The organism is Candidatus Sysuiplasma acidicola (assembly GCA_019721035.1).
GTDB lineage: Archaea > Thermoplasmatota > Thermoplasmata > Sysuiplasmatales > Sysuiplasmataceae > Sysuiplasma > Sysuiplasma acidicola.
This window is the reverse complement of sequence record JAHEAA010000017.1, coordinates 1-48,261: the sequence shown is the minus strand read 5'-3', so window position 1 is coordinate 48,261 and position 48,261 is coordinate 1. Positions and strand designations below refer to the sequence as shown.

At 51.1% G+C, this 48,261-nt stretch carries 39 protein-coding genes; 16 read left to right on the top strand and 23 right to left on the bottom strand.

Annotated features, from left to right (window positions below; all coding sequences use genetic code 11):
* Positions 1 to 294: 294 nt before the first annotated feature.
* Positions 295 to 837 (bottom strand): hypothetical protein, encoded by a 543-nt coding sequence (locus tag KIS30_08145; protein ID MBX8646710.1) that lies wholly within the window; start codon positions 835 to 837, stop codon positions 295 to 297.
* A gap of 836 nt (positions 838 to 1,673) precedes the next feature.
* Between KIS30_08145 and KIS30_08140 the strand changes: the two genes are divergently transcribed.
* The gene (locus KIS30_08140) at positions 1,674 to 3,062 is read left to right on the top strand and encodes an amidohydrolase family protein (protein ID MBX8646709.1); all 1,389 of its coding nucleotides are present in this window, start codon (positions 1,674 to 1,676) and stop codon (positions 3,060 to 3,062) included.
* Between the two features lie 200 nt (positions 3,063 to 3,262).
* On the opposite strand, the gene KIS30_08135 is transcribed toward KIS30_08140, so the two are convergent.
* Positions 3,263 to 4,603: an MFS transporter gene (locus KIS30_08135; protein MBX8646708.1), complete on the bottom strand. Its 1,341-nt coding sequence runs from the start codon at positions 4,601 to 4,603 to the stop codon at positions 3,263 to 3,265.
* A gap of 193 nt (positions 4,604 to 4,796) precedes the next feature.
* Between KIS30_08135 and KIS30_08130 the strand changes: the two genes are divergently transcribed.
* The 3 genes from KIS30_08130 to KIS30_08120 all read left to right on the top strand — a co-directional run bounded on the left by KIS30_08130 (position 4,797) and on the right by KIS30_08120 (position 6,923).
* A complete protein-coding gene (locus tag KIS30_08130) occupies positions 4,797 to 5,933 on the top strand; it encodes a thiolase family protein (protein MBX8646707.1) in 1,137 nt (378 codons plus the stop codon).
* Between the two features lie 32 nt (positions 5,934 to 5,965).
* The gene (locus tag KIS30_08125; GenBank protein MBX8646706.1) at positions 5,966 to 6,148 is read left to right on the top strand and encodes a hypothetical protein; all 183 of its coding nucleotides are present in this window, start codon (positions 5,966 to 5,968) and stop codon (positions 6,146 to 6,148) included.
* 70 nt (positions 6,149 to 6,218) lie between these two features.
* Complete coding sequence (locus KIS30_08120) at positions 6,219 to 6,923, top strand: SDR family oxidoreductase (protein MBX8646705.1); 705 nt, start codon at positions 6,219 to 6,221, stop codon at positions 6,921 to 6,923.
* Positions 6,924 to 7,203: 280 nt separating this feature from the next.
* On the opposite strand, the gene KIS30_08115 is transcribed toward KIS30_08120, so the two are convergent.
* Positions 7,204 to 8,421 (bottom strand): CoA transferase, encoded by a 1,218-nt coding sequence (locus KIS30_08115; protein MBX8646704.1) that lies wholly within the window; start codon positions 8,419 to 8,421, stop codon positions 7,204 to 7,206.
* Positions 8,422 to 8,551: 130 nt separating this feature from the next.
* On the opposite strand from KIS30_08115, the gene KIS30_08110 reads away from it, so the two are divergent.
* Positions 8,552 to 9,577, top strand: coding sequence for a hypothetical protein (locus KIS30_08110; GenBank protein MBX8646703.1), 1,026 nt, complete (start codon positions 8,552 to 8,554; stop codon positions 9,575 to 9,577).
* A 194-nt stretch (positions 9,578 to 9,771) separates the two neighbouring features.
* Entirely contained in the window at positions 9,772 to 10,935 is a 1,164-nt protein-coding gene (locus tag KIS30_08105; protein ID MBX8646702.1) for a cystathionine gamma-synthase, read from the top strand.
* Between the two features lie 188 nt (positions 10,936 to 11,123).
* Here KIS30_08105 and KIS30_08100 read toward each other — a convergent pair whose 3' ends face one another.
* From KIS30_08100 to KIS30_08075, 6 genes are all read right to left on the bottom strand, one after another.
* Positions 11,124 to 14,243 (bottom strand): PDZ domain-containing protein, encoded by a 3,120-nt coding sequence (locus KIS30_08100; protein ID MBX8646701.1) that lies wholly within the window; start codon positions 14,241 to 14,243, stop codon positions 11,124 to 11,126.
* Positions 14,244 to 14,274: 31 nt separating this feature from the next.
* On the bottom strand, positions 14,275 to 16,407 hold the full coding sequence (locus KIS30_08095; GenBank protein MBX8646700.1) for an ABC transporter ATP-binding protein: 2,133 nt from the start codon (positions 16,405 to 16,407) through the stop codon (positions 14,275 to 14,277).
* A 97-nt stretch (positions 16,408 to 16,504) separates the two neighbouring features.
* Positions 16,505 to 17,386 (bottom strand): ABC transporter permease, encoded by an 882-nt coding sequence (locus tag KIS30_08090; GenBank protein ID MBX8646699.1) that lies wholly within the window; start codon positions 17,384 to 17,386, stop codon positions 16,505 to 16,507.
* 3 nt (positions 17,387 to 17,389) lie between these two features.
* Positions 17,390 to 18,406 carry an ABC transporter permease gene (locus tag KIS30_08085; GenBank protein ID MBX8646698.1) on the bottom strand — a complete coding sequence of 339 codons (1,017 nt, stop codon included), beginning with the start codon at positions 18,404 to 18,406 and terminating at the stop codon, positions 17,390 to 17,392.
* A gap of 4 nt (positions 18,407 to 18,410) precedes the next feature.
* Positions 18,411 to 20,012 (bottom strand): ABC transporter substrate-binding protein, encoded by a 1,602-nt coding sequence (locus KIS30_08080; protein ID MBX8646697.1) that lies wholly within the window; start codon positions 20,010 to 20,012, stop codon positions 18,411 to 18,413.
* A 158-nt stretch (positions 20,013 to 20,170) separates the two neighbouring features.
* On the bottom strand, positions 20,171 to 20,899 hold the full coding sequence (locus KIS30_08075) for a phosphoadenylyl-sulfate reductase (GenBank protein ID MBX8646696.1): 729 nt from the start codon (positions 20,897 to 20,899) through the stop codon (positions 20,171 to 20,173).
* 136 nt (positions 20,900 to 21,035) lie between these two features.
* Here KIS30_08075 and KIS30_08070 point away from each other — a divergent pair, with 136 nt between their 5' ends.
* The 6 genes from KIS30_08070 to KIS30_08045 all read left to right on the top strand — a co-directional run bounded on the left by KIS30_08070 (position 21,036) and on the right by KIS30_08045 (position 28,020).
* The gene (locus tag KIS30_08070) at positions 21,036 to 22,043 is read left to right on the top strand and encodes a phosphosulfolactate synthase (protein MBX8646695.1); all 1,008 of its coding nucleotides are present in this window, start codon (positions 21,036 to 21,038) and stop codon (positions 22,041 to 22,043) included.
* 185 nt (positions 22,044 to 22,228) lie between these two features.
* Positions 22,229 to 23,269 carry a site-specific DNA-methyltransferase gene (locus KIS30_08065; protein MBX8646694.1) on the top strand — a complete coding sequence of 347 codons (1,041 nt, stop codon included), beginning with the start codon at positions 22,229 to 22,231 and terminating at the stop codon, positions 23,267 to 23,269.
* Positions 23,270 to 23,366: 97 nt separating this feature from the next.
* A complete protein-coding gene (locus KIS30_08060) occupies positions 23,367 to 24,308 on the top strand; it encodes a fumarylacetoacetate hydrolase family protein (GenBank protein ID MBX8646693.1) in 942 nt (313 codons plus the stop codon).
* Positions 24,309 to 24,555: 247 nt separating this feature from the next.
* On the top strand, positions 24,556 to 25,380 hold the full coding sequence (locus tag KIS30_08055) for a DUF72 domain-containing protein (protein ID MBX8646692.1): 825 nt from the start codon (positions 24,556 to 24,558) through the stop codon (positions 25,378 to 25,380).
* 255 nt (positions 25,381 to 25,635) lie between these two features.
* Positions 25,636 to 26,550 carry an ABC transporter ATP-binding protein gene (locus KIS30_08050; GenBank protein MBX8646691.1) on the top strand — a complete coding sequence of 305 codons (915 nt, stop codon included), beginning with the start codon at positions 25,636 to 25,638 and terminating at the stop codon, positions 26,548 to 26,550.
* Positions 26,551 to 28,020, top strand: a complete 1,470-nt coding sequence (locus tag KIS30_08045) for an ABC transporter permease (protein MBX8646690.1) — start codon at positions 26,551 to 26,553, stop codon at positions 28,018 to 28,020.
* 197 nt (positions 28,021 to 28,217) lie between these two features.
* Here KIS30_08045 and KIS30_08040 read toward each other — a convergent pair whose 3' ends face one another.
* The 9 genes from KIS30_08040 to KIS30_08000 form a co-directional block, all read right to left on the bottom strand.
* The gene (locus KIS30_08040) at positions 28,218 to 30,089 is read right to left on the bottom strand and encodes a hypothetical protein (protein ID MBX8646689.1); all 1,872 of its coding nucleotides are present in this window, start codon (positions 30,087 to 30,089) and stop codon (positions 28,218 to 28,220) included.
* A complete protein-coding gene (locus KIS30_08035; protein MBX8646688.1) occupies positions 30,086 to 30,679 on the bottom strand; it encodes an NADH:ubiquinone oxidoreductase in 594 nt (197 codons plus the stop codon). The genes KIS30_08040 and KIS30_08035 overlap by 4 nt, the downstream gene beginning before the upstream one ends.
* 35 nt (positions 30,680 to 30,714) lie before the next feature.
* Positions 30,715 to 31,929, bottom strand: coding sequence for a formate hydrogenlyase (locus tag KIS30_08030; protein ID MBX8646687.1), 1,215 nt, complete (start codon positions 31,927 to 31,929; stop codon positions 30,715 to 30,717).
* A complete protein-coding gene (locus tag KIS30_08025; protein ID MBX8646686.1) occupies positions 31,922 to 33,277 on the bottom strand; it encodes a hydrogenase 4 subunit F in 1,356 nt (451 codons plus the stop codon). Before KIS30_08025 ends, KIS30_08030 begins: the two co-directional genes overlap by 8 nt.
* Entirely contained in the window at positions 33,274 to 33,894 is a 621-nt protein-coding gene (locus KIS30_08020; GenBank protein MBX8646685.1) for a hypothetical protein, read from the bottom strand. The genes KIS30_08025 and KIS30_08020 overlap by 4 nt, the downstream gene beginning before the upstream one ends.
* Positions 33,891 to 34,868: an NADH-quinone oxidoreductase subunit H gene (locus KIS30_08015; GenBank protein ID MBX8646684.1), complete on the bottom strand. Its 978-nt coding sequence runs from the start codon at positions 34,866 to 34,868 to the stop codon at positions 33,891 to 33,893. The genes KIS30_08020 and KIS30_08015 overlap by 4 nt, the downstream gene beginning before the upstream one ends.
* Before the next feature lie 130 nt (positions 34,869 to 34,998).
* Entirely contained in the window at positions 34,999 to 35,874 is an 876-nt protein-coding gene (locus KIS30_08010) for a hypothetical protein (protein MBX8646683.1), read from the bottom strand.
* The gene (locus tag KIS30_08005) at positions 35,871 to 37,238 is read right to left on the bottom strand and encodes a hypothetical protein (GenBank protein ID MBX8646682.1); all 1,368 of its coding nucleotides are present in this window, start codon (positions 37,236 to 37,238) and stop codon (positions 35,871 to 35,873) included. The genes KIS30_08010 and KIS30_08005 overlap by 4 nt, the downstream gene beginning before the upstream one ends.
* Before the next feature lie 24 nt (positions 37,239 to 37,262).
* Positions 37,263 to 37,769 carry a GNAT family N-acetyltransferase gene (locus tag KIS30_08000; protein ID MBX8646681.1) on the bottom strand — a complete coding sequence of 169 codons (507 nt, stop codon included), beginning with the start codon at positions 37,767 to 37,769 and terminating at the stop codon, positions 37,263 to 37,265.
* Positions 37,770 to 38,101: 332 nt separating this feature from the next.
* Between KIS30_08000 and KIS30_07995 the strand changes: the two genes are divergently transcribed.
* Genes KIS30_07995 through KIS30_07985 form a run of 3 tightly spaced genes read left to right on the top strand, consistent with a single transcriptional unit; the run spans position 38,102 to position 40,928 of the window.
* Entirely contained in the window at positions 38,102 to 39,070 is a 969-nt protein-coding gene (locus KIS30_07995; protein MBX8646680.1) for an ABC transporter substrate-binding protein, read from the top strand.
* A gap of 6 nt (positions 39,071 to 39,076) precedes the next feature.
* Entirely contained in the window at positions 39,077 to 40,147 is a 1,071-nt protein-coding gene (locus tag KIS30_07990; protein ID MBX8646679.1) for an iron chelate uptake ABC transporter family permease subunit, read from the top strand.
* Entirely contained in the window at positions 40,137 to 40,928 is a 792-nt protein-coding gene (locus KIS30_07985; protein ID MBX8646678.1) for an ABC transporter ATP-binding protein, read from the top strand. Before KIS30_07990 ends, KIS30_07985 begins: the two co-directional genes overlap by 11 nt.
* A 75-nt stretch (positions 40,929 to 41,003) precedes the next feature.
* On the opposite strand, the gene KIS30_07980 is transcribed toward KIS30_07985, so the two are convergent.
* Entirely contained in the window at positions 41,004 to 42,110 is a 1,107-nt protein-coding gene (locus KIS30_07980; GenBank protein ID MBX8646677.1) for a saccharopine dehydrogenase NADP-binding domain-containing protein, read from the bottom strand.
* A gap of 243 nt (positions 42,111 to 42,353) precedes the next feature.
* The gene (locus KIS30_07975) at positions 42,354 to 43,865 is read right to left on the bottom strand and encodes an oligosaccharide flippase family protein (GenBank protein MBX8646676.1); all 1,512 of its coding nucleotides are present in this window, start codon (positions 43,863 to 43,865) and stop codon (positions 42,354 to 42,356) included.
* Between the two features lie 435 nt (positions 43,866 to 44,300).
* On the opposite strand from KIS30_07975, the gene KIS30_07970 reads away from it, so the two are divergent.
* Positions 44,301 to 45,497: an MFS transporter gene (locus KIS30_07970; protein ID MBX8646675.1), complete on the top strand. Its 1,197-nt coding sequence runs from the start codon at positions 44,301 to 44,303 to the stop codon at positions 45,495 to 45,497.
* Positions 45,498 to 45,517: 20 nt separating this feature from the next.
* On the opposite strand, the gene KIS30_07965 is transcribed toward KIS30_07970, so the two are convergent.
* The 3 genes from KIS30_07965 to KIS30_07955 form a co-directional block, all read right to left on the bottom strand.
* A complete protein-coding gene (locus KIS30_07965; GenBank protein ID MBX8646674.1) occupies positions 45,518 to 46,585 on the bottom strand; it encodes a glucose-1-phosphate thymidylyltransferase in 1,068 nt (355 codons plus the stop codon).
* A gap of 431 nt (positions 46,586 to 47,016) precedes the next feature.
* Positions 47,017 to 47,931: an IS3 family transposase gene (locus KIS30_07960; protein ID MBX8646673.1), complete on the bottom strand. Its 915-nt coding sequence runs from the start codon at positions 47,929 to 47,931 to the stop codon at positions 47,017 to 47,019.
* Positions 47,928 to 48,261: transposase (locus KIS30_07955; GenBank protein ID MBX8646672.1), on the bottom strand; the 334-nt coding region annotated here is incomplete at its 5' end. The genes KIS30_07960 and KIS30_07955, both read right to left, overlap by 4 nt.

Here is a 48,261-nt window from a genome sequence, read left to right as displayed (position 1 = left end):
TTCGTCCTCTCAATGAAAATTTCCATGAAATCTCTGGTACGACTGCTCCAGTTTTCCTTTCAATGCGGCTATAGATTGTCTCGCTTCCGTTTAAATTCAAGCCTGCCAATGGTGCCTTCAGCGAGAATTCAGCTATTGGCGGCCGCTCTTACCCGCTTTCGTTTGAGTTTACAATCCATTTTTGGCTCATCCCACAGAAGTTTGCGAAGATTGATCTTGAATGCACTCCATTGCACGTCTCCCGCCTGACAGACATAGAAGATGGTGCAAGTCGATAATACTTCGTGACCGCAGTTAACCGGTACTTTCACCATGTTCGTCGTCAGATTCCAGTGCTTCCTTGGCTATGAATGCAAGCAATATTGCAGTCGCGATATAGACAATCCAGTAGATATTCAAAAGCATCTGAAGCGCCAAGCCGACCAAGAGAACCACCGACATTGCAAAGCATGCAGCCGATTCAACAGCATCTATCTTCAGCGGCATGCAATTGGTTGCTTTGCCGATTCTCTTTTTTTCAAGCCAGAAAAAAGGCATTACTGCGACTGCAACGAAAGCCACTATCAACCCGGGCAGCGAAGTTTCGGGCTTCAGACCTGTCAGGTAGGAATAAACGGCTCCTCCTCCAATGATGGGGATCAGCAGAAAAAGGAGGAGCCTGCTGAAATGAGACGTCTTCAGTCCCACGTCATCTACTCCTGAACCATCCTTCTTGAGATGGAGTAGAACAATCATTCCTGAAACAAGCTCAACTATGCTGTCGCTCCCGAAGGCAAGGAGTGCAAAATTGAATGCTGCGAAACCTGCAAACAACGCCACAGTCATCTCGACAGTCATCCAGGCATTGCTGAGGTACTGTAATCTGATCCCTCTGTGAATGGTCGACTGTCTCCACTCCTTGTGGGTAGTGTCACAGCAACAATCCACGCAATTTCGGCAGCCTGTAGGGGCCAAACAGTTTGCACACGAAGTTTCTACGCAGCCGCATCCTATTCCCTCGTGAAGCCCGCCTTTTTTCAATTCCAGAGCATTAAATATAGATCCATCCACCGTTTGTTTGAAAAGAGATATTCTTGTTATATTAGGTTTTTTAAACAGCACCTGCCGATTGGTCCTGGATCTAGCGGTTCAGGAAACCCTTGTAAAGGCCATGATTTCCGGTCAGAAGGCGAAGTATCAATCAGAAAATGACTTATCGGGCACATCCTGTTGCAGAATCCTGTGAATTGCGGCTTTATCTGTCTATTGGTCTGAGAAATCAGATGGTGGACTCGGTCATTCATTTCGGCCGGTTGCATTTTTCCCGGTGGGGAGGATACACGTTCCAGAGATTGGCTTTACTACAACTTCACACCGGACTTTTGTTGAACACTCGCCAGGGCAGCGGCCATAATTTCATTTTTAATTTTATTGCTGGTCAAATCCACTTTTCAGGATTTATCGAATTCACCGCTCTTTTGTGTCCGGATAATAATCGCGATAGCATCCTGTGCAGCTTTCATTGCGTTCAGCATTAATGAAGTTCAAAGGAATCGAATTGTGTTTTTCCGATCGGAATGACTTTACACTTTACAGATGTCTCAAATATATCACAATGTGTCATTATGTGAAATGGAGCATGTCCAGGTACGACGGCGACAGCATCTTAAGACGGTTGACCCATAACCCGCACGTTGACGCAATCCAGATCGGAGAGTGACGGGCGCCTGAACACCATCCTTGTCAGGAACATCAACATAGTTTATCCTGAAAACGAAGGAGAGGATATTGTACTGCGGACCTCGTGCGTGTTCATAAAGGACGGGCGAATTGCAGCGGTCGATGAGGCAATATCTGATACGAAAGCGGACATCGTCATTGACGGCACTGGCAAATGGCTGGTACCCGGCTACATAGACACGCATGTCCATTTCTTCCAATCCGCGAATCCTTACACGAGACCAGATGTGATAGATCTGACGAAGCTCGTGCCTTATGAGCATGAAAATGCCAGAAACCGTGCAAGGCTCCACGCGACTCTGCACACATGGCTTGCATGCGGCGTAACCGGCGTCATGGATATGGGTGGTCCATTTTGGAATTTCAAAGTGAGGGACGAAGCGGATAAACTGGAAGATGCTCCGCAAGTTCTGGTTACGGGTCCCCTTTTCTCGATGATAGCCGATGCGCCATTGGAACTGGATGATCCTCCGATCATTAAGGTATCGACCGTGGACGAAGTGAGGACTCTCGCCGAAAGACAACTGGTGCATAAGCCCAACTGGCTGAAAGTGTGGTTCATCCACATGCCCCAGGACGATCTCGCCGGGCAGGAGGAAGTAGTGAAGGAGGTGGGCAGACTCGCACATGAAGCAGGACTGCCGATGGCTGTTCACGCTACCGAGTTGGAGACGGCCAAGGCCGCCCTGAGGAGCGGCGCGGACATTCTGGTGCACTCAGTGAGCGACAAGCCAGTGGACGACGAGTTCTTGCGCCTCGCCGCTGAGCGGCGTGTAATCTACTCACCCACGCTTTACGTGCCGAGAGGCTACGCCGAGGTGCTCTCCCGCAACTGGAAACCCACACGTGAGGAAGAGCGATTCGGCGATCCCGAGATACTTGCCCATATGCAGGATGTGGAGAGACTGTCGGAGTCAGATATTCCGGAGAGAATCTTGCCTGTGTTCAGGTCGAAAGGTGAAGCATCGCCGCCTGCAATGCTTGCCAGGTGGCAAACCGCCGAGCAGAACCTGATGCGTGTATGGAATAGTGGTATAACAGTGGCCTTGGCTACTGATGCAGGTAACATTGGCACGTTGCATGGTCCTTCCATATTTCGCGAGATGGCTCTCATGGCGCATGCTGGTTTGAGTCCTGCTCAGATACTGAGGTGTGTTACGACAAACGGAGCGAAAGCAATGGGACTGGAAGGGGAAGTCGGCCGGATAGCCGTCGGTTATCGGGCTGATATGGTTATTCTTAACTCCAATCCGCTGGAGACGATCGAAAACGCGAGTGACATCGCGCACGTGATCAGGAATGGGCGGATTTTTTCCGCAGAAGAACTGATATCCAACAGGTGAGATTTCAATTTATCAGTATAACTGGCGCAATCCATCACTTCGGGGAAAACGCTCGCGCTGCATGAGTAGACACGCCTGCTACTCTTTTCCGATGTGGCAGTACCGGGTAGCTGATGCCACCGCACCGGAGAAGCGTACGATCGGAAGAGAGCCGTCCCTGAGGTAAAACGCGAAATGAAGAGGTTTAAAAATTTTCGTCACTAATCGGCATCTGCTTCCAGAGCCATCTTATCCACGGTTCTGTCAAGTTGCTTGTACCTGTCTTCCTTGACGAAGACCAGCAGTACCATGCCTATGATGAACGCGACCGAGGCATAGGCCAGAGACTCGCCGAGTCCCACCGCTGTTATAAGCGCTGCTATCACGAATACCAGCCCTGCTCCCGCATATCTGCCGAGCGCGGTTATCACGGCAAAACCGCCTGCTCTTGCCTCGGTTGGATATATTTCCGGCACCCAGAGTGAGAATACAGAGAAGTCGGCCCCTCCTATGCCCAGGAAGACCGCCAGCATCAGGAACAGGTACAGGTTATTTGATGTGAATGCAATCCCGAACGCCGTAACAAGTCCGATAATCATGAATGCCATGAATATTCCAAGCGTTGCTTTCCTGCCCATCCTCCGGACCATGTACGGCATGACAAGACAGAATATCAGTGTCATTCCGGATATAATCGTTCCTCCGAGAACTACATACCATGTGGCTACCGTAGTCGGGGTAAATGTAGCGTGAACGAGATCTGTTATCGCAGTAGGTGCAAAGAGGGTGCCGCCGTAGAGTCCTGTTATCACCGGCACCATGACGAGAACTAACAGGACCGTCGTCTTCCAGTACTGCTTCGAAAATAGTGTCTTGAATGACGTTGACATGTTCATTTTTGAACCGAACTTGGTCTTCTTGTTCTGCCAGACTTCCGGCTCTTTAGCCGCCAGCCTGATATATGCGAGTATAACGGCCGGAATTATGCCGATGTAGAAGATTGCCCTCCATCCGCTTGCTCCTTTGAATACATAGAGGAGAAGCAGCGGCGTGGTAATGGCTGCCAGAATAAAGCCAGCGTACCAGGCGCTGTGGAATCGCCCGGCCCACACATGTCTGCTCTTTTCAGGGAATACTTCCGAAACACCTGTTCCACCAATGAACCATTCGGCGCCGAGGCCAAATCCAGCGATGAATCTGGCTATTCCAAATTCGGTGATATTATATGAGAATCCTGAGAAAAACGTTCCAACCGCATACAGCAGGATTGCGATGCCAAGCGTTTTCATTCTGCCTATTTTGTCAGCCAGCGGACCAAAGGTGAATGCAGTTCCCCATCCCACCAGAAATATTGCAAAAAAGATGAGTCCGTAGTGAGCGGTAATAGCCGGGCTCAGGTGCGTAATTCCGCTATGCGGCAAAAGATATGCCAGCGACGAAAATAGCACAAACGCATAGATCGTGGTGTCATAACCATCAAGCAGCCATCCAAAATAACTCGCCCAAAAAACATGTTTCGCGGACGCATCCATTCTGTCTCCGGATGAATAACCCCCCGTCATGCCTGACTGATATAAATGATCAGTCTATAAAGTTTATCTCTAACCGTTGCGATTTTCGCATCAGAGAAATGCGGTGAAAATGGCAGCGTCCTGTGCTGCGTTGAACAGGCTGTACGCACGCCTTCAAATCATGGAATCACTGCGCTCTAACGACTCTGGAAAACCTCTTATCAGGCTTCGTTATCCCAACAGCATGGCTGCCATCGTGTCTGCGGGTTTCAGCAGGTTTGGCAAGAGAAAAGAGGGCATCATGGATCTGGCTGCGGAATCTGCGCTGCCTGTTTCGAGGAAATACAGGGACAGCATCGACTTCGTGCTCGTCTCAAACTGCTATTCTGGAGAGTTCAACGACATGTCCGGGCTGAACAACCTCGTCACAACTTTTCTCTCTCTGGATGCAGTGCCTTCAATCAGGATAGACAACACGAGCGGCAGCGGCGGCGCTGGGCTGTTGTCGGCTGTGTCGCTCATTGAATCGAACATGGCCAAAGCCGTCCTCGTCATCGGCGTCGAGAAGATGTCAGGGAAACCGACAAAGGATGTAACGAAGATCATTTCATCGCTGCTGGGTGAGAGGGAGAAGGCAGCTGGTCCGTCACTCCCGTCGCTTGCGGGCCTTCTCACAAAACTCTACATGAGTGAATTCGGTGCAACCAGGGAGTCGATAGCACAGGTCGCAGTCAAGAATCATATAAACGGTGCAATGAACCCGAATGCACACATACAGAAGGTGCTGACGCTCGAGCAGGTGCTGCAGTCAGCCGTCATCATAGATCCGCTGAGGCTGTTTGAGATCAGCCCGATAAGCGACGGTTCAACTTCGCTTCTCGTTGTGCCTGACGATCAGGCGGAGAGCTATACAGAAAAACCGGTCTATGTGAAGGGCATAGGAATGTCTTCTGAGTGCGCACATCTCACAGACAGGAAGACATTCACAGACATACCGTCTGTCAGGAGGGCTGGTGAAATAGCGAAGCGGCAATCGGGCGTGGAGCGCCCCGACTTCGCAGAGTTGCACGACATGGCCACCATACTCGAGATAGTGCAGACGGAATCTCTTGGCTTTTTCGGAAGGGGAGAGGGATGGAAGGCTGTTGCCGAAGGAGCCACTGAAATAGGTGGGGAGCTGCCCGTAAATACGAGCGGCGGTCTGAACTCGAAGGGGCATCCGATAGGCGCAACAGGCGTCGCACAGGCGGCGGAAGTCTTTCTCCAGCTCAGGAACGAGGCAGGGCAGCGCCAGGTGAAGAATCCGGAGAACGGCATGGCGATGAACATGGCAGGATTCGGCAATTCGGCAACGGCGGCAATCATGGGGGTCAGCAAATGAAAGTGTTCAGGTGTGAAACGTGCGCAAATGAGATGTTTGAACGTAGGGCTGTGTGTCCCGGATGCCTTGGAGAGAAATTCACCGAGACAGAGGCAGGCGAGCCTGAACCACTCGTCTCCTCTAAACTCACTGTGACACCCGCCGGTTTCGAAGACTCCTACGAACTCATAATCGCCAGGCTGGGAAAGACAAAAGCAATCTACAGGAAAGTGTGAGTCCCGCTGCGCTGACCCCCGCCCGATTGTTCCCTGCCAACTATTTATGGCAGCCGGCGTATTCGCAGTCATGCGTTCGGTGATAGTAAGCGGCGTGGGTGACGGGATCGGTGCAGCAGTTGTCAGGGAACTGCACAGAACGGGCCACAAAGTGGTTGTTGTTTCACGAGGAAAAACCGGTGCGGAACTCGCATCGGAACTGTCTGTCGCGCATATACGTTGCGACCTTACAGATGAGTCGCAGGTCTCACATATGGTGGAGGAAGCCGCGGGTCTCCTCGGGAGCGTTGACTCGCTCGTTCATACTGCTGGCGGGTATTTCAAGAAGGAGACAATTGAAAATGTCGACAGCGCTTTTTTCACCGGCGCGCTGCTCAACAATGCACTGACCTTCTATAATACAGTCAGGTCGACCGTTGGTTACCTCAGGCGAAGCGGGCACGGTTCCATAGTCGCAGTTTCTGCCGCGCCAAACGTGTATCTGAACGGCAACGTGGCGTATGCGGCAGGAAAGGGCAGCGTGCATTTCATGGTGAAACAGCTTGCTGCCGAACTCCTGCAGGACAACATAACTGTCAACGGCGTCTCCCCTGGATTCTTCAACAGAGGCGACGGCAGCTTCCCGGACAAGGGTACCAGACTCTTGCATAAGGGACGGCTTCCCACCGAGAACATAGCAAAAACAGTATCGTACCTGTTGGATAATCCACTTATCACAGGCCAGCTGATAGAAGTGGACGGCGGACATTCCACAAGCATACAGTCAGGTCTGTGAATTTCACATATGGGAAGCATCGCTCTCACTCCCGGGCAGCCACATCCTTACAGCACCTCGTCAATCCTGCATAGGTTTTTCAGTAGTGTTGATGCGAAAAGCGTTGAGGCAGAAGAAGAGTTATGCAGGGGGCAGAACAGTGACTGCGCCGGTCAGTCCGCGTTCCTGATGGTGCCCAGATGCGACAGCAGTCCCCACGCGCACGGAATGTCCGAAAATTTGTCGATTACCTCAGCGCATTATCGTGGTGCAGATGGTCGGTTGTTGCAGGCTGTGCGACTCAGCGGGAGAAAACCGCCTTTTCTCTGAGCAATTCGTTGATTTCCTCCTCGGTGAAACGCAGCTGTCTCAGCGTCTGAATCGTATGTTCGCCGAGCAGCGGCGGAGCAAGCCTCACTGTGCCCGGTGTCTCGCTGAGCGCAAAGGGCGAGCCGATGCTTTTCATGCCACCGTATACCGGATGACTGACATCGCCTATCATCTTCCTTGCTTTTACCTGCGGATCGGAGACGATATCGCTCATGCTGTTTATGGGAGCGGCCGGAATGCCGGCTCTCTCAAGCCTGCTCAACGCCTCCGAAGTTTTCATGTCTGCGAATGCAGGCTCAAGCTTCGAGTTGAGGAGCTTCCTGTTCCTCACACGTTGCGGATTCGTAAGCAGTTGAGGGTCATTGAGCAGCTCTTTCATGTCCATTGCCACGCAGAACTCCTTCCAAAGCTTCTCGCTGCCCACGGCGACCGAAATAAATCCGTCCGATGTGGCATATACCTGATACGGCGCTATGCTCGCATGCGCTGAGCCAAGGCGCGCGGGGTTCCTGCCCGTTGCAAAGTAGCTGGTTGCCTGATGGGTGAGCGTCAGCATGTTCGCATCCAGCATTGACATGTCGATGTACTGCCCCCTGCCCGTTTCAGATCTCCTGAACAACGCGGAAAGTATCGCCACCGATGCAAAGAGGCCAGCCGTTATGTCACTGATTGGAACGCCAAACTTGACAGGCGGTCTTCCTTCTTCGCCTGTAAGGCTCATGAGGCCTGACACGGCCAGCACTGTAAGGTCGAACCCCGGTTTCTCCCTGTAGGGTCCTGTTTGCCCGAAACCAGATATGCTGCAGTAAATCAGGCGGCTGTTGTACGCAGAGAGTGTGCCATAGTCGATGCCAAGTTTTTTTGCTATGCCGGGTCTGAAGTTCTCCACGACTATGTCCGATTGCAGTGCAAGCCTCTTCACTATCTCCGTGCATTTCTCCTTCGTCAGATCCAGCGCAACGCTGAGCTTGTTTCTGTTCGCGCTCATGAAGTACGTAGACATTCCATTTAATTCCGGAGGTGCCCACGCTCTCGTATCATCGCCCTTCTCCGGCTCAACTTTGGTGACTTCAGCTCCGAGATCTCCGAGCAGCATTGTGCAGAAAGGACCGGACATTGCCCTGGTGAAATCAAGCACTCTGATGCCTTCCAGTGGGCCGGGTTTTGTTTCCACTGAGGTGGAGGACATAGTGTGAGGCAATTTGTATTCCCTCATAACACTTTCCGGCTCACACAGGCATAACGTCTATCCCGGGCGTGGACGGTCAACTTGTCCTGAAAGAAAAATAGAAACTATTTAGCCGCGGACAGTCATTCCTATGCGACGTTCTTTGGCCAATTCAGGTTTCTATAAGCAGAATAAGCAAGTAATCGACTGGCTGCTCGAGAAGAATCAGCCTTCCGTGCGCTACCACACTCTACGTGACATTCTGGACCGCACAGAGAATGACGCAGAAGTGAAAGGTGCATATTCGCAGATATCCAGGAAAGGCTGGGCAAGAGACGTTCTTGAATTACAGAAACCGGGCGGATACTGGGAACAGAGCGAACCTGGGGACGCAACGCCGGAAAACCTGCTACAGTGGCTCGATTTCATGTACAGGCCAAAATACGTGGCCACCAACTGGCGGGCCATCGTGCTTTCGGATCTCGGACTTACCCGCAAAGACCGGCGAATTGGAAAGACAGCCGATCTTTTCTTCAGATACAGGCTCATGCTTGGATCCATGATCAACTGGTTCAACGATGAGGTCTGTATTGTTGGAAACACCGCCCGCATGCTTGCTCGATTCGGCTACGCCGAAGATCACAGAGTCAGAAAACTGTATGACAGATTGCTCGAAGACCAGAAGGAGGATGGAGGCTGGCACTGTTTTCCCAGTGACAATGGAACACTCGACGGCTGGGAGGCGCTGGCGGCATTCGCTGCACTGCCAAAATCAAAGCGGACCGCTGCCATCGAGCGCTCTATCGCGAGAGGGGCTGAATTCTATCTCGAGAGGAAGCTCTTCGAGGAAGGGAAGAGGAGATATGAGCCATGGTTCAGGTTCCACTATCCGGTCCACTACTACTACGACATACTTACCGGGCTGGACCTGATGACCGGATTTGGCTATGCGGACGACAGGCGTTTACTGCCTGCGCTGAAGATACTGAAGGAGAAACGCCAGAGCGACGGAACATGGCTCCTGGATAAGGTTCATCCGGATATTGCACCGGGTGCCGGGTACGATATCGACATGAGAAATTTCAAGCCTTTTGCATTGGAAGAGGAAGGGAAGCCCAGCAAATGGATCACACTCAAAGCGCTTCGGGTCCTCAAGCGAGTCGAGGAAGCTGGATAGGCACGCGGTTCGATATTGTCGTTATAGTTCATCGAAGATGCCAGTTAGATTCACAATAACATTCATTACGGCGTTCATGTCCCCTGTATATCAGTGACCTTTTGGCAGTTCCTCCGCACACGAACATTGGTGATGCTGAGGATCGCTGATATTAAAAGGGTCAACAGTCTGACTCCCGTGCTGAAGGCAGACATATGAAATTTGCAACGAGGGCTATTCACGCGGGCGAGGAACCGGACACACTGAACGGCTACGGCGACGTCGTTTCGGCAGTACACCTGTCATCTACGTTTGCGAGGTCTGAGGTATCAGAACCGACAAAAGGGTTCGATTATTCAAGAACGGCCAATCCCACAAGGAGTGCACTGGAGTCGAAACTCGCGTCGCTTGAAGACGCGAAATACGGTCTTGCTTTTTCCTCGGGACTCGCTGCAGAGACAACGCTTCTTCTTTCGCTGCTGGAAAACGGGGATCATGTCGTTGCAGGCGAAGACCTGTACGGCGGCACAAGAAGACTGCTGACAAGTGTAATGGCCAGATTCGGGATCAGAACGACTTTCACCGATGTCACTGATGCCGACAATGTGCGGAAATGCATTACAGACAGAACGAAGATTGTCTGGCTCGAGAGTCCTTCAAATCCCCTTCTCAGGATCTGTGATATACGGGCGATTTCAGAGATTGCTTCAGATGCGGGTGCAGCAACGGTTGTTGACAACACGTTCATGAGCCCGTACCTGCAGCATCCGCTGGCACTCGGAGCGACAATAGCTCTCCACAGCACAACAAAATATGTTGCCGGGCACAGCGACGTGGTCGGCGGCGCGATCATGCTTTCCGACATAGAGCTTTACCCGCTGCTTAAATACAATCAGAATGCAGCTGGGGGCGTGCCTTCTCCATTCGACTGCTTCCTCATAATGAGGGGTGCAAAGACACTGGAACTCAGGATGGGACGCCACTGCAGGAATGCAATGGAAATTGCCAGCTTCCTTGAGGGAAGGAAGGAAGTGAAGCGCGTATACTACCCCGGCCTCAGCAGTCATCCGCAGCATGAGCTTGCCGGAAGACAGGCTGCGGGCTTCGGTGGAATGGTCTCATTCGAACTGAATGGCGGCGGAGAAGCAACAAGACGCATGCTGAAGGAGCTGAAACTGTTCGCAGTCGCCGAAAGCCTGGGCGGAGTGGAGTCACTGATTGAGGTTCCTTCACTGATGACGCATGCTTCCGTCCCCGAGTCAGAACGGGATAGGATTGGCATCGATGAAGGTCTCATCAGAGTATCGGTCGGTATCGAGGATGCATCGGACCTGATAGATGATCTCACGGGTGCACTGGACAGCCTCAGGAAGCAGTAATGCGGGCCAGACACACGCACCACCCGGTGCCCTGCTGATATACCTTACGCACATCTGCGTGAATGGAGTTTCATGGGCCGCCGCTGAGCTTTCCCTGTGTAATGCCCTGATGGGTCTGCCCCGGCCCCCTGGTAAGGACGTGCTCCGGGGTCCTGACCGGGTCACAGGCACGCGTTATTATCCCCGATTCACAGTTCAGGTTCCTCGAGCATCATGCCTGGCTCCTTCAGCATTGTCAGTATTTCGGTTATTGCCCGTTCCATCTGCGGATCCCTTCCCTCTGCGTAATCCTGAGGAGCGATCTCCACTTCAATTGTCGGATCAGTCCCGTAATTTTCGACGTTCCAGCCCACATCCTTGAACCAGAACGCATACTGCGGTTGAGTCACACGTGTACCGTCAACGAGCCTTATTCTCGGATTAATGCCTATGACTCCGCCCCATGTCCTCGTGCCGATGAGCGGACCGAGGTTCAGCAGCTTGAATCCGTGGCTGAATATGTCTCCGTCGGAACCGGCGAGCTCGTTGGTTATCGCAACCAGCGGACCCTTCACTGAATCAGGCGGATAAGGATAGGCCTTCCCGCGCCTCGGCCTGTCATAGCCTATGCGCTTCCTGGCCAGTTTTTCCAGCAGCAGGGCGGACACATGCCCACCCGAGTTGTACCGCAGATCCACGATCATGCCGTCCCTTTCAGTTTCCAGCCGGTAAATCCTGTGGAATTCGGCAAAACCGTTCGGGCCCATGTCCGGTATATGGAGGTAGCCTATTCTTCCGCCGGTCCTGTCGTGAACATATTTCCTGTTTCGTTCAACCCATGCCCTGTATATGAGCCGCTTCTCGTTTTTCAGTGTGCGTATGGTGCATTCCTTCCTCGAACGACCGCGTTCAAGGACTATGTTGACGAGATCGCCGGATCTGTTTTCCAGTAGCCGCTGGGGTGAATTCTCCTCCGAGAGCGTAACGCCGTTTATGGAAAGGAGCCTGTCTCCCTTCATCGCATTGACTCCTGGTGAGAGAAGCGGTGACTTCTCGCCGTCATTCGCCGGGTCGCCAATAAAGAAGTCGCTTATGTAATACGCGCCCTTCCTGACTTCGAATTCTGCGCCCAGCCCGCCAATCTGGTATGGTCTCGACCGGTCATAATCGCCTCCTATCTCATATGAGTGAGAAGTACCCAGCTCGCCCTGCATCTCTCTTATGAGATCAGACAGTTCATACCTGGTGCTCACTCTGGGCAGAAGTTTGCTGTATTTCCGGTAAACGGCATTCCAGTCCCTTCCCAGCATGTCCTCTCTCCAGTAATTCTCACGCATAAGCCGCCAAGTCTCTCTGAGCATCTGCTTCCATTCTTCCGGCGGACTGACTGTCGCCTTAATCCTGCCAAGGTCTATGTAACCGCTCTTCTTTCCCGGTTTCTTCTCAGCACCGCCTTCAACCTTTTTGCCAGATTCAACAACCCTTATCTCTTTGTCATAGAAGAGGAGGAGCTGCGATGCGTCCGCCGAGAGGCTGAAATCGCTGATGCCGGACGCATATTCCTCCGTCTCCATCCTTTCGAAATCGTATGACATCAGTGTTCCTCTTCTCCTCTCTGCCGAATAGAGATAGTACTTCTTCGACCCCTCCACAGGGAATGACAGGAAGAGCGCCTTTCCGTGTATGCCCATTATTCTGGAGAAGTCTGCGTCCTCCACCGGAAACGGTTCGATCCTGTTTTCTATGCCGCCGAAATCAACTCCCTTGTCCGCTGAGCCTTTTTTCTCCCCGCTCGGAGGAGACTTGATGAAAGGCGACGGAAGATCCTTCCTGAGTGTAACGGCAAAGGGCCTCGCAGTCTTCGGGAATCCGAGGTCGAACAGGATTTTGTCGTAAACGGGATCGAGCTCTCTGTCAGAGAGGAAGAAGAGGTATCTCCCGTCCGGATCGAATGCGGGTGAAAAATCATTCGCATTGGGTGCCGTAACGTTCACCTTCTTCCCGTCGGCAACCTTTGCAAGTCTGATGGTGTTTACGTTCATGGCTTCAGGAAAACTGTAGGCAATATGCTCCCCGTCAGATGAAAATGCAAATTCATCTATGATGCCGTACTCACTCCTGTCGATGGTCTTTACAGTGCCCTTCGCTGTATCCAGCACATGCAGTTCAAACCTGTTTGTCGAGAATGCCAGCCTGTCTCTGCCACTGGCTGTCTCGAGTTTCATAACAGAACCTTTGACTGCTATCTTGCGGAGGCTCGCTCCGTCGCGATCGAATACCTCTATCTTCTCCTCGCCGCCCTCATCGCTCACTGCCGCGATTTTTCCTGAATGCAGGAAGGCACAGAGGCGGTACCGGACTCCATCCCTCACCCCTATCTGCGTCACCGCGCCCTCCCAGTTGTCCATTACGAACGGCTTTCCCCTCGCAACCAGAAGAACACTGTGCCCGTTTCTGTCAAGCGAGCACTCTTCCAGGAACTCTCCGGTGTCGATGAATCTCTCTTTTGTCTGAAGACGCGTTATCGGCGTCTCTATCTCGAGTTTTACAGAATGCTGTTGTTCGACATCGAAAAGGTAGATGTCGCCGCCGCTCTGGTACACGATACGTCTGCCGTCGCTCCTGGCGTTTCGAGCAAAGAATTCCGAATGCTCGGTATGGCGTTTAATGTCCTCTCCCTTGTGATCGACAGAGTAGAGGTTGCCTGTCCCTTCATGATCTGATATGAAATAGAGTCTGTCACCGACCCACATCGGTGAAGTCAGGTTTCCGTCCAGTTCGAGAAATTTGCTGAATGTACCGTTGCCCGCTTTGTCCTTCCAGAATTTTCCTCTAGCACCACCCTTGTATCGTTTCCACTGCGGAAGGTCCACAGAATTACGCGCGAGCACGACACCATGCTTCCCGTACTCTATTGCAGTCGCGGGCCCGAGCTTCAGTTGCCTGTGTGTTTTCGAATCTGTTCCGAATTCGTGCAATTCTCTCCATCCGGTGAACGGCTTACCGGCATCTGTGCTCACTATCAGTTTCCCTTCAGGCGACCATCCTGCAATGGTTGTCACCGGAGAACCAAAATATGTGACTCTTCTGACTTCACCACCGGTGGAAGGTATCAGGTAAATTTCCGCCGAAGTCGTGGATTGGCTTCCGGCACTTCTGAAAGCAATCCATTTGCCGTCAGGAGAGAATCTTGGAGTTGTGATAATGCCCATGCCGCCAGCAATTTTTTTGACCTCATGGTCCGCTGTGCTGAACTCCCACAGGTCGTCATCGTTTACAAATATTACACGCTCTCCTTTTATGTCGGGAAAAAGATAGTAACCGTTCATGGAGGGGCTAATTCAATGACCGTTCTTAAGGTTAATCCCCGGAAGCATCTGATTTGTCCGTCCCCTGCAAATTCCCGGGCCGCTCTTTTTCCATTGGTCTGCCGGATATCATCTTTATCATATGTGATTCGAGTCCGCCTTCTCCGTCCCTGTATGTGGACATCTGAGCGAACATCTCATCAGCAAAATGGCACAGGCTCCTGTGTCCCTCCTCCACTTTTTCGAATTGTGGTGCTTCCGTGAAGCAACGCTCTCTGGAGAACGGGCATCTGGGTGAAAAACCGCATCCGTTCTCCCCCGGATTTGCTGCCTGTTCGAAGATTCTTTCGCCTAGAACCTGGAAGAGATTGCCCTTTATTCCAATGCTCGAGACGAGAAGCGCCATTGTGTATGGATGGGATGGTCTTGCTATGATGTCTTCCGTCCTGCCTTCTTCGACGATTTTTCCTCTGTACATAACTGCAATGCGGTCGCTCACATATCTGGCGGAGCCGATGTCGTGTGTTATGTACAGTATGGAAACACGATCTTCGTTTTTCAGTTTTCTCAGAAGGTTGAGGATACCGGCCCTCAGTGAAACATCCAGCATCGAAATCGGCTCGTCTGTGATGAGTACTTTCGGGTGAAGAACGAGTGCCCTGGCAATTGAAACGCGCTGCCTCTGTCCCCCACTCAGCTGATGCGGATATTTGCCAATATAGTCTCCAGGAGGTGTAAGTCCGGCCTTCAACAGCGCTTCCTGCACCAGTGCGATCATCTCTTTTCTTTCTCTGGTCACCGAATTCACAGAAAGCGGTTCAGACACTATTTCGAACACTGAGTGACGTGGATTGAGGCTCTGATATGGATCCTGGAATACAACCTGCACTTCCTTTCTGAATGGCCTGACGGACTTCCTGTCGGTTGCGTCGACCGGACTCCCCATTACTGCCACTTCTCCGCTGCTTCCGGGTTCAAGCATGGAAAGAATGCGGCTGAGCGTACTTTTCCCGCTTCCTGTTTCACCCACGATTGCCAGCGATTCACCGGATTTAAGAATCACATCGATATTGTCAACTGCAGTTACAGTTGCATCTTTTCCCCTGCCAGATTCCCTGATTCCCGTTTTTTTAAGATATGACCGGGTCAGCCCTTTCGCCTCGATAACCGTCTCCCCTGACTGCCCTTCAACGATTCTTTCCGCTCCAAGTTCAGTTTTGCCGGCAGACGGATTTGTTTTCCCCTGACTGCCTGAAGAGAATGGCAGCACAGGGCAGGAGACAAAGTGTCCTGCGGAAATTTCGACAGGCTTCATCGCCTCATCCGTCCTGCATATTTCAGTGCCATAGTCGCACCGCTCGTAAAACGGGCAGCCCTGAAACGACTGTTCAAGGCTGGGCGGATAGCCTCTTATCGGCCTGATGTACCGCAACTGCCTGTCTATGGCAGGTATGGAGTCTACGAGCAGTCTGGTGTAAGGATGCTGTGCAACTTCAAAACTGCTCGCGCGAAACGTCTCGACAGCTCTTCCTGCATACATCACCATGATCCTTTCAGAGAGGTTGGAAATGAGCGATATGTCGTGGGAGATGTTGATCAGTGCTATTTCGTGCTCCCGCTGAAGCTTTCTTATTTCCTCGATAATCCTGTACTGAGTAATGACATCCAGTGAAGTCGTTGGTTCATCCGCAATTACAAGCAGCGGATTGAGTGAAATTGCCATTGCGATTATCACCCGCTGCTTCATTCCGCCGCTGAGCTGATGCGGAAATACGTCGGCAACCCATTTTTCCAGCCCGACTGATTTCAGTAAATCCAGTGTCTTTACTCTGGCATCTTTCCTTTCCATCCCCAGCTTGTAAACAAAGATATCGTCCACCTGTTCGCCGATTTTGAACAGAGGATTCAGGGAATCCAGTGCTCCCTGAAATATCATTGAGATTCCGGACCATCTTACGGCGGAAAGTTTTTTCTCGTTCTCAACGCCCTTTCTGCTTTTCCGCAGGGAAAAAGAAGCGCCACTCTCAGTATCGGCTATGACTTTTCCCTCAAAGTATATCCTGCCAGAGGTCACGTTGGAATTCGGCGGCAGCAGGTGCGTGATTGCAAGCGCGAGCGTGGACTTGCCGCATCCGCTCTCTCCGACTATGCCCAGGGACTCTCCTTTCTTCAGGCCGAACGTCACATCGGAGACTGCAGAAATTCGCCTCCTGCCGAGCGTGTACTCGATGCTTAATCCGTCTACATACAGGACGTATTCGGCGCCAGCGTTATCCAGCTTTTCACCTCCTCAACGTGACGTCTGAGACTTCACGGATTGTGTCGCCCAGCAGATTGAAGGCAACTACTATTGCCACAATGAAAAGTCCGGGGAAAACAGTCAACCACCACTGACCGGATACAACATACTGCAGGCCGGACGATATCATGGCTCCCCACTCCGGCGTCGGAGGCGGTATTCCCACTCCGAGAAAGCTGAGGCTGGCGGCAATCAGTATGGAATTACCAAGGCCAAGTGAATAGAATACTAGCGTAGGTGAAATCACATTGGGCACAATGTGCCTGTACATGATGTGCCAGCGTGACGCACCTACGGAGGCGGCAGCCAGCACGTAAAGTTCTTCCTTTGTGGAAAGAACCGAGCTCCTTGCAATACGGGCGAAACCGGGTATGGTCACAACCACTATTGCTATGATTATCGTGTTGAATCCCGGCCCGATCGATATGGCAATTGCTATCGCAAAGAGTATGGATGGAAATGAAAGCAGTATGTCCATGAATCTCATCATGACGCTGTCTGTGATTTTTCCAAGAAAACCGGACACAACACCGATCGTGACGCCGAGCAGGTAGCTGAGTGTTGTGGACAGAAGCGCTATCGCCATATCGAGCCTTGCGGCATATAGAATGCGGGAAAAAACATCCCTTCCGTATTCGTCTGTTCCCATAATGTGTGTACTGGAGGGCGGCGAAAGTCTCAGTGCAAGGTTGAGCGCGTCAGGATTGAATGGAGTAAAATATGGGCCGAACAGGGCCAGAAAGACAAAGAAGCCGATTATGCTGAGTGCGGTGATCGCGCTCCTGTTCCTGATTAGAAGTCTGAGCGTCTGTGACAAACTCGACTCAATGCCCGGCACAGCTGTAGTATCAATTGATGAAAACATGATTCACAACTTTACCCTTGGATCTACCAGTGCGTACAGGACATCTGCGAGGAAATTAAACAGGACGAACAGCACTCCAGACACAAGCACGACACCCATCACGCTTGGATAATCAAGATTGTCTATGGATGTAACCGCATAAAGTCCTAGGCCGGGCCATGAGAAGACAGTTTCCGTGAGCACAACGCCGCTCATCAGCGCGCCAGCGTACAGCGCCGCAATCGTTATGGCAGGAAGCAGTGCGTTCCTCAGAGCGTACTTGTTGATGATGACGTTTCGCGGCAAACCTATCGCGAAGACTGTTCTCATGTAATCTTTGTTCACCACATCAAGCATGCTCGATCTGATCACACGTGACATCGTGGCTATTCCTGCCAGAGAAAGACCGATTGCCGGAAGTGCAATATGCCAGAGTGCATTTCCTAAATCCGCAGCATTTCCCGTGATCAGAGAATCGAATATCATCATGCCGGTGATATTCGGCGGCGGACTCAGCGTATTGCTAAGTTCCCCATACGGAGCAGGTGCTATTCCAAGATATACATAGAAGACAATTATCATCACAAGCTCTATCCAGAAGACCGGCATCGATATGCCCAGCAGCGTAAACACCCTTGCCGCATGATCGGCCGGCTTGTTTGCCCTCAGCGCTGCATAGACTCCGAGAATTATCGCAATTGGAATGGAAATAGCCAGCGCCGCAATGGCAAGTTCCATGCTCGCCGGAAGTCTTGTTGCAATCTCGTAGCTCACGTACTGCTGCTGCACGTACGAAAATCCAAGATTGCCGTGAATCAGCTGGTTTAAGTAAATCAGAAACTGCATGTAAAGAGGTTTGTTGAGCCCCATCTGCGCTTCGAGCAATTTCAATTCTGTTCCATTCACTTCGGGCCCGATGACAACCAGTGCCGGATTGCCGGGCACCACATGCGAGAGGATAAAAGTGATCAATACCAACCCGAAAAGAGTCGGTATGATCGAAAGTGCCCTGAAGATGAGGTATACCCCTCTCCTGCTCATGCGATTAACCCATGCTCACCTGGCTGAAGAATATGTCGAATGTCGGATATACGTACAGGTTGTGAACGTTGGATGTCATGGGGATGACATTCTCAAGGTTGAACAGCGGAACTTCCACGGCGTTGGCGGCAATTATGTTCTGTGCTTCAACATACATGGAATCCCTCTGCGTCGCGTTGAGCGTCTCTCCTGCCTTCGTAAGCAGATAGCTGACTGTGCTGTTGTTGAAGAAGTTGTAGTTGCCGTATATTCCAATGTTTCCGCTGTTGAAAAGCGGATACATGCCGTCGTCAGGCGTAGCTAGCAGATTCACCCAGCCGTCGAAGAACATCGGAAAGTGCCCGTAACCGTTTTCCGTGAAGAATGTATTTGATGTCAATGGTACCAGGTTCAGTGTTATGTTGATGCTCTTGAGTTCCTGCTGCAGTATTGTGGCTATTGCGCTGCCAACCGGGTCTCCCGATATGTAGTAGAAGGATGTTGAGAAGCCGTTCCTGTATGCAGTGGGTGCCTGCGACAGGTACTTTTTGGCGATTGTCACGTTGAAAGTGTAATTCTGGAATGCGGGAGTGTACGACTCTATCGTAGGTGCTATAACGCTCTTCAGCACTATTCCGTACCCGAACGTCGAGTACTGAGTTATCTCGCTCGTGTTGACTGCATACAGAACTGCCTTCCTGACGGAGAGGTTATTGAACGGTGTCACGTTCTCATCCAGTCCGATGTAATACTCTGAAGAAGTGGGACCGGATTTTACCTTTATGCCAGTAGTTCCCTTCAGTGTAGCCATCTGATCGAGCGGTATGTTCAGTGCGACATTTACCGAACCTTTCTGTAGCAGCGTCTGCTGCGTGGCCGGGCTCGGAACAACCTCGTAAACGATCCTGGTTATGTTGACTTTTCCTCCCCAGTAATTGGGATTGGCAGTCAAAACGATCTCGGAAGTGCCGTAAGAAGTCAATTCATACGGGCCGGTCCCCATCGCATGGTCTGTCATGTAAGCGTTAACCTTACCCGCCTGCACACCGCCGTTTGCGTTTACATAACTCGGATCTACTATCGAGGTAACCCACAGCTGAAACAGGTTGAGGAACCATGGGTATGGCCTTGACGGCACCAGTAGAATCTTGTACGGGCCCAGTACATGTATTCCGCTTTCATTCAGGAACTTGAATACATGGAAGTCGGCTCCCTGCTTCATTGTGATCACCCTGTCAAGCGAGAACTGTACCGCGGTTGAATTGAATTTGTCGCCATTGGAAAATGTGACGTTCTGTCTCAGATTGAACAGAACCGAACCATTGGCATTCAAAGTCCAGCTCGTGGCAAGTTCCGGCACAGGATTCAGCGACCCAACGGTTGTACCATTGTACGTCGTGGTTCCATAACCGATCAATGTATTGTATATCTGATCGGTGAAGAGAACGGAACCCGAATCAAACGCGACGGCCGGATCCAGGGAGGCTGGAACTACCGAGCTCGCCACAACTATAGTCTTTGGTGTCGCGGCAGGTGTCGTCTTCTTGAGGACGATGGTAGCTACACCTGCCCCGATCACCAGCAAAACAACAATGCCCACAATCAGGTAGAGCGAACGTTTGCCCATGAGTCGGTCATTTAGGCATCGCTATTAATAGATAACCCGTACTCGTACAAGACCGACAAAAGACTGACGCGTGAGCTAATCCACAACTGGTGCTACCTGCCATATCATCACCTGTGACCTGCACGGTTTCGTTCATTGCGGCGTCACCGTTTTTTATTTCAATTTCCTTCTTTGTCGTTCTCCTTAAAGTGAAGGCCGCATTCTCTGTTACTATCTTCCCACCACCACCTTCCACTTCGTGAATCCTCTCCATTCAACACCGCTCTTGTGCACGGTTGGCACCCTATACTGGGGTAGCCGGAATCATGGAGCTTGTTGTATGGCACTTTATTAGTGTGTATGTATTCCCACACATTTCCATCGCTCCAGTCCGCAAGTGGGGATATTTTCATCATGGCAGTTTGTTGATCGAAGTGCACTTTTGGCACAACAGATCGTGTTTTTGATTGAACCCTTCTCAGGCCCGTGATCCACGCGTCCTTTCCTTTGAGTGCCCTGCTCAGCGGTTTTACCTTTCTCACCTCGCAGCACAACTTCCTTTTTTCCACTGAATGGTAGAAAAGATTCATTCCATTCTCTGTTACCATTTCCTCGACATCACCTGCATCAGGAAAGTACACACTTACGCGCACCTTGTATCTCTCGTGGACAGTGTGCATAAGTTCGTATGTTTCACTGTGAAGGCGTCCGGTGTCCAGCGTAAAGACACTGGCGCTTTTTCCCGTTCCGGTGTAAATTCTGTCAAGCATGTCAAGTATGACCATGTCTTCCGGTCCGAAGCTGCATGCGAACCCGCACTTTTCACCGTAATCCGATACGGACCCGGAAATCAAATCGAATGCATTGCTATCTTCCATTATCTCATGCCGCTCTTGCATTTCAGTCATCGAACCGGAAAGTGAGGTCGTGTTCATAATGACACTTTTATGGGTAAATTCGCAAATGTATATGTGCTATAGTTCGTATATCTGACCTAAGTAATATGATAAATATTCGTATTTATCCTTTTGACGGTGTTTGAAAATGGCGCTTTTTCTGGATAACCTGACTTCCGGCAGGGAGGGAAAACCCAGAGACAAAGGCAAGACTATGGTCCTCGACAGGATAGCATACGGCACTTCTGAGGTCGTGGAGATGCTTTCTGATTACATAGACACAGTGAAAATCGGATGGGGCATTCCGATGCTTCTGGACGTTGATGCACTGAGAGTCCGTATTTCGTTTTACAAACAACACCACATTCATGTCTCGAACGGTGGTACAATGCTCGAACTGTCCGTTTCGAAAGGCAGGTACATTCAGACTCTTTCATCTTTCAAAGACGCAGGTTTCGACACTATTGAATTGAGTGAAGGTATTATCGATATGCCGGCGAACATAAAGTCTGGTATAGCGGAGTTCGCACACTCGAATGGGCTCAGGCTGAATGTGGAAATCGGTAAGAAGGATCCAAGGAATCAGCTCAGTCTTGATGAAACGATCCAGGGTGTTGAAAGGGCTTTCGATCTCGAGCCGGATGTGGTGATAATAGAAGGCAGGGAAACAGGCAGGGGCGTTGAGATATATGATGAGGCAGGCACGATAAAGTGGGACTGGGTAGATCGCCTTCTCGAAGTCTCCCGTCCGTCTATGCTGATGTTTGAAGCACCCATTGAGCGGCAGCAGACAGAACTCATATTACACATTGGCTCGTACGTCAATCTCGGCAACGTGTCGTTTGCAAGCGTGGCTGCGCTCGAGACTCAGAGGCAGGGATTGCGAGGCGACACATTTGGTGTCGTAGCTCCTGCGCCCGAGGTTAACGGAGGCCCTGCGTCAAGATTTGTTTATTATGTGCTTAGCACGCACGGTTCAATGGATCAGTCAAAAATAGTCAGATCCACCGGTCTCACAAGGAGGACCGTACAGAAGGCACTCAACACACTTCTCGGTTCGGGTCTCGTCAGAGAGGCCAGGGACCAGCACGATATGCGTAAAAGGATATACTCGGCTATTCACCGCTCGCTGTCAATGAAGCGGGAAAACGACTGATGTAATTTCCGGACGCCCAAACACGCAGCAGCGGCAATCAGTCATCAAATCCGGTCTGCTCTTTGCTGCCCGGTCTTCGGGCGTCTTTCAAATATGCCCCTTTGCTATTCGCTCTGCAGTAAGGCTTACAAGGTGCTGCTGCCCGTCAGGTCACAGTGAATTTGCAGGTGCATGCGGATATGGATTTGAAAACTGTTCACAGAATAATCTTCGGCAATGCTGCGACGGAGCTTCCTGCATTCCGGGGCGATCCAGTTGATCTTGTCGTAACCTCTCCTCCGTATCCTATGATATCAATCTGGGACAGATTATTCGGCAGCAGCGATGAGCGAATCGCCGACGCGCTGCTTGACGCAAATGGCGAAAAGGCGTTCGAACTGATGCATCAGCAGCTGGACGAAGTCTGGAAAAAACTCTATGAGGTGCTGAATCCCGGCGGCATTGCGTGCATAAACATCGGTGATGCTACGAGGTCAATTGGCGGCAGATTCCGTGTGTTTCCAAATCACGCGAGGATTTTGAATTCGTGCACTGCCGCCGGGTTCGATGTTCTGCCTGAGATACTGTGGAGGAAACAGTCCAACAAGCCAAATAAGTTCATCGGTTCAGGCATGCTTCCTGCAGGTGCATATCCGACACAGGAGCACGAATATATTGTAATACTCAGGAAGGGTACAAAGCGTGTTTTTTCAGACAGTTCCGTGCTGAAGCGTAGATATCAGAGCGCATATTTCTGGGAGGAGCGTAACGAATGGTTTTCCGACGTCTGGGAAAACATCAAAGGGACGAGACAGACATCCCGGCCGAACGGCAGCAGGACGGCTGCGTTCCCGCTAGATTTGTGCTACAGGCTGATTTGTATGTTTTCAATCATCGGCGATACCGTGATAGATCCGTTTGCCGGAACAGGAACAACGATCCTGGCATCGATTGCGGCAGGACGCAACAGCGTTGGAATCGAAATCGACAGCTCCCTTGGCGAAGAGATAGAGTCGAAATTGAAGGATGCTGTTTCACTCGCAGGAGATTTGAGCGGAAGAAGGATCGCCAGTCACAGGAAATTCATATCCGACAGGCTGGCACGCGCTCCGACATCAAAGATGGAGCACATCAACAGGCACTATGGATTTCCGGTCGTAACGTCGCAGGAAACGGAGCTAAGGCTGCCTGAGCTTTTGGAAGCACGTCTTGATCAGGACTTCACAGTTCACGCCACCTATCGATGAACGCCGAAGATGGACTGCCCGTTCAAACACGGGCGCCGTCTGCATTCATTTCGCTCAACACGTTCAATAAGGTGCAGCCGATTCCCTGAGTAAATCGGTGAATGCGCGGAAGGCGGGCATTTTGAGATACCTCAATGTGATTCATGGAAGTAAGCGCGATCTGGCAATCCGGACTGACGGCGGCATAATCACTCTCGGGATGCTGCGCGGACTCACAGGCAGCAGGTATGCGAATGCCAGATCCACAGACGACGTGATAAGGCGGCCGAAGGTTGCGGAAAAAATAGTGTCTGATTTCGTGCAGCACCGGAACAGGCTGGAGAAGGAGTCGCTTCAGGAATCTGAAGTGAAATTCCTGCCATGCGTCATCAAGCCCGGAAAGATCGTCTGTGTCGGTCTCAATTACAGGAAACATGCACAGGAGATCGGAGTGCCTTTGCCGCAGTTTCCTGTCATCTTCAGCAAGTTTTCAGAGTCTGTGGCGGCCCATCTCCAGAGTATTCCAATAGCCGCAGAAGGATGGAATGTCGATTATGAGGCCGAACTTGGCCTGGTTATAGGCTGCGGTGCGCGCAGGATTGCTGCCGGAGATGCGCTGAATGCTGTGTTCGGTTACTTCGCGGCTAACGACGTTTCGGCAAGAGAGCCTCAGATGATAACTAGCCAGTGGCTGCTGGGAAAGACGTCCGTGAATTTTGCGCCAATCGGACCGTATATTGTGACGCCGGACGAGACCGGAAGACCGGATCGGTTGAGGATCAGGTGCTCGGTGAACGGCGAGGTCAGGCAGGATTCCAGTACCTCCGACATGATATTCGGCTGCGATTACATCATATCGTATGTGTCGCAGTACTTCCCGCTTTACCCCGGCGACATAATTCTGACGGGGACACCCGAAGGAGTGATACTCGGAAGCAGAGGAAGAAGGAAATGGATCTCTCCAGGAGATACGGTGGAAGTGGAGATTGAAAGATTAGGCACGCTCAGAAACACATTCATAGATGAAGTGGAAGAGAGCGCCTTGCCTGCGCCGCTCTGAGCCTGTAGCGGACGGCTGAGGAAACCGGTCGAATGAATATTATGAACCGGTTTCGGGCACAGCAGCAGTCATGACAGGCCCGTTAGTACTTTAACTAAACTTTGATGGACAGTAGTGTTCAAACGCTGACGTTATTCTCCACACCTCTCTCAGCCCACTTCCTGGATCGCTGAATTTGAATCGTAACATGCGGAGTGTAAGATCTTTAATGGAATGAAGTGAATACTTGACAAGACGGATGTGCTGTATGATACGCACAGGCTGCATGGGGTGGTCATACGCTGACTGGGTTGGACCTTTTTATCCGCAGCGCTCTTCACAGAGCGATTTCCTGTCGCTTTACAGTCTTGTATTCGATACAGTGGAAGTTGACTCCTCCTTTTACAGGATGCCGTCCCATGAGATGGTTGACCAATGGAAAAGCAGAACGCCGGATGACTTCCTGTTTACGCTCAAACTTCCAGGCATTTTCACTCATGATCGCAGACTGCTTGTCCAGCAGTCTGCAGTGGAAGAGTTTGAGAACGTAGCCAAAGCTTTCGGATCAAAGCTGGCATGCGTCCTTATCATGCTTCCCCCTTCGAGCAGGTTTGAACTCTTGTTTGACCAGCTCAGGGATATGTTAGATCTTCTTGGCACCCGGATAAGATATGCTGTAGAATTTAGGCATCAATCGTGGTTCAGGCAGGAGGTCTTCAAGTTCCTCTCTGACCGAAACATCTGTTTTGTCTGGTCAATCAACCAGTACGCTGAATCTCCCGCAGAGCTTACAAGCGATTTGATCTATCTCAGATTCATAGGGGATCGGAAAATAACAAGGTTCGACAGGACACAGAGAGACAGAACTGCAACAATCCGTGAATGGCAGTACAGACTACATTCAAGCATCGAGGAAAATAAGGTAAGGGATGCCTATGTCTTTTCAAACAACCACTTCGCGGGATTCGCCCCGGAGACGATAAACACATTCAGACGTTTTGCAGGCATGGGCGAAAAGGACTGGCGGAGGATCATGGCTGAACGAAAAGCGGGCAGTCAGGGAAAGGGGAGACAGACCGGTCTTGACTGGTAGGTGCCCGCAGACGGCAGGGAGTCGACGCACCCAACTTTCACTGGCTGCATTATAATCTCCCGGATTTGGAATCGAATCCTCATGAATATCGTGTATGGAAAAAGCGCGATGGCGGTATCCCGGGAAATGCTCAAACCGTCTCAGAAGATCGCGTGGAGAGAGCAGGAGTCTTGCAAAAAGGGGACTTCTGCCATAAGTTTTATAGTATTCTCAGGCGGTTGAAGGCAGGAGAGAAGTTGAGGAGGCATTATTGCATTGATGCAGATGAAGACACTGACAAAGTTTTTTCCCGGAGCGAAAGCTGCAGCAGTCGATGCGCTAAATCTGGAAGTCAACGACGGTGAAATAGTGGGTTTTGCCGGACTGAACGGTGCCGGCAAGACAACGACCATCAGAATTTGCGCAGGCATAATCTTCCCCACAAGCGGCACAGCGGAGATAGACGGTCATAATATCGTAAGTGAGAAGAGAAAGGCGTCCTGCAACATAGGCTGGGTTCCTGAATTTCCAAACTTTGAGCCAAATGCCAAGCCGGTCAGTCTTTTGAATTATTACGGCAGATTCTACGACATTAATAAGAAGGATCTGGAAGACAGAATAGAGACGCTGCTCAAAGCAACCGGCCTTTCAGAGCACACTGAAAAGAGGCTCAAGAACTACTCCCAGGGCATGAAGAAAAGATTTTCTCTTGCATCTGCTCTGCTGTCGGATCCGCGCAACATGCTGCTAGATGAAACACTGAACGGCCTGGACCCTGAAGGAGTACGATATGTGAAAAGCCTTATCATGTCGATGAAGAAGGAAGGGAGGGCGATTTTTCTTTCCTCCCACATCCTTTCCGAACTGGAGAATGTGGCCGACCGTATTGCTATAATAAAATCCGGGAAGGTCGTGAGTATCGTGAGTCGGAACGAACTTTCTCATCTGGGCAGCAGACAGACTATAAGGCTGTCCGTCGTCAACCCCGACAGCAAACTCATCACGCTGCTGCAGTCTTATGGTGAAGTCTCCAGCGAAGGTAACGACTTTTCAGTGACAAACGTCAGGGTTGACGCTGAGAAGGCGCATCTTGTAAACAACGAGCTTGCAAGGGCCGGTTATGTTGTCAGCCGTTTCACTGTCGCAGGAGAAAATTTTGAGGATTACTTCTTCAGGCTGGTGGGGCAGTAGATGAACAACTATCTCAATGATTTCCTCAAGATTATGCGCAGCAGGGCCGGCATAATTTCCGTCATTGTAATCATACTGTTCAGTCTCGTGATTGGATATGCTTCCGAAAGTTCGTTCATCTCGAGCAACCCTGCTTCCACCCTGTCAATCGCCCCGGGATATTATTCAAACAGTACTGAAATTCATTTTGCAATGCAGGTCTACAACGGTTACGGTCAGGGAGTGCCTGGCAAGGTTGTCAATTACAGTTTGATTGTCAATACGAACGCCGGGACTGTCAACAGGTATTACAATGTTGTTTCGGGCCATGATGGTTTCGCCAACCTGACGTTCATGAGCTTTCCGGGCGAGATTATGAGCACACTCGGAAACAAGAGCCAGCCGCCTGCCATCCTTGCTTCTGCTGCACTACCTGGCCAGCCCTACTCATCCGGAATGCCCTTACCAGTATTTTTCAATTGGACGGGAACAACTTACTGGCTCAGTGTCGTCAGGAATCCCTCTCATCCGCTGCAGGGCATGATACACGTGACCTTTATCGGCCCTCCTGCGAACTTTACCAATTCGGTCGGCATTTATTACAGCAACAATACGAAGGTGTATTACAACAACCTGTCTTCAACTACCGGTTACCATCTTGTGGCGAATATAAGTGACTTCAGCGCGATAAATCTGCCGCTCACATTGAAAGGAAACAGTTCTCAGACCTATATCTTTGCGGCATTCAGCAGCAATGGCGAACTCGCCGGTGAGACTTCCGGATCGATAAGTTTCGTCCCTCCCTCAAGCCAGATCCTGACAGTTTTCTTTTCCAGCAGTTCCGTATTGATGTCTGAATTTGTGCCGTTGCTCGCCGTCTTTGCAGGCTATTTCTTCTTCGGAAGGGAAAGAGTCTCCGGTATAATCGAGTCCGTTTTGGTGAGACCGGTTACCAGAGGCAGTGTGATTGTGTCCAGATACGTGGCATCGGTTGTGCTTTTTGCCATTGCCTCCGCAGCGGGACTGTTGGTCGTCTACTTCTTTGTCGGTCTCTATACAAGTTACTACATTCCGTCAGTTTACCTGGGTTATGCTTTCTGGGCGCTGCTGGTAATGTGCGGCGGTTTCATAGGACTCGTATTTCTCGCATCCATCTTCATGAAATCGGCCGGTTCAATGCTCGGCCTGAGTATTGGCATCTATATCGCGTTGTCTTTCCTCTGGAGTTTCATCTCGCTTATCGTCAGCGTGCTGTTGGGGAGATCCTTCGGCAGCGCGGCCTTCATTCGCACCTATGTTGCAATGCTCTATCTCAGCCCTTCGGGATATTTGACGCTGGTATCGATGATTGCAACAAACAACTTCCTGTTCGGGCAGGTCTCCAACCTCTCCTCCCTTGGTCTGAGCGAAGCAGGCGTCATCGCAGGCGGTATTCTGTGGCTGACGGTCCCGTTCATACTCGCAGCGATTCTATTTGTCAGGCGGGACTGATGGTGCCTGGGGGCTGCCCCTGACGAAAACCGGAAGTGCGGTTGAATCCGGTTTTCGGTTTGTAGTAGGAAGAAGCCTGAAATGTCACTCTGTCACCGCGCAGGATCTGTGCCGGACGGCAGGGAAAAGCGGTTGAACAGCATCTTGAAACCGGTTTCGGACACAGCATCTGTTACTGCAGGATGGCTCACCAGCCCTCAAACAATTATGTACAGCAGAACGGCAAAGAATGCAAGGAGGAGATATAGCATGTACCTGCTCAGATCGCTGTTCATGAACCAGAGCGAGAAACGTCTTGACGCCAGTTCAAAATGTTTTGCCAGCACTATGAGCCATATCCAGAAGACGTCATATGATGATGTGAAATCCTCCCTGCTCGAACCGTTGCCTGCCGGGTAGACGCGCTTCATTGTCAGGCGCAGAGTATTCGCGTAGGCAAACGAATTCGGCTCCTCAATCTTTGCGACACCGTTGTTCCAGACTGCAACATGTCTTGCGCTGCTGTGCCGCAGTGACAGGAAAATGAGGGCGAATATTGAAAGAAGGAGCAGTCCGACGAAGGCGGGAGAAACAAAGCCGAAAGGACCATTCAGCCCCGGAGATGCAATAAGAAGGCCGTCCGGGATGGCAAGGAGACCGGTAATTATCGGGCCTGTGCTCAACCCGGTAAAATCTGCCGTCACGCTTCCGGCAGCTGTTATCAGCAGGGTGCCCCCTATGCCAAGCATCAGCGCAACGAAGCCAGATGCGAGGATCGAGGGCCGCATGAGCACCGGACCCGCGGGACCGTTCTTTCTGAGCCGGCCTCCGAAACCAAAGTATTTTGTCATTGCCACCAGCGTTATGCCGGCGCCGAGGGACGCCATCAGGCCGGTAAAGGTGGAGAGAACTGAAATGCCCGGAGAATTGAACGTCACCATCACGAAGAGCGTCTCCAGCAGCATCCATTCACCGAGTCCTCCGCCAAAAGGGAGAAGACCGGACAGTGACAGGGCATTCAGCAGACCACCGGTTGAAAACACTGAAGAGGAGGAGCCAGTGACTCTCGTCAGGTCCAGCGTTCCCGATGTTTTTTCTATATAGCCCGCGTACAGGAAAAGCCCTGTTTTTGCAACAGTGTGCGTGAACACATAGACCATGGCACCTGCGAGAGCAAACGTTGCGAGCGGCAAATCACCGTAGTTCAAGCTCGTGATCGACGCACCTGCGAGAATAAGCATTGCGCCGCTGTTCTCTATCGTGCTGTATGCCGGAAGCATTTTCGTGTGCTCGGATGAGGCGGCATAAATGGCAGCAAACAGGAGCGAAAACGCACCTATGGCCATGAGCAGCCCGCCGATGAGAATCGACGGATGGGCGAAACTGATTATTCTGAGAATGGAATAGAGCGACGCCATGGTCATTGTGGCGCTGAAGAGAACAGAACCGTTGACCGGTGCGCCGCCATGCGCAATCGGCAGCCATTCGGTCATCTGGAACGGCGTGATTCCAAGCTTTACCACAAAACCAATCAGACCGACAAGCAATGCGATCTGGCTGTAATCCGACTTCACAAAGTACGAAATGCCGGTAGACGCGTAGAAGGAAGCGAACATAAGCAGTATGAGCAGCGTGCTCATCTCTCCGAACACAAGGAAAACATACGGAGGAACCCTGTCAGTATTCCTCTTGTAACTGATGAGGAAATAACCAGAGATTGACATGCCCTCCCACGCGAACAGGAAGGGGAGATAGCTGCGCGAGAATATCAGTAGAACTATAGAAAGTATGGCCGCGTGATAGGATGCAGTAACCACCCTGCTGTAATCATCGTAGCTTATCGAATACAGGGATGTCAATATCCATGAAACGGAGCCGACCAGCAGGAAGTACCATGAAAGGCTGTCGACGCCGAAAACTGAGCTCCCCAGCGCGACAGTCTCAGTAATGTGTGACTGCGTCAATGAGATGATTGCCAGCACTATTGTGACACCCGCCGCAACCATGCCTGCGGCGTATGAGATCTTCTTTGATACCGCCGAGATCAGGAGCGGTATCGTGTAAAGCAGGGCTATTATCAGTATGATCATTTAGTGCTCCCCTTCGACTTTATCAGCGCATCGAGTATGGTGAAAGGACTTGGAGGGCATCCGGGAACGATCACATCGGCCTGCAGCACTTCCCCGATGCCCTTCCCGAGTATTCCGCCAGATATCGCGCACGCACCTATTGCAAAGACGAGCTTCGGATGGGGCATCGCGTCATATGCGAGCCTGAGTGCCCCCTTCATTTCATCAGAGAGGACACCGACGACGAGTAATGCATCCGCATGCCGCGGCGTGCCCGTGAAAAATATTCCCAGTCTCTGCATATCGTGCATCGGGTTTGAAAGTGCCTTCACTTCCAGATTGCACGCGCCGCAGGAGCCCGTGTCTATCATGAAAAGGTTGAAGGATCTCCTGAAACGCGGTTCGGATATTCTCGATGTGGATGTGCTGACAGACCCTTCCGGACCGAAAGCATCGCTGCACCTGCCGCATGAGATGCACTTCTCCATCGCCACGCTGTCCCCCGATATCGCATCCACAGGGCATGTGACCGTTCCCTCCCTGATCCTCACCGGCCGTGTAGACCAGGGGGAAACAGACTCGGGTTCTGAGGCTGGGAATTTCGATGCCATATTCCCCTTTAGCAGACCTCTGAAAAACCAGTTGTTCACTGATAACCCCCCATTTCAGATATCCAGAAGCCGAAGCTCTCCCATGCAAAGGTGAAATCGGTCAGTATGCCTGTCACCGCTCCCTGCATGAATGCAGGCATGTTGGCGGTCGATGCAGAGCGGATGTCGAAACCGGTGACAAGATTATTCTTCATGTCAAGGAACATCACCATGTCGCCGCCCGGGGTTTCAACACGTTTCACCGCTCTTCCATCAAATCCGTTTACCGTTCGCGTCTTTTTGCCGACACGCCTGACTTTCTTGCATATTTCGCCGATCATTGAACGGGAGCTGTCTATCTCGTATCGGCGCACCAGTGCTCTGGAAAGAACGTCACCGGTATCGTCGGAGGATATTTCGAAGCCGAAGTCGCTGTACGGCAGATAGCCAGAAGTCCTCGTGTCGAATTTGAAGTCGGCGGCCCTGGCAACGGGGCCTACCGTCCACGGTTTCTTCGCATAGCAGGTGGTCTGTATTCTGTCCAGGAACATTCTGGACGACGTGAGTGCATCCCAGATGGATGCCAGCTCGCCGATAACACGATCCAGCTCCGCGCTCAGTCCGTCTGTCGCCACCGCCCTTTCCAGGCCGCCGATGCCGTTGACGCCGTAAAAGAACCTGTGCCCGAAATGTTTGGAAATTATTCTTCTTACCCTCTCTTCGAGTGCAAACAGCTGATACGTAGCAACGTTTTGGGAGGCTCCCTCGGAAAGCTTTCCGATGACTTGAATGTGGTTGGCCATCCTTTCAAGCTCGGACATGATCATCCTCACGAGCTGAACATCGTAGTCCACATCGACTCCCGAAATATCCTCCGCCGCAAGACAGAACGCCGTTCCGTAGCCTGCCGCATATGCTCCGTTTATCCTCTCCGTCTTGAGCAGTGCGTCGTCCGGTGCGGAGCCTTTCATCCGGACGTGCCTGTTCTTGAATTGTGTTTCCGGCACTATGCCCGTAATTCTTTCGCCGTCAGTGTAGACATTCAGTTTAACACTTTCAAGTATTCCACCGGATGCTGGTCCAAGATTGAAGTTGAACAGCTTGCCGTCCGACGGTGACTTTTCAAATTCACCCGTAATCGACGGATAGTTTTCATAGTCTTTCAGTTCCGCTGTGTCGCAACGGACAAGCGCAGTCGACGAACGGCCCTTCACGCAGTAAAGCACGTTGTCTATTCTGAACACTGCAGACAGCTGGTTGTCCTTATCCAATCACATAACCCCCGGTGATGAAGAAAAAGACGGTGACCATGGCCGACAACAGGGCTGCAATGATGGCAACTGCCCTCTGCGACCGTCCCGCATCACTTCTCCGCTCTTCGGAGCCGGAGAATACCATGCCTGCGATCTTGAAGTTGACGCTCGCAAATGCAATGATTATTGAAATGACAATGATGATTGCAATGAACCAGTACCCTGCCATGAAGAGTGCCAGTATTATGAGAAATTCGCCTATGAAAGTGCCGAAGGGAGGCGAGCCTGTGACGCTCAGTGAGGAGAGCATCAGGGAAGCGGTCGTATATGGCATGTTTTCCTTCAGGTTGTGAATATCCGGCATGTATCTCGTCTGGTAGCTCTCGAGTATGTTGCCGGACGAGTAGAATGCCCCTGCCTTTCCGAATGCATGCGAAACAAGGAGGATTACAGCGCCAGCGAAACCAGCGCCACCGATGATGAATCCGATGACCATTATGCCCATGTTCTCCATCGTGGAGTAGGCAAACATCCTTTTCAGATCGCGCTGCGAAGCCAGTATGAACGCAGCGATTACAACCGTTGCAACGCCGAAGAAGATGAAGAGATATTCCATTTTCGGGTCGAATGTGACCTGATACACCCGGTAAAGGGCATAAACCGCGACAGGCAGCAGGACGCCGGAAAACATGGCGCTCACTTCGGACGGCGCTCTGCTGTGGGCGTCGGGCAACCATGTATGCATTGGCACGAGCCCGATCTTTGTGCCGTATCCTACAAGCGCCGTCGCGGCCGCTATTTCCAGCGTTACCGAAGCCGTGTGCCTGACCGATATGAGCCGTGAAATCGTCAGTGTGCCGAAATTGAAGTAAATCATGATGACCGAAATGAGGCCTATCGTAAGGCCGGCCGAAACTATGATGACATATCTCCAGGCTGCCTCAACGTCGAGCGGCTGCATTTCTATGACAAGGAGCAATGCACTGGATACGGTCGTGGCTTCCACTCCGATCCACAGAAGACCGAAGTCGTTCACCATAAGTGAGAAGAACATGCTGGCCGCAAACAGGTCCATGAGCGACATATGCAGTCTGAGATTCTTGGAACCGCCCATTCTGCTGTGATACCCTAGACCGAACACCGTGGAGAGCAGGTAAATGATCGACACGGTCAGCAGTATGACTCTTGTGAGACTGTCCACGAGGAAGAACGACGATTCGGAAATGGAAAACAGATTGAGCAGGACTGCGATTGCCACAGTCATCGATGCCGCAATAACGTGCATGGGCCTGAAATGTTTCAGGAAATAGCTGAGCGAAAATGCGATTGGAATCACGAGCAGAATGACAGGGAGAAGATCAATCATCCCATCAGCTCCTGAACGGGCACATGTTCTATTTTTTCATGTATGAGCACGGCGCCGGCCACAACCAGCGCCAGCACGTCGAGCAGTATGTTTATTTCAATGACAAGCGGAAGTGAGATTATGCTCAGGCTCATCAGAACAATGCCGTTCTCCTCCTCCACGAAACCGATGAAGTGGGCAAAGCTGTTACGTCTTGTCAGTATCAGCAGCATTCCCTGAGTGATGAGTGAGATGGCTATTGCCCCGTCCGGATGGCCCACCGCCGGATAAAATACCAGTCTGTACACAATGAATGATGCTATGAAGACTATGACGCTGTACAACAGCGCCACGCCGGTGCCTGTCGAGTACTCCCTGATGAACTTGTGATTTCTCGGCAGCCTTCTCCCCAGGACGTACGTCAGCAGGAAACCCCTCAACAGCACTATGAGTGCGGCAAGGAGCAGCAGAAGAAGATTCGAAGTGGCAATACCCAGATATGTTGCAATGCCTGCCAGCAGAATCGATTGTATGATCAGCGTATCGATCATCGGCCTCACATACGAGCGGATTTGCACTGCAAGCGCTGAAATGAGCATCAGTATGCCGATGAAATTCACAATTTCCAGATTAATCACAGCAGACCACCCAGCGAATACGTAATGACAGAGAACACTGCGAGTGCGAATGAAAGCGTCAGGTAATCCTGTATCTTGAAGAGCCTGAGCTTCGCGAGCGTCTCTTCAAGGAAGACGAGGATTATTGCAACGACGATCCACTTGCCGAGCATGATCGGTATGTCCAGAAGGGAACCAAGCAGTCCAGTCTGAAGGAACCACGGGAATATGAACACGTTGATGAGAACGGAGCCAAGCAGATACTGTTTCATGTATGACGAGTATTTCAGAAGGAACATGTGCCGTCCGGAGTACTCGTAGAGTCGTGCCTCATCAATCATTCCGAATTCCATCAGGCCGGAACTTTCGGTGGGCAATCTTCCTGTCTCGAAGAGAAAGAGCATGAAGAATGCGACGCTGGAAAGAAGGTGCGGCAGCGTCAGATAATTGTTGATTGAGGCTGATATCAGGTCATGAGTAAGGTATGGATTGTTGCTGTTGCTTATGAGCGCAACTGCGAAGAAAACCATTATCAGCGTCGGCTCGGCATACGCCGAAAATGTCACAGACCTTCCGGCGCCCAGCGACGTGAAAGAACTCCTTGCATCAAGTGCTGCAAGTATCTGTATGACTCCGGCCAGGACGAACAGCAGGCCGCCGCCGAGAAGATCGACGATTGGGCTGAACTCAACTGGAAACGGCAGAATTACGGGTATAACGAACGATATCACCAGATATATGCTGAAGACAAAATATGGAGCAAGATCGAACAGTGCCGTGGAATCTGTGTTCAGTAAAGTCTCCTTTGTCAGATATTTTCTCAGGTCGAAGTAAGGCTGGAAAATGCTTGGACCATGCCGGCACTCAACGACGGCTTTGAGCCTTGCTATGATTCCCTCCACCAGTGGAGCTAGTATAACAACACCGATTATCTGTATGGCCGTCTCTACCCAGAGATATGACAATCTGACACCTTTCCAATGAGTAGACGTCATCAACCCGGTTCCGGGTAGCACACGGCTAACGTCATAGCCGAAATAAGTCATCTCGATCCTGTATTAAAGCGTTTTGATCTCTGTTTTCGACGGACGCAGTCTATACTGGTCATTAATGGGGTACGAGGCATCACGTCTTTTGCAGGAGCACTATGCCCACATACACGAGCGAAAGACCGATTATGCTGAACACGGTGTATGTGTTGAGAACAATAGCGAGCAGCATCACAAAGATTGCGTCGCCGTTGGATACGATATAAATCAGATTAATTCCCGCAAGCGGTTCCGATCCATCCGTTAGCAGCTTATTGAATATCACAGTTTCAATTATGAACGCCACTCCGATGGATATGCCGCCCGCAATAGATATGAGAACAGGCACCGTGCCGATGTGAAATCCAGGATGAATGAACACCGCCGAAAGAAAGAACAGGATGGACTCCACTGCCATCGTGGAGAGTGCGACCGAGGAGACACCGTGGTCAGATCCCACGGTGACGAAATACCCGGCTACGCCGTAAAAAAACAGTATTATCAGCCCTGCCGCGAACGAACTCCCGTTGATGTCATTCAGATGCGCCCCTGTTATCTCTCCAATAACCAGACCCGATGCGGAAACAGCCACGCCGAACCCTACAATCGAGTTCCTGCCGTCCTTTCTTCCGAATGTCTTGTAGGAAAGTGCGAAATAGACGAGTATCGATGCCGGAATGAACGGATATGCCGAACTCATGTCCTGAACTCCCAGAGCGTAGAAGAATGCAGCATTTCCCACAAAGAAAAGCGTACCGGCTATGGCGCCGAATTTCAGTCCCCGAATATTCAGTTTTTCATGCCCCAGGGCCTTGTAAACAATTGACACAAGCAGGGCGGAGACAAAAATGACTGTTCCTGCAACAAAGACATTGGCGCCTAGCCGAACTGCCAGAAATGCCAGCGAAGCCCACACCGCGTAGAGCACGCTGCTGATCAGGGCTATGCCGACATAGGAGATGCGTGTCTTCACGTGCCTCTCGTCCTGTTTTCGATATTAACCCTGGCAATTATCACAACAATTACTGTGATAATTGCAGTAAGACTGAACACAATGGTCAGGGAATAGGCAACAGGCAGGCCGGGCAGAAAATGAAAGACAAACGCGGCAATGAGCGTCCCAAATCCGAAGATGGCAACCAGCATTGCAAACACAGAATTCCAGGTGTTGTTTTCAATATCGTACCTGGTTGCAAGAGAGTCTGCAACGAGCTCCATTTTCTTGTAGACAAGGGAAAGGGAGTCGTCAATTCTCATTTCCCTCTTTGCCGACTCTATGGCATATCTTACTCCCTCAATCGTTGCTGAGTTTATCGCATAATAGATGTCCATACCCGACGAAACCGAATTTTTAATGGTTATCATTTCCTTTCTGTACTTGTGGCCAACCTTCAGCATATCGTTGTACTTTCTCAGCAGCGCTTCCTGCACTCTCAGTGTGTCGAGTTCCACAGCATAATCAACGAACGGTGCATATCTGTCGATGGCTCCTTCTGAAAAATCGGCTGCAAGATTTTCCTCATCGCAGAGATGCTGAAGTACTCCGGCGAACTCCCCGGTGCAATAACCGGTAATGCCCTCTATGTATTCAGACGGTTTGCCGCCGTAGAACACTAGGGCTCTTTCCTTCATAAAGTAGAGTGCGATCCCATCCACCATTGAAACGTCGTTTCCGACCACCCTCGCCGCTATTTCCGGCTTCACCTTCCTGAAAGACCAGTCGGCATCTATGATGCCGTACATGGCACCCGGGTCGGCCTTCATCTCCTCGATGCTCCTGCCGTTCAGTGAAACGTAGTATATGCTGAACGACGACGATACCAGACCCGTCTTGCCGAAAAGGAACGCAAGCAGCTCGCCGGCGAATTCGTCAACGCTTGTGCCTGCACAACCACGCCATGAAAAATGCGCCTGAACGCCGCCCATCTCTGCTGAAATCACTTCATCGGCACCCTCTGCTGAAAGCGGAGCCGGAAACATGATGTATGCCACTACCATTCCCATCGTATATCCGTGAAGCACGACGTCGGCGTGATGCTTTTCTTTACTCAGTTCCGGGTATTCGACCGACACGTCCGGCAGTGCAGCCCAGAATGCGGTGCTGTTCCTGATGAATTCAGGCTTGTAGTTGAGCTTCTCTGAATATATGAAGTAAGGCAGCACAGGCGGCACACTGATCTTATCCCTGTGCTCTGTGAAATATGCCGAAATTCCAGCGGCATTTTCAGCTGACCTGCCGAGTTCGGCTCCGGTCTTTGTATCCTTTGCATCGAACACGAACATAGAGCATATCATACGCAGGCCCGGAACTGATTCGCTGCCGCGGGGACTTTCCATGTATCATTGCCTCCGGCGCTTCCCTTAACGGGGCTGCAACTCCTTTCTCATGACATGCGTAACGGTTTCGTATCCCAGGCGGCCATACAGCGAAATTGCCCTGCTGTTGTTCGGATTGACGTCGAGGTATATTGCCTTCACACCTCTTTCCCGGAAGAACGAGTGTATCATCTCTATCAGTCTGCTCCCTATTCCCTTCCCGCCAGATTCCGGTTTTACTACGACATCCCAGAAATCACCGTACCTGTTGCCATATTCCTCCTCAATACATCCTATTCCGATGCCGGCCAGTTTGCCTCCATCGAGTGCGATCATGACGCAGGCATTCTCATCAGAAAGTAGATCTGCAAGCTGGCTCCTGATTATTTTCGCGGCATCGGGCGAAGGCGTATCAGGGCCCGATGCTATACCCATCTGTATTTCGACATGAGTGATGTAGCTGTCACGCAGCGCTTCAGCCATGATGTCAGCAGATTCATCCACATATTCCGGTTCCAGTCTTTTGAAGACTACCGTTTCAGGCTCTTTCAAGGCTGCATCATTTCCTCCTTTTACCAGTGACAGCAGGCAGTTAGACGGGGAGCAAATAAAATTCTTTTCACGTAATTGAACATGACTTCGGACATTACTGAGCATCTGTTACGTACATGTCCGGCACAGACCTCCAGCATATGTTTAAATATCAAACTATATTCTGTTGGATGATATATCCAACCGGACCCCGGTTGCCTTTGATTCGAATACGCTACGGGCAGACGCGATATGCTTGATCACATGCCAGATGATCGCTGGATTGCATCACTGTCCCCAGTGTATATGCTGGCCGGGGAACGGGGTGGCTGGATTGAAAAGCAGGTGGATTCATGGACAACAGGATGAAGATAATCTCAGTAGTGCTTGTGGTGCTGGTACTTTCCGCTGGCGTATTTGCCTTCGGCTACAGCAGGGCCAGGACTCACATCTCGCAGGGACCGATCACAATAACCGACGGTCAGAACAGAACGTACACATTCCAGAAGCCGCTTACCCGTATAGTGTCCCTTGACCCGGCGGCCACTGCAACGTTTTACGCTCTCGGCGCATACTCAGATCTCGTAGGTGTGGACTACTACTCACAGTACCCTCCAAATTCAACGCTTCCTGTTGTGGGTGACTACCCGACAATGAATGTGGAACAGATACTCAACCTCTCACCGCAGGCTGTCATAGCCTTTTCCGATTATCCGCAATCCGAAATCAGTCAGCTGCTTTCTGCCAACATAGCATACATCTTCCTGGATCCCGGCAGCCTTGCTCAGATTGAAAGTCAGAATACGATACTCGGCAAGATCACCGGAACAGCCGCAAATGCTTCTCTGATCAACAGCTGGATGAACGCCTCCATCAGTGCTGCCTCACTTGCCACATCGGGTATACAGAACAGCTCGGAACTCTCTGTATTCTATTATCTGAGCAATTATGGCGGTTACTGGACAGCCGGCAATAACACTTTTATAAACAACCTTTTCCAGGTTTCTCATCTGCGTAACATAGCGAATGCGAGCGGTTATTACACAATGCCCGGCGAACTGATAGCGAATGACAATCCGCAGTCGATTCTGCTCGATCAGTATGTCCCGTTCTCAGCTGTGAATCAAACGCCGTTCAACGAAACACAGGCAGTGCTTAACGGCAAGGTCTACATGATATTCAATGACAACTTCTTCAACGAACCGGATTTCAGAGTCGTCTATGCCATACAATGGCTCATCAACACGATGTATCCGTCGAGTCCTCTCGTCCTTCCGAATTTTCCACTGCATCTGAAATACTCGCCTGCCCCTCCAGGTTGACGTCTCATGGCAGGTGAAATCAGCGATCGGGTTGAACAGAAAGCACAATCGCCGAAACTGATGATGCTCTTTCTCTCATTCGCAGCTCTGACGGCACTCAGCATCGCGTCGTTCTTCATCGGACCGGTATCCATTCCATTTGCAACAGTGATGGAAATACTCTTCAGACAAATCCCCGTCCTTGGCGGCATTCAGCATTTCACCATCAGGCCGGTGTATTTTGAAATCGTATTCTACATCAGGGAGCCGGAGATTCTCGGCGGTGTTGTTGTGGGTGCATCGCTGGGCATGGGCGGAGCCGTTGTTCAGAGCATTTTCAAGAATCCCATTACCGAACCGTATGTGATAGGTCTATCCAGCGGAGCCGCGCTTGGTGCAGTCGGAGCCATAGTCTTCGGCATCACCATATTCGGGCCCTACTCCGTTCAGATGCTCGCATTCTGCTTCGCACTCCTGACTGTTTTTCTCGTCTACGCGCTTTCGCACAGGCATGGGCGTGTGCCTGCAACATATCTGCTGCTCATGGGCGTCTCCATATCATTTTTCACTTCATCTGTCGTTGCGCTGATGATTTATTCCAATATCGAGCTCCAGAGTTCCGCATTCTTCTGGCTGCTGGGCTCACTTCAGGGCATCACATGGCAGGAACTGCTGCCTGTCGCGTTTACAGTGCTGCCTGCCATGTTCATCATGTCTCTCTATTCCAGGGAACTCAATGCATTGCAGCTAGGAGGGGCTTACGCCCACTCTGTCGGTATCAGGGTGGAGCGGACAAAGAGGATGCTCATCGCACTCGTGGCTCTGAGTGTTTCTGCCTCTGTCTCTATCAGCGGACTCATTGGATTCGTCGGTCTCATCATGCCGCATATGTCCAGGCTGCTTTACGGCGGGTCCAACAGATATGTGCTGCCTTCCTCCGCCATACTCGGTGCAATCTTTCTCGTTCTTGCAGATGATATTGCAAGGATGGCGATTCCTGGAAAGGTGATACCCATCGGCATCATCACAGGCATGATTGGCGTTCCCTTCTTCATCTACATGCTCGGTAAACTTTCGAGTGGTGCATATGAAAATTGAAGTCAGGGGTTTGTGTCACTCTGCCGGCAGTTTTCGTCTCAGTGACGTCACCTTCTCCATCCAGGCGGGAAAGATAAACGGCATTGGCGGGAAGAACGGCTCGGGCAAGTCAACGCTTCTCAATCTGCTTTACGGCTACAACAGGCCGGAGTCCGGAAGCATATTGATAGACGGCAGGGACATCCGCTCTTATTCGGAGCACGAACTGTCCCGCAAAATGGCAATAGTCAGGCAGGAGGCGCCGGAGCCCATCAATTTCTCCACCGCGGATGTGATTTCAGTGTTCGGTTATTCAAACGGTTATACGAAAACCGGACTGACCAGTGTGCTGGAAACGTGCCGTATTGCGCATCTGGCCCACAGGGACTTCAACAGCCTGAGCGGAGGCGAGAAGAGGCTTGTCATGATTGCCGGCGCGCTCTTTCAGGATTCCGAAGTGCTGCTGATGGATGAGCCGACGACCTTCCTTGATGTGGATAAAGACGCATTTGTGCAGTCCCTCATTGCCGATTTGAAATCCCGGGGCAAAACCGTGGTCGTTATACTACATGACATCAACTTGCTGTACAGACTCTGCGACAATGTCATCTTTCTCAAGGATGGGAAGGTAGCGGCCGAGGGTGCCCCGGAATCCGTGTTTCTGCCGGAAACACTGAGAAACGTGTTCGGAGTGGATTTCATATCATATGAGTCGCCGGAGGGCAGGAGATTCGCCGCCGCAGGCATCAATCCAAAACGCCTCACAGCCGCTTCAAACGGGACTGCGGAGGCATCCCTGTGAGCGAGCACCCAATGCGTCAGCTGCATCGTTCCTGAGCTTCTTTTAGACAGGTTTCACCGCTGCACGGCGGTCGCTTCAGTTCACTTCCTGAACGACTCTGATGCCTAGTGAAGCAAGCCTTTCCAGGTATGCGTCCGGGTTGAGGTGCTCCGGCGGATGGATGCCCGCTTTTATGGTTTCGTCTTCCATCATCATCAGTGCTCCTGCGGCAGCTCCAGTGCCCGTGAGGTATGACGTTGCCGTAACTCCATACTTCGCATAGCATTCTTCGTGATCCATCGTAGCGTAGAGTCTGTGGCTCCTTTTCCTGCCCTTTACGCTACCTTCAACATCGACAAGTATTGTCGACCTGCCTGTTACGTCCCCTCCGAGTTGCGAAGGCTGCGGCATGAGTTTGAGCGTAAGGTCCACGGGCTTTAATTTCGTTCCGTTGACAGCAATCTTCTTTTCGGACAGCAATCCCAGTGTGTTCAGCACTTCCAGATACTTCATCGTGTCATCTGTAAGAGCAAGTTTGAAATCGGCATCCCTTATCCCCTTGCCAATGCTTTTCGGAAGGCTGTAGACTTCTTCGTGCCTTACGCTGTAGACCGGGAGTTTGCCCAGGCCGCCGGGAAAATCACACATCTCCCTGTCGCTGAATTTTTCGATAAGCTTCAGTCTGCCGTTCCTGAATACCACAGGCACTTCAAGCGTTTCGGTCAGAAATGTGGCAGGCGAGAAAAGGCATACAAAACTGTGCCTGGAACTGAACGCTGTCTCCCCGTCCCTGATTCTGACGGATTTTACGCGATCCATCCTGTTCGCCGCGTACATTGCGAACACGTTGCTCATGCCCGGATCTTCCCCGAGTCCTATCACGGCAGTATTCCCTTTTTTCCTCCAGGTATCGTCAGCCGAGTATTGCCCCTCCGGATCCTGCAGCGCAAGGTCGACGTACTTCGCGCCGGCCGCCAGTGCGGCCCTCATTATGATATCGTTGTATCTGGGCAGCGATGCATTGATGACCATGCCTTTTCCGCGCAGCGCCTGCGAAACCTCTCTGCTCTTTCCGGCATCGAGTTTTATTGCCTCTGTCTTTCTTCCAGATTCTCTGGCGACGCTTTTCGCCCGGGCATGGTTTAAATCTGCCACGATCAAACTGTCAACGCTGGAGCTGGACGCCAGATGTCTGGCAATCACAGTCCCGGCTCCTCCCGTCCCGATCAATAAAACGTCCAAAGTTTCACCACACTGTTTCCTTCTGCGTCGTTCTGTTTTCAGTCGACTTCGGATACCCCCTGCATCAGTCGATATTTATGGCTTACGGAACAGCGGCCGTCTTCCGTAACTTGCATGCTAGGGCGATCCGAACTCGGACAATTTCCATATACCGTAGAATCAAATCTCTTTTCCTGGACGCTGTTTGAATTTCATGGAGACACTTCACAGCAGAAGTACGAACTTTCTGAGTATCTTCAGCCTTTTCGGTATAAGGGATGCTATAAGTGACTTGTCTTCCGCTCTCAGTGCGGATGTGATATGAATCATTGCAACGTAAACAGCAAATCCGACAATCACATAGATCGGAAGAAGTAAGAGCTGATATTTTGTCACAGATGCAATGAGAAATACCGCCAGCGCCATGACGCCTGCTGACAGCCAGAGCCTTGAAAGGAATCGCGCATCGAGTCTCACCAGCCCAGCTTCCTTCGCAAACGCATAAATTACTGCAAAGCTGACTACACCCGTTGACGAATATGCGATGGCGGCGCCGACCAGCGACAGTGCTGGTATCAGCGTGAATGAAAGAATCAAATTTGAAAGGAGTGCAAGCCCTGTCGAAATTATGAAAACATGTGTTTTCCTGGTTCCCTGCATGGCATTGCCTATCGGCCCTCCGATGATGAATACAGCATTGATAGTCAGAATTATGGACAACGGCAGCGCGCCCTGCACATACCCGTTTCCCGCAAGGAGCTCTATCACAGGAACTGATATTGCAGAAATGCCGAGAGCGGCTGGCACATATAGTATGGCTGCTGCGTTGGCCGATATGCGCACTCCCTCCCTTATCATTTCGCTGTCCTTCCTGCCGTGGAATTCTGAGAATTTGGAAAATATGATGCCGCCAAGCGGGGAACTCAGAATCGAAGTGCCAGAGGCAATGAGAAGAGCAAGATTGTAAACGCCTATAGACGCAAGATCTTTCAGGTAGGCGACTGTCAGTCTGTCTATGTATGCAGCACCATAACTCAATATGCCTGTAATGTAGAGCGGAAGGGAATAGGAAAAGATGGGTCTCAGCTCAAATTTGGTTTTTGAAATTGACCTGGTCCTCCCCCTGATATCCATATAGAAGAGCATAACACCAATGAAATACCCCGCTCCCCAGCCAACCGGTATCGAATAGATGGAATGTGTAATGTGCAGGGCCGCAATAGATATGGCATAAACCACCACAACATAAGTCATTCCAATTATGCCCGATTTCCTGAAATTCTGCAGCCCGAGCATTATGCTGTTCAGAAACGATATCATAATCGCAGATGGAATATCCAGAGCGAGCATGTAGACCAGATTTACATAAGCGTATGAGTGAAAGAAGAGGAATGAAATTGCATGGGCTGTAACAATCAGGGTTGCCACGGATATTATTGAGAGAATGACGCCAATCCTGACTGCTTTACGTGCAATGCTGCCAACACCATCGGAGTTCCCTGTGCCGATCTCATACGATGTGAAGTGCTGCCAGCCATACTGCAGGCCAAATGAAAATGTTATGGGGAACAGGGAGAGTATTGCAATGAGAAGCGCAACCGAGCCGACCAGACTCGGCGGAAAGATGTGGATGACATACAGGTAAAATGCAGCGCCGGAAAGTGTCAGTGTGGCAAAGTAGGCATACTGAAACGCAATGCCTCTGCCAAGTGTCTCTCCATCCCTCAGTGTGCTCAAATAGTTCACCCGTTGACAGTAAGACTTGCGAAAAATGCGGATGCGACAGTGAACATGCGACGTTCAGAGTGGTAAACTTCCGTTGTCTCAACTTTCCTCTTACCAGCGGTCATTGATGCCCTCACTTAATTGCCTGCTTGGATAATTTGATTGCGGATGCTCTCATGTAATGCCGAAATCGCTCCACGATCAAAATACTGTCGGTTCCGTCTGCATCACAATTCATCTTGCCCCGCCTTCCGTCCTTCGTCCTGCAGCCACAGGATTCGGCTTCAGCAGGGTGGCAGAAAAATATTCCACGCACGCATTGATTCGTGACTGACTTACTGCCACGCATCCCCTCAATTGACAATTCAGTGTGCTTGCTCATTCAGCCTGAGAATGAATCCACAGTCATTCGCGATCTTTATAGACAATAGCTCTTGTGCTCTATGCGTGACAGTCCAGGAAGAGCCGTTCAACAGGCGATTTGTCAGGTTGCTGCTCGGATACAGGATATTCAGGAGCTTCGCCTTCGGTTACATCAGTTTCGTATTGCCTCTGTATCTGCGTTTTATCGGCATGTCTTATATCGAGATGGGTGCCTATGCACTCGTTGCCACCATTGCAAGCGCTTCTCTCTCCACCGTCAGCGGTTTCCTGGGTGATTTCTACGGCAGGAAGCGCATGCTCATGCTGCTCTCCCTGCTGTTTCCGGCCATGATGCTCCTCCTGCTCCTCGTGCACAGTATAGTGGGAATATTCATTACATCGCTGCTTGGCGTGAGTTTCACCGGCGGAATAGGCGGCGGCTCTGGTGGCGGGCCGATAGCACCGCTGCAGACATCGCTCCTGGCCGACATGACTGCTCCGGGAACAAGAACGGGGGCGTTCAGTTTCCTCATGTCAGCTGCGGTAATTTCCGCTCTGTCAGGTTCCCTTTTCTCCGCATTTCTGTCTGCGTTTCTCAGTCGTTCGGTTTATTTCACGGCACTCTTTCTGACGGGGCTTGTTTCGTCGCTTGTGAGTCTCCTGTTTGTTGTCGTGATGAAGTTCAGGGATGCTCCCGCCGAAAAAGGTTCTTCCGTGGCACCTGTCAAATCAAGCTATGGCATAAGCCGCATTGCACTGTCGGGATTATTCGGAAGTGCAGGTCTCGGCATGATTATGCCATTCATCCCCGTCTGGTTCAGTGATATTATGCACGCCACAAACGGCGAAATATCTCTCATCTATTCGCTGTCGTATCTGGTTACCGCACTCTCTGTTCTTCTGGCTTCCAGGGTGGAAAACATTATGGGCAGAATAAAGGGCATTGCGGCTTTTCGTGGATTGAGTTCCATTCTGCTCATAGCCATACCGTTCTCCGGCTCCATCCCTGCGGCCGCTCTGCTGTTTATCGTCAGAACCGGCATGTACAGCATGACCATTCCACTCAGACAGAGTTTCTCAATGCAACTGTTCGATCCTGCTGAACGTGCCAGGGGTGCCGGTATAACAGGCATTGCAAGGAGGATTCCCTTCGGTATTGCGGCAAGTCTGAGCGGTGTGCTGTTCGCAATAGGTGTCTCCGTCCTCGCCTTTGCGTCCGCCGGAGTCATTTCTGCGTTTGACCCTGTACTGTATTTTCTCTTCTTCAGGGACAAATCGTAGCTGCGACCTGCTGCTTACAGTCACAATGTTATGTTGGAATCCCTGCCGACGATCATCTTCGAAGCCTTCTTCAGGCCGTCATTTTTTGTAATCGTGCATGATGTGCCGATGATGCTCTCATACAGTCTCATCTCCCCCTTCCCGTCAATTACGCATCCGTCCATAACAATAGAGTCTTCGATCTCCACTCCCTCGACAACGCAATCGTTGCCGATACTCGTATTTGGCCCTATAATCGATGATTTTACTCTTGTTCCGCGGCCTATGTGGCACGGTCCCTTGATGACTGATTTCCCGTCCACTGTCGAATCTTCCATGATCCTGACTCTGCCAATGATGTGCTGTGACGGAATGCTCTCTGCCACTTGCCTTTCCATGTCGTCAAGCACAAGTCTGTTGGCATCCAGTATTTCCTCCATGGTTCCCGTATCTTTCCACCATCCCTTGATTTCATGATAGCCCACGGAGTGACCGCTCTCTATCAGCGCCTGAATTGCCTCTGTTATTTCGAGTTCGCCCCTTTTTGACGGTTTCAGCTTTTTTATCATTTCGAAAATGGAGCTCCTGAAGAAATAGACGCCGACCAGTGCGAGGTTTGTCTTCGGATTCTTCGGTTTTTCCACGAGTCTGACCAGCTTTCCGCCTTCAAGTTCAGCGATGCCGTAACTTTCTGGTCTGCTCACTCTGCACAGTGCGACCAGTGCGTCGAAACCTCCAGATTCGAACGAATCCTTCAGTTTGGTCAGACCGCTGTGCAGTATGTTGTCGCCAAGGTAAACAACGAACGAATCGCTGCCAACAAACTCACGTGTCAGGCCGACTGCATGGGCTATGCCTAGCGGCTCCGGCTGATGTGTGTAAGTTATGGACACATGCCATTTCGAGCCGTCGCCGTAGTAATCTCTGACGGCCGCGGCACCGACGCTGCCGACAATGATGTTTATCTCTTTGATTCCCAGTGAGATCATGTCTTCGAGCGCATACTGGCTGACGGGCTTGCCCGCGACGGGGAGAAGTTGTTTCACTTCTGTGTGTGTTATGGGTCTCAGTCTCGTTCCGCTTCCGCCGTGTAGAAGGACACCTTTCATCGGTTGCAAAACGCGGTTGTCTTTAAAAAATACTCCTATGCACGTTGCGATTGCTGTCTCTCGATATTCTTTGAAACCTATTTTTTCCTGCGGGAAACCATAATGTAGGCAACCGAGCTCAAAACTCCGCTAATAGTCAAACCAAATGCCAGTTCAGTTGTCCAATTCCAGAAAGAAGGTGGAGATTGCCTGGAGAAATAAATGCCAACACCGTAGCCAATGACGTTCGGGTTATTCATTTTGCTGCCGTTGATGTATAAATGCCCGCTTGGGAAGAGTGTGATCACATATCCAGGAACCGGATTCGCCTTCCATGCATAGGTACTATTGGGCAGTTTGAAAACCATCGTCTGTGCAATAGAGCTGTTGGTAAACAGCAACTTGCCCGATGTATTGGTTTGGTCCCCTAATTCTGGACAAGATTGTCTTATTCAACTCAATGCCTCCTTCATAGAAATTCCTTTCCATTTTTCATATGCCTCTCTTGGTGTGCAGTAACCGATTGCAGAGTGCAATCGTCTGCCGTTGTAGAACCCCACAAACCTGTTGATCGTTGCTTCGGCGTCGCCGAAGCTCTCGAACTCAAACCTTCTGATGACTTCCCTCTCCAGGATTGAGTTGAACGACTCTATGTGGGCATCCTCTTTCGGTGTGTGTGGATGGATGCGCTCATGACCGATGTTCATCATTGAGAGAAACTCCTCCACGGTCCTGCAGACGAGCTGCGTACCGTTGTCATTCCTGATCCTGACATTGCCGATACTGCCAATTCCCCTCTCGTGGAATGCCCGCATCATTGCCTCCCTGACGTCGTCTCCCCTGCACTGGAGTCCAAAATAGTGCTTCACCGCTTCCCTGGTGAAACAATCGATGAAACCGAGGAAGTATGCGTTCCTCTCCTCGCCGGCAATCCAGACATACTTTATGTCCGTCTCCCAGACCTGGTTCGGTGCGCTGACAATGACTTTGGATTCCACCACTCTGCTGACGGGGCTGCGTCTGTTGTACGAATGATTGAGCAGACGGTTCTCAGCCATCAGCCTGCGGACTTTCTTCCTGTTTATCACGAAGCCCTCACGCTGCAGCTGCTTCGTCACCTTTTTGTAGCCATAGCACACGAACTCCTGTGAGAGCACTGCCCTCATCTCCTCAACCACCTCACCGTTGGTCAGATACAGTGTTTCACACCCATTCCTCCTCATCGTGTGCATGGAGTCAGCCCTGCCTGCCCTCGAAGGCGATGTGGAAGGCGTCGAATAGAAGCTGCTCCTCGGAATGTGCAGCATGTTCAGCGCATCCGTCACGGGAACACCCTTCGCGATGTATCCGGCCGCCAGTACGCTCATTGTTTCGTCACCTTCCTTTTTTTTAATGCCTCGCTCAGCATCTCGTTGGCGAGCTCCTTTTCAGCAAGGAGCTTCTTCAGCCTGGAGTTTTCCTTCATCAGCTTCCTGACACCCGGTTCCATTCTCCTGGCGTATGACCTGAGGCCGTCTATGCCGAATGTGTCGTAGTTTTCCTTCCACTTGTAATACATTGTAGGATCGACGGTGTACTTCCTGCACGTCTCCACCACGGCACCCTTTTCCTGTATCTCCTTGATTATGGCAAGCTTCTCCTCCGGCTGCCATCTCCTTCTCGAAGTCGCAGTCACTGTTCTCCCTCCGGACCACCCT

Coding starts and splice junctions, on each gene's coding strand:
- KIS30_08145 (MBX8646710.1), bottom strand. CDS start 837: ATGACTGTCGAGATGACTGTGGCGTTGTTTGCAGGTTTCGCAGCATTC.
- KIS30_08135 (MBX8646708.1), bottom strand. CDS start 4,603: ATGACGGGGGGTTATTCATCCGGAGACAGAATGGATGCGTCCGCGAAA.
- KIS30_08130 (MBX8646707.1), top strand. CDS start 4,797: ATGGCTGCCATCGTGTCTGCGGGTTTCAGCAGGTTTGGCAAGAGAAAA.
- KIS30_08125 (MBX8646706.1), top strand. CDS start 5,966: ATGTTTGAACGTAGGGCTGTGTGTCCCGGATGCCTTGGAGAGAAATTC.
- KIS30_08120 (MBX8646705.1), top strand. CDS start 6,219: ATGCGTTCGGTGATAGTAAGCGGCGTGGGTGACGGGATCGGTGCAGCA.
- KIS30_08115 (MBX8646704.1), bottom strand. CDS start 8,421: ATGTCCTCCACCTCAGTGGAAACAAAACCCGGCCCACTGGAAGGCATC.
- KIS30_08110 (MBX8646703.1), top strand. CDS start 8,552: ATGCGACGTTCTTTGGCCAATTCAGGTTTCTATAAGCAGAATAAGCAA.
- KIS30_08105 (MBX8646702.1), top strand. CDS start 9,772: ATGAAATTTGCAACGAGGGCTATTCACGCGGGCGAGGAACCGGACACA.
- KIS30_08100 (MBX8646701.1), bottom strand. CDS start 14,243: ATGAACGGTTACTATCTTTTTCCCGACATAAAAGGAGAGCGTGTAATA.
- KIS30_08090 (MBX8646699.1), bottom strand. CDS start 17,386: ATGTTTTCATCAATTGATACTACAGCTGTGCCGGGCATTGAGTCGAGT.
- KIS30_08085 (MBX8646698.1), bottom strand. CDS start 18,406: ATGAGCAGGAGAGGGGTATACCTCATCTTCAGGGCACTTTCGATCATA.
- KIS30_08080 (MBX8646697.1), bottom strand. CDS start 20,012: ATGGGCAAACGTTCGCTCTACCTGATTGTGGGCATTGTTGTTTTGCTG.
- KIS30_08075 (MBX8646696.1), bottom strand. CDS start 20,899: ATGACTGAAATGCAAGAGCGGCATGAGATAATGGAAGATAGCAATGCA.
- KIS30_08070 (MBX8646695.1), top strand. CDS start 21,036: ATGGCGCTTTTTCTGGATAACCTGACTTCCGGCAGGGAGGGAAAACCC.
- KIS30_08055 (MBX8646692.1), top strand. CDS start 24,556: ATGATACGCACAGGCTGCATGGGGTGGTCATACGCTGACTGGGTTGGA.
- KIS30_08045 (MBX8646690.1), top strand. CDS start 26,551: ATGAACAACTATCTCAATGATTTCCTCAAGATTATGCGCAGCAGGGCC.
- KIS30_08040 (MBX8646689.1), bottom strand. CDS start 30,089: ATGATCATACTGATAATAGCCCTGCTTTACACGATACCGCTCCTGATC.
- KIS30_08035 (MBX8646688.1), bottom strand. CDS start 30,679: ATGGCATCGAAATTCCCAGCCTCAGAACCCGAGTCTGTTTCCCCCTGG.
- KIS30_08025 (MBX8646686.1), bottom strand. CDS start 33,277: ATGATTGATCTTCTCCCTGTCATTCTGCTCGTGATTCCAATCGCATTT.
- KIS30_08015 (MBX8646684.1), bottom strand. CDS start 34,868: ATGACGTCTACTCATTGGAAAGGTGTCAGATTGTCATATCTCTGGGTA.
- KIS30_08005 (MBX8646682.1), bottom strand. CDS start 37,238: ATGGAAAGTCCCCGCGGCAGCGAATCAGTTCCGGGCCTGCGTATGATA.
- KIS30_07995 (MBX8646680.1), top strand. CDS start 38,102: ATGGACAACAGGATGAAGATAATCTCAGTAGTGCTTGTGGTGCTGGTA.
- KIS30_07990 (MBX8646679.1), top strand. CDS start 39,077: ATGGCAGGTGAAATCAGCGATCGGGTTGAACAGAAAGCACAATCGCCG.
- KIS30_07985 (MBX8646678.1), top strand. CDS start 40,137: ATGAAAATTGAAGTCAGGGGTTTGTGTCACTCTGCCGGCAGTTTTCGT.
- KIS30_07965 (MBX8646674.1), bottom strand. CDS start 46,585: ATGAAAGGTGTCCTTCTACACGGCGGAAGCGGAACGAGACTGAGACCC.
- KIS30_07960 (MBX8646673.1), bottom strand. CDS start 47,931: ATGAGCGTACTGGCGGCCGGATACATCGCGAAGGGTGTTCCCGTGACG.